Here is a 52,129-nt window from a genome sequence, read left to right on the forward strand (position 1 = left end):
GCGTAGCGCCAGCTACGCCGCCCGCCCCCCCCCCCCCCCCCCCCCCCCCCCCCCCCCCCCCCCCCCCCCCCCCCCCCCCCCCCCCGCCCCGGGCTCACGACGAGGGGCGCCCGTCAGGCGCGGTGCCGGCCGTCGTAGTAGCCGGCGATCTGTTCGTGGTACTCGGGGTTGCCGAGGTGCTTGTCCTTGTCGAACTCGGGAGCGTTCTTGATCTGCTCCTTCGTGAGGTCCACGTAGACCCTCTCCTCCCCGGCGTCGACGCGGCTGACGGTGCCGGCGGGCAGGAGGACCTCCTTGCCGAAGATCCACGGGCCCGTGTCGACCACGATGTAGGCCGAGCCGACCTCGTCGGAGTGCTTGTCGACCTTGCCGATCGAACCGTCGGCCGCCTCGACCTTGTAGCCCGTCAGGTCGCCACCGGCCAGACGGCCGGAGGTCTCACGGTAGCCCCACACATTGCCGGTCATACGCAATCAACCCTTTCGAAGAAAAGGAACAGGGCCGGAATCGGAACAACCGGCCCGCATTCCGTGTCGGTATCAGGTCCGCGGCGGACATCTCACTCCGGCCTGAATTCCGCCTGCCCCGCATCCACTGAGGTACACACCCGCAAGAACGCCGAGCACAGGGACGAGAAGCCGGGGAACTCCGGTTATCAGCCTCCGAAGCACCGGATGACCGACCCCGCCCCCTCCACCCGACCCCTCGTCGGTTTCTCCTCACGGCATATCGGAAAGCGCAGGCGCCTCCCCTTCACTCGGCACGGTGATGCCACCATGACGGCGGTCCCGGAATTCCGGTCTCCTCACGTGCGGGTGCGCTTCCGCGGCGTCGCGCGGCACGGCGGATCTCCGGCCGGGATCACGCGTCGAGGGCGTCGACCGCTGCCGTCGGCTCACGCGGTCCTGCGTACGGTCACGACGGGGCAGTGCGCGCGTGTCATCAGGGCCTGGCTCACCGAGCCGAGGAGCAGGCCGGCGATGCCGCCGCGGCCACGGGCGCCGACGACGAGCAGCCGGGCCGTCCGGCTCGCGTCGAGCAGGGCGTCACGGGCTTGCCCGTCGACCAGTTCGCGCCGGACGGTGACGTCCGGGTGGGTGTCGGAGCGGCCGGCCAGCGACTGGGCCAGCATCCGTTCGGCGATCTCGGCGGCCGGGCCCTCGGGGGTGTCGTCCGGCTGCCAGGCGTGGAGGGCCACGAGTGGGGAGCGGCGCTGCGCGGCTTCCGCGAAGGCGACGTCGACGGCCTCGTCCCCGTCCGGGGAACCGTCGACGCCGAGGACGACGGGACCGGTGCCGGCGGAGGACAGGTGTCCCTCGCGTACGGTCATCACCGGGCAGTGGCTGCGGGCGGCCAGGGACACCGGGGTGGAGCCGAGCAGGAGACCGGCGATGCCGCCCATGCCCCGGGAGCCGACGACGATGAGGCTCGCCGCGCGGGACTCGATCTCCAGGACGTTCACCACGTCGCCGGTGACCACGGACCGGGTCACCACGAGGTCGGGCGCCACGCGCACGGCGTGCTCCGCCGCCTCGTGGACCAGGGTTCTGGCGGCCGGGTCGGGCACCACCAGACGGGGCTTGATCGGGACCTCGGCGTGCACCACGCGCAGTTCCGCGCCGCGCCGGGACGCCGCTGCGGCGGCTGCCTCCACGGCGGCGAGACTCGTCGCCGAGCCGTCCACACCGACCACGACCAGATTGCCCATAGCTGGCTGCTCCGTTTCAGGCTGCGGATTCTCAGCCTCGCCCCATCGGCAGGTCGCTGCAATTCTTGGGCGCCCCGGGCACGGCGGCACGGCGTACTCGGCGGACGGAGCCCCGTCCCGCGCGCGGCGGGGCTCACCGGCCCACGACGGCGCGGGGGACGCCCGGGCGGCGGGTCGCAGGTCGGCGGCGATGTCAGTGGCGGGACCTACCGTCGACAGCAGGTGGGCCGGGAGCCGCCCGGCCCCGACGGACGTCCGGGAGCCGTCATGGGCGACATCAGCCTCCACCCGAAGGACATGCACCGGCTTCTGGCCGACCCGGCCGACCGGTACGGGGCGCCGTACCAGCGGGCGTACGCCGAGCTGGCCGTGTCGCATCGCGGCCGGCCCGTCGGCGAGATCGTGCCGTTGCTCCGGACGGCCGCGGACCGGGCTCTGCTCGGGTTCAGCGACGCGGACCTGGCGGAACAGGCCGCGGCGATCAGCAGCGGAGCCCCGTACCGGCTCCGGGTGCGCGTCTCGGCCGGCTGACCCCTTCGCCGGGCGCGCGGCGGGTTCCGCTATCGGCCCCGCGGCGCGGCGCCCACCCCGTCGACGGCCTGGACGGCGTCGACGAGGGAGGCCAGTTCCGGGTTCCCGGCGGCGTCGTCGAGGGCCTCGCGGAGGGCCGCGTCGTTGGTCGGGCGGGCCTGGTCGAGGAGGGCCAGACCCGACGCGGTGACGTCGGTGTAGATGCCGCGGCGGTCGGTGGGGCAGAGGTAGCGGGAGAGCAGGCCGCGGTCCTCCAGGCGGGAGACGAGCCGGGTGGTGGCGCTCTGGCTGAGGACGACCGCGTCGGCGACCTGCTTCATCTGCAGGTGGCCGCCCTCCCCGTCGTGCTGGCGGCTGAGGACGTCGAGGAGGGCGTACTCGCGGACGCTCAGGTCGTGTCCGGCCTGCAGGGCACGCTCGATGCGGGCCTCGATCTTGCCGTGCAGGAGGGAGAGCGCGCCCCATCCGCTGGCGAGTGCGGTGAGTGCGGGGTCCGTGGCGGTCATGGGACGGGGTCTCCTTACGAGGGGGCGGGAGCCAGGGTACGCGCGGGAGAAATGACCGGCCAGGGCCCCCGGAGGGCCGACGCAAGGGTCCGTGGGCCGGGCGGGGCGGGGCGGTCGGCCCGCGAGCGCACGATCACATCGCACGAGGATTGGCCGCGCTTGCATTTATAGCGCGCTTGCAACTATTGTCGAAGCGCCTAAGGAGCTCACTCAAGCAATCGTAGAAGGTCGAGCCCATGCCCCTCGCACTCCTCGCCCTGGCCATCGGTGCCTTCGGGATCGGAACCACCGAATTCGTGATCATGGGTCTGCTGCCCGAGATCGCCGCCGACTACGGCGTGACGATCCCGACGGCCGGACTCCTCGTCACCGGATACGCCCTCGGCGTCGTCATCGGCGCCCCCCTGCTCACGGTGCTCGGCACCAAGGTGAGCCGCAAGCGGATGCTCATGCTGCTCATGGGCCTCTTCGTGATCGGCAACCTCCTGTCCGCCGTCGCCCCGAGCTTCGGACTCATGCTGGCCGGCCGGGTGGTCGCCTCGCTCGCCCACGGCGCGTTCTTCGGCATCGGCTCCGTCGTCGCCGCCGAGCTGGTCGCACCGGACAAGAAGGCCGGCGCCATCGCCACCATGTTCACCGGACTCACCGTCGCCAACATCGTGGGCGTGCCCCTGGGCACCTTCATCGGGCAGGCCGTGGGCTGGCGCACCACCTTCGCCGTCGTCGCCGCGCTCGGCGTCGTCGGACTGTTCGGCATCGCCAGGCTGGTGCCCGCCACGCCGCGCCCCGAAGGCGCGCGGCTGCGCCGTGAGCTCACCGCCTTCCGCAACCCGCAGGTGCTGCTCGCCATGGCGATGACCGTGCTGGGCTTCGGCGGCGTCTTCGCCGCGATCACCTACATCGCCCCGATGATGACGCACGTGGCCGGATACTCCGAGGGCGCCGTCACCTGGCTGCTCGTCCTGTTCGGCATCGGCATGTTCCTCGGCAACCTCATCGGCGGCCGGTACGCCGACCGCGCGCTGATGCCCATGCTGTACACGACCCTCGGCGGGCTCGCGGTCGTCCTCGCCCTCTTCACGGTGTTCGCGCACCAGAAGGTGCTCGCCGCCGTCGCCATCCTGCTCGTCGGAGCCCTCGGCTTCGCGACCGTGCCGCCGCTGCAGAAGCGGGTCCTCGACCAGGCGCACGGCGCGCCGACCCTGGCCTCCGCGGTCAACATCGGAGCCTTCAACCTCGGCAACGCGCTCGCCGCCTGGCTCGGCGGCCTCGTGATCTCCGCCGGCTTCGGCTACACGTCCCCCAACTGGGTCGGCGCCGTCCTCGCCGCCGCCGCGCTCGGCCTCGCCTTCTGGTCCGCAGCCCTGGAGCGCCGTACCCCCGCGGCCGGCCCCGCCGATACCGCCGCCCCGGCCCCCGTCCCCGCACACCACTGACCTCCCCCTCCCCCACCGCACTCGCACTCCGAGGAGAAGCGCCATGAGCACCACCACCGCGACCGCCGTCACGCCCCTGTCGACCGCCGACGCCGAGATCCTGGTCGACGCCGCCCGCCGCGCCGCCGAGGCGGCCGGCGTCACCGTCAGCGTGACCGTCCTGGACGCGGGCGGGCACCTGCTCGCCTTCCGTCGCGACGACCGCGCGGTGCTGATCTCCGGCGAGACCAGCACCCGCAAGGCGTACACGGCACTCCAGCTCGATGCTCCCACCGCGGCGCTGGTCGACCTCGTCAAGCCCGACGGCCCCTTCCACTCGCTGCCGACGGCGCTCGACCGGCCGCTGCTGTTCATCGCCGGCGGCATACCGGTCCACCGCGACGGCCGACTGATCGGCGCGATCGGCGTCGGCGGCGGCGCGCCCGAGCAGGACCACGGCTTCGCCGGCGCAGCCGTCGAGGAACTCGCACGATGACCCGCACCACCCACGAGGCCCTCGACGGCGTCGACACCTTCGTCTTCCGCGACGGGCTCGTCAGCGCCCAGAGCGTCCGCTACACCCTCACCCCCCGCACCACGTGAAGAAGGACCCGCACACCATGGCACCTTCCACCGTCCCCACCGTCACCCTGAACAACGGCGTCGAGACCCCGCAGCTCGGCTTCGGCGTCTTCCAGGTCCCCGACGACGAGACCGCCGCCGCGGTCACCACCGCGCTGGAGACCGGCTACCGCAGCATCGACACCGCCGCGGTCTACGGCAACGAGACCGGCGTCGGCCGCGCGCTCGCCGCCTCCGGACTCCCCCGCGAGGAGCTGTTCGTCACCACCAAGCTGTGGAACGCCGACCAGGGGTACGACGCCACGCTGCGCGCCTTCGACGCCAGCCTCTCCAAGCTCGGACTCGACTACGCCGACCTCTACCTGATCCACTGGCCGACCCCGGCCCGGGACCTGTACCGCGCCTCGTGGCGAGCCCTGGAGCGCCTCGCCGACGAGGGCCGCATCCGTGCGGCGGGCGTCTCCAACTTCCAGCCCGGCCACCTGGCGCGGCTCATGGAAGGCGCCGATCTGACCCCGGCCGTCAACCAGATCGAGCTGCACCCCGGCCTCCAGCAGGCGGAACTGCGCGCGCTCCACGCCGGGCACGGGATCGCCACCGAGGCGTGGAGCCCGCTCGCCCAGGGCGCGGTGCTCGGCGAGCCCGTCATCGGCGACCTGGCCGCCCGCCACGGCAAGTCGCCCGCCCAGGTCGTGCTGCGCTGGCACCTCCAGCTCGGCAACGTCGTCATCCCCAAGTCGGTGACGCCGGCCCGGGTCCGCGAGAACTTCGACGTCTTCGACTTCACCCTCACGGAGGACGAGATGGGCGCCGTGGCCGCGCTCGACCGCGGTCTGCGCACCGGCCCGCACCCCGACGAGCTCAACTGAGCCGCGCTCCCCACTCCCCCCACTGCGCCACCCCCCGCTCACAGAAGAAGGCACTCGCATGTCGCTCAAGGAAATCCTCCCCGGCCGTCTCGGCTTCGGCACCGCGCCGCTCGGCAACATGTTCCGCGCGATCCCCGACGAGGAGGCCCGCGCCACCGTCGAGGCGGCCTGGGACCACGGCATCCGCTTCTACGACACCGCCCCCTTCTACGGCGCCGGCCTGGCCGAGACCCGCCTCGGCGAGGTCCTCGCCTCCAAGCCCCGCGACTCCTACACGCTGTCGACGAAGGTCGGGCGGGTCATCCTCGACGAACACGAGGGCGCCGCCCGCGACCTGGGGGAGAAGGGCGGCCTGTTCGAGCACGGCAACCCCCACAAGATGGTCCACGAATGGACCGCCGAGGCCACCGAGCGCTCGATCGAGGACAGCCTCGAACGCCTGGGCACCGACCGCCTGGACATCGTCTGGGTCCACGACATCGCCCAGGACTTCCACGGCGACCAGTGGCTGCAGAAGTTCGAGGAGGCCCGCACCGGCGCCTTCCGGGTCCTGTCCCGCCTGCGCGACGAGGGCGTCATCAAGGCCTGGGGCCTGGGCGTCAACCGCACCGAGCCCATCGAGCTCACCCTCGCCCTGGACGAGCCCCGCCCCGACGGCTTCCTCCTCGCCGGTCGCTACACCCTCCTCGACCACGACCACGCCCTGACGCGGCTGCTCCCGCTGGCCCAGGAACAGGGCGTCGACATGGTCGTCGGCGGCCCCTACAGCTCCGGCGTCCTCGCCGGCGGCACCCATTTCGAGTACCAGGAGGCCCCCGCCGAGATCATCGAGCGCGTCGGCCGGCTCACGGAGCTGACCGCCCGGCACGGCATCGGCATCAAGGCCGCCGCACTGCAGTTCTCGCTCGCCCACCCGGCCGCCGCCGCCGTCATCCCCGGCGCCACCCGTCCCGGCCGCATCGCCGAGGACACCGCCGCCCTGAACGAGGACGTACCGGCCGCCTTCTGGACGGACCTGCGCGCCGCCGGACTGGTCAGCCCCGCGGCCCCGCTGCCGCACGGCGCCTGACCACCGTCCCGCACCTCCCCCGTACCTCCGCGCGGCCCACCATCCCCCACTCCCCCCACGCCACTTCCCCGACAGGAGCAACGCCATGGCTTCCACGTCCGTCTCCCGCCTCGTCCCCGCCTCCCCCCAGCAGGTCTGGAACCTCATCGGCGGATTCGACGCGCTGCCCGACTGGCTCCCGTACATCCCCGAGAGCACCGCACTCGAAGGCGGGCGCGTCCGGCGCCTGACCAACCCCGAAGGCGAGGTCATCGTCGAGCGCCTCGTCTCTTTCGACGAGGCCGGGCGCCACTACAGCTACGCCATCCTGGAGGCGCCCTTCCCGGTCACGGGCTACCTCTCCACCCTGCGCGTCCACCCGGTCGCCGGCCGGGACGACGTGGCCGAGGTCCAGTGGTCCGGACGCTTCACTCCCGACGGCGCCACCGACGCCGAGACCGAGGAGCTCTTCGCCGGCATCTACCGCGACGGCCTCGACGCGCTCCACCGGACGCTCGCCGCCTGACCGCGCACGGCGCCCCACCCCCACACGGCCCGGACACGCCTCGCGCCTGCCCGGGCCGCGGTGTGTCCGGCACGGGGGCCGGGCGGGTCAGTGCCCGACGGTGAGTTCGCCGCTCAGCCTGGCGTGCAGTTCGGCGCTGGCGGCGTCGAGGCCGGTGATCACGACGGTCTTGCCGCGCTGGGCGTACCGGCTCTCGACCGCGTCGAGGGCGGCGACGGACGAGGCGTCCCAGATGTGGGCGCCGGACAGGTCGACGACGACGCGCTCCGGGTCGCCCGCGTAGTCGAACCGGCCGACGAGGTCGTCGGAGGAGGCGAAGAACAGCTCGCCGGTGACCCGGTAGACCACCTCGCCGCCGTCGGGGTCGAGGACCGCGGTCACCCGGGCCACGTGGGCGACGCGCTTGGCGAAGACGGCCAGGGCGATCAGCGAGCCGGCGACGACGCCGACGGCGAGGTTGTGGGTGGCGATCACACAGGCCACGGTCACGAGCATGACGACGATCTCGCCGGCGGGCATCCGCCGCAGGGTCTTCGGGGCGACGGAGTGCCAGTCGAAGGTCGCGAACGACACCATGACCATGACCGCGACCAGTGCGGCCATGGGGATGTCGGAGACGACCGGGCCGAAGACGATGCACAGGACCATCAGGAACACGCCGGCCAGGAAGGTCGAGACGCGGGTGCGGGCACCCGAGACCCTCACGTTGATCATCGTCTGGCCGATCATGGCGCACCCGCCGATCCCGCCGAAGAAGCCGGTGACGATGTTGGCGACGCCCTGTCCGATGGACTCCCGGGTCTTGTTCGAGCGGGTGTCCGTGATCTCGTCGACGAGCTTCGCGGTCATCAGCGACTCCATCAGCCCGACCAGGGCCATGGCGAAGGCGTACGGCGCGATGGTCGCCAGCGTGTCGAGGGTGAACGGCACGTCGGGCAGGCCCGGAACGGGCAGCGCGGAGGGCAGGGCGCCCTTGTCGCCGACCGTCGGCACCGCGATCCCCGCCCCGACCGTGAGGGCGGTGAGCGCCACGATCGACACGAGCGGCGCGGGGACCACCCTGGTGATCCTCGGCAGGAGGACCATGAGCGCCAGGCCACCGGCGAACAGCGGGTACACCGGCCACGGCACCCCGGTCAGCTCGTGCAGCTGCGTCATGAAGATCAGGACGGCGAGGGCGTTGACGAAGCCGACCATCACCGAGCGCGGGATGAACCGCATCAGCTTGGCCACGCCCAGCGCCCCGAGCGCCACCTGGAACACCCCGGCCAGGATGACGGCGGCGATCAGATGGCCGAGGCCGTGTTCGCGGTTGAGGGGTGCGATGACCAGGGCGACGGCGCCCGTCGCGGCCGAGATCATGGCCCGCCGGCCGCCGACCACCGCGATCGTCACGGCCATGGTGAACGAGGCGAACAGTCCGAGCGCCGGTTCGACGCCGGCGATGACCGAGAAGGAGATCGCCTCGGGGATCAGCGCGAGGGCGACGACGAGCCCGCCCAGGATCTCGGTGCGCCAGACCTTGGGGTCGGACATCCAGTCGGGCTTCAAAGCACGCAGGCGGGAGACCGCGGACACGGCGGTGACAGCAGAGGACAAAGCGAACGGACCTGTCGTGAATCGGGAGGACGCCGGGGGCGCCATCGATCCCGGCACGGCAGCGGCGGGACGCTGCTCTCGCCTGCTGAAACCTTACCCGTCCAGCTCGGCGCCCCTACGACCACGGTGGTGCGGGGCCGTCCCGGGCCGCGCGGGCCTGGAGCGCCGCGAGAGCGGCGCGGGTGGTGGCGCCGGCCTCGCGGGAGATGCGGCCGAGGTGGGACTCGACCGTACGGGGGCTGAGGTAGAGGCGGGCGGCGATGGCGGGCGTGGTGAGGCCGTCGGCGACGAGGCCGACGATCTCGCTCTCGCGGCGGGTGAACGGCGCGGCGGGCGGCTCTGCCGGGCCGGAGGGGGCGGGCGGCTCCGGCAGCGCCCGGCGGATCAGGTCGGCGAGTTCCACAGTGTCCGGTCCACCTCGGTGCGGACCTGCGGGTGCAGCCTGGCGTGCGGCGCGGACGAGGTGAGTTCGAGTCCGAGGCCGACGACGTCCGCGTCGGACGGGGCGGGGGTGCGGACGGGTGCGCGGCGCAGCAGCGGACCGCCTCCGGGTAGCGGCCGCGGTGGCGCTCCATCACCGCACGGAGCGTCACGGCCGCGGCCCGTACCGCCGCCGCGTCCGGCCGGCCGGGGCGAAGGGCGGCCTTCCCGCCTGCGACGGTGCCGTCCTCAACAGCAAGGGCTCGCTCGACTTCGCCCGCGCGATGAGCTGACGGGAGGCTCCGGCGTACGACGTGGGCGGTGATGCGCCCCTCGTCGGCGCCGCGGACGGAAGGGGGCCTGAGACGCGACGGCTTCGGCGGTGCCGCGCGGGCCGGAGGCACGGAGGCGCGTCGTTTCCGGGACGTCGCGGCCACGACCGCCGGTAGCGCGGCACACCTGGGACATGGCACGAAAGCGGGTGCGGCGACGGGTGCCCCGTAGTACTCCTGGAGGGTCCGCAGATCCGTCCGTCCGCACCTGGAGCCCTCGATGGCCGTTCGTCGTGTCGTGCCCACCATCCACTCCGATGCCGCGCAGGAGAGCAAGGAGTTCTACGGCCTGCTGGGATTCGAGGAGGTCATGAACCACGGCTGGATCATGACCCTGGCCTCCCCGTCCGCGCCGGCGGCCCAGATCAGTGTCATGAGCGACGACAAGACCGCGCCGGTCACGCCCGATCTGAGCATCGAGGTGGACGACGTGGACGCGGCCTACGCGCTCCTCCGCGCCGGCGGCGCGGAGATCCTGCACCCGCTCCAGGACGAGGAGTGGGGCGTACGCCGGTTCTTCGCGCGCGACCCCAACGGCAGGGTGGTCAACGTGCTGGGCCACCGGTAGGCGGCTCCGGTTCCTCCCGCATCCGCCGTGAGGCCGCTGCTCCACTCCGCCAGGGACGCGTACCCCGGTTCGCACGGGAGTCGCGGGCTCGGGGTGACGGCCGTGGACACCGCCGCCGCGGGCCGACCGCCCCGCCCGGGCCGTGCCGCGGCACGGCCCGGGTGTCCCCGTCTGCGGGTCCCGTGCCGCGTCAGGGCGCGCGCCGACGCCTCCTCAGTTCGGCGAGCCAGAGCCGTACCTGCTCGTCGTCGTGCAGATACCCACCGTCGGGACCCGCCGGGAGGTCGATGCCGTGGAGGAGGCCGAGTGCCCACCAGGAGGCGTCGTCCCAGTCGAGCTCGTCCCGTGCCGTCCAGCCCGCAGCCCATCGGTCGGCCTCGTCGCGGGTCAGCCGGCCCTCGACGAGCGCGACGAGACGCTCTTCGATCTCGTCGACCGTCGGTGGGGAATCAGCGCTCATCCCCCGACCGTACCGGCAGGCCGTTCACCGGGTCGGGGCGTACGGGCGGAGCACCATCAGCGCGTCCTCCGGGGCCGCGACCATGGCGAAGGGGAACCGGTCGAGTTCGACGCAGAGCGGGACGTCGTCGGCGTGCGCGCCCTCCCGCACGCCGTCCGTCAGCTCGACGGCGGCGCGCGACGCGGTGGCCCGTCGGAGGAAGCCGGCGGCGCCGACCTCCTCCCCCGCCGCCCTCCGGGCGATGTACTGGGCGCACGCGAGGTCTTCCTCCGCGCGCCCGTCCTCGCCGGTCACCACGAACGTGACGGCGTCGACCCCTCGCTCCCGCAGGACCCGGGCCGTCGCCTCCGCCACCACGAACCCGGCGCACAGCACGAGTGAGGCGTCCTTGACGGCCAGCGCGCCGACCGTCCCCGCCGTCGTCTTCTGCACCACGGTCCGCCCCACGAGGTCGGCGGACCTCAGCAGGCCCGGCGAGTTCACCGCGTCGAACCCCTCCGCCGGCGGCCCGTCCTTCAGCGCCACCCACTCCGGATGCTCCGCCTTCAGCGCCCGCACCTCGTCCAGCGACCCGGCGAGGACGATCTTCTCCGCGCCTCTGCCGAACGCCCAGGCAGCCACGGTGTACGCACGCATGACGTCGATGACGACGGCCACGGAGGGGACTTCGGTCAGTTCGGTGATGCCGAGAAAACGAGCGTCCATCGGGCCATGATCACGCAGTCGCGGACTTCGCTGCCAGGCATTAAGTCGGCTCCGCTGATCGAGGGTTCGGGAGGACCCCGACGCGGGGTCCGTGCCCCCGCTCCAGGCCCCGGTCGGCGACCGGGGTGGCCACTCCGGCCAGCACGCCCGGGTCGGCAGCGTGCGCACGCGGAATCGGCGTGCGGGGGTGCGTTTCGCGCTGCGATACTGCGCCGATGATCACCCTGCCTGCCGCTGTCATGGATGCGCTGGACGGACTCGCGTTCGGCGATGCCTTCGGCGATCGCTGGTTCGGCATCCTGCGGCGCGAGGGGCCGTCGGCCCTGGAGGCTCGGACGCTGCCTCCGGAACCGCTGTGGCGGTGGAGCGACGACACCGCCCAGGCGCTCGTCCTGGTCCGGGAACTCCTCGACGGCGGCGGCATCGTCGACCAGGACCGCCTCGCCCTTCGGCTCGCGGCGGCGTACGAGGACGACACGCACCGCGGCTACGGCGCCTCGATGCACGACGTGCTCCGCCGGATCGGCGCGGGCGAACCCTGGCGGAAGGTGGTCGCCGGGCAGTTCGGCGGTCAGGGTTCCTGGGGGAACGGCGCAGCCATGCGCTCCGCCCCGCTCGGCGCCTGGCACGCCGCCGACCTGGACGCCGTCGCCGAGCAGGCCGCCCGTCAGGGCATCGTCTCCCACCACCATCCGGAGGCGGTCGCCGGAGCGGTGGCGGTCGCCCTCGCCGCGGCCCTGGCCACCCGGACCCGGGGCGAACAGGCGCCGGACCGGCCGGACTTCCTTCATGCCGTCGCCGCGCGTCTCCCCGACAGCGACGTCCGGTCGGGCGTGCGGATCGCGGCCCGCATGCCGGTTCACACCTCGGTCCGCCACGCCGCCGAGGTCCTCGGCTCCGGCTACCGGATGTCGGGGCCCGACACCGTCCCGTACGCCCTGTGGTGCGCGGCGAGTCACCTCGACGACCTCCAGGAGGGCTTGTGGTCGACCGTCGCCGGCCGCGGCGACATCGACACCACCTGCGCGATCGCGGGCGGTGTGATCGCCGCCCGCACGGGCGTCGCCTCGCTTCCCGCCACCTGGCACGCGGCACGCGAGCCCCTGCCCGCGCTCGGGACGGAGTAGGGCCTCAGGGCGGCCGACGGGACACGTCGTGGCCGCCGCCAGGGTCGCTCAGCACCGTTGTCCGGGCCGCTCGGGCCGGATTCCATCGGCGGGGCGCACCCTAGGGGGCGTCCCGGCAGACGTCGCGGACCTCGGGGCCCCGGAGGAAGCCGGCCGACTCGTATGTGGCGACGGCGCCGACGTGGGAGCTCGGAGTGCCGACGAGCGCGCTGGACGAGCCGAGTTCCCGGAGCGCGGCCGCCGCGGCGACGGTGATCGCCCTGCCGTGACCGAGGTGGCGGTGGGCCCCGTGCACGCCCATCGGTTCGAGCAGGCCCGGCCGGCCCGGGCCCGCCGACCACACCGTCACCGACGCCACGGCGCTGCCCTGGTCGTCGTACGCCAGGAGGCTCCGCGCGTCCGTGTACGGCGATCCGGCCGCCATCGCCCGCCAGCGTCCGTCCGTGAACGTCGACCCGTCGAAGGCTCCCCGGAGCACGTCGGCGTATACGTGGGCGTCCTGCGGTGCGACCACCTCGATCCGCAGGCCCGGGTCCTCCACCGGCTCCGTGAGGTCTCGCCTCAGCGAGGTCCACGGCTCGCCCTCGGACCAGCCGCGCGCGCACAGCACATCGCGGAGGAGCGCGTCCCTGGGCGCCTCGACCGAGACGCTTCCGTCGGGCAGTACGCCCCGCCGCGGATCGATCACGTCGTCCCGGATCCGTCCTGCGAGATCCGGGTCACGCCGTACGTCCGGGGCCGTCGTGACGCGCAGCAGTTCGGCGCCGTCGAGGAGCCCTACGGCGAGCACCCGCCCGTCCCGGCTCCATGTCCTCACCGCCTCGGCCGTGGCTTCCGCGCCGAACCTCCAGAACCATCCCAGGTCGCCCGGGTGCAACTGCATCGGTGCGCCGTCGTCCTGCCACTCCCGCAGGACGTCCACGACTTCGCCCAGTTCTTCGACGCGGGGTTTGCTTGGAATGATCGTCATGCGGCCGATGAGACACGACGACCCCGGGTGTCCGCATCCGAGTTAAGCCCCCGTCGCCGAGGGCGGCCCTTTGTTCCGCCTCCCCCGTGGACGCGCCGGTTCCCGACGGCTTCGGGCGGAGGGACGCCGGTCCTGGGACGCCGGGACCGGGCGGGCCGCGGCCGAGGTGCCGATCGGCCGCGCCGATAGGCTCCGGCACCATGGTGGCCGTCCCTCCCGCATCGTCCGTCCCCGCCGCACCGATCGGTCTGACCCGCCGTGCGACGGTCTTCGTCGAGTCGGAAGGCATCCGGTGTGCCCGGCAGGACATCGGGCGTCTCCGGGACCTCTGGATCGAGCAGGGGATCCCGGCCGCGGAGATCGATCGCGCGGTGGCCTTCGACGCACGCTGGGGTGGTCTCGCGCTGCCGCCGGCGCCGTTCTACGAGAGCGGTCCACGGGTCCTGGGCGCGGACCTTCCCGAGGGCGCGGACGCCGAGGGGTGGTGGTTCCCGGCCGGGGTCGGCCGGTACTCCATGGCGTACGAATTCATGATCGGCCCGGAGGGTGAGTTCGGGATCCATGGCCGCCGTTGGGCGCCGCTGCACGCCGGTACCGAGGGCTGGGTGGAATCGCTGGCGCTGGCCGACCGCGCGCGGCGCCTGGCCCGCAGCGTCACGCGGCTCACCGGCGAGGCCGTCGACGCCCTGGACCTCGCGGCGTACGAGCCGGTGGCCGAGGTCCGGGGCCTGACCGACACCTGGTGGCGGGGCGAGGACTCGCTCGTCGCCGTCTACCGCGGCGAGGCCGTCGCCATGGACGCGCCGGGATGCCTTGAGGCGCATGTCTACGCCGGCCTCGACGCGCGGTTCGTCCAGGGCGGCTGACGCCGGGATCTCAGGCTGTCCGGGGGCCACTGTGCCGTCTGGGCCGGCCCGACCGCGTCAGCGACCGACGCCGACGGGCCTGTCCTGCGTGACCCGTCGTCTCCCGTACGGATGAGGGCGTCCGGCGCGGGCGGTCGGGGCCGTGCCCACGCGAGCGATGCCGGAGGTGGTCGCGCGGATCGGTGTCGACGGCGATCCGGTGGCGGTGACCGACGCGGCTGACGCCGGGTGGCTGCGCGCCCGCGTGTGGCCGGATCGACACGACGCCGTGACGCGGCTGGACGCGGAGATGGCGCTGGCGGCGACGTCGCCTCCCGTGCTGCTGCGGGGGGGGCGCCGACCTGCTGCCCGGGGCCCTCGCCCGGGTGCCCGCGGACGCCCTGCCCGTCGTCACGACGACCTGGGCCCTGCCGAACCTCTCGGCCGAGGGCCGCCTGAGCTTCGTCCGCCGCCTCGCCGAGGCGGCGGCCCGGCGGCCGGTGGCGTGGGGGTCGGCGGAGGGGGTCGGCGTCGCACCCACGGTCCCGACGCTCGGCGATCGCCCGGCTTCCGGCCACAGCAGCATCATGGGTCTTGCGGTCTTCGCAGGAACGCCCCCGCAGGTCGCGGCCAACGGCCGCTGCTGGTCGCGCGGCCGGTTGCCGGCGTGGCTCGCGAAGTCGTGGGAGGCGAAGGCCGTCGGCTGCCGGAGCCCCCAGCGGCCCTCGCACGGTGATCGAGGGGGCAGCCCGGGTCGGCCGGTGAGCCAGGCCGGCCCGGGCCTCAGGGCGTGCGGCCGCTCGCCGCGAGGGCGCGGGTGAAGGCGGAGGCGTCGGAGCCGGTGGGGACCGGGGCGGCGAAGCCTTCGTACTGGCGGTACATCTCGGCGTACCGCTCCACGACGCCGAGGAGGTAGCCGCCGGTGTCCTCGGGCAGTACGAACTCCTGGTCCGTCGCGCGCGCCAGGTCCCAGCCGTGCAGGGCGAGTTCGGCGATGAGCATGGCGACGATCTCGGGGGCGGGCATCGTGCTGCCGCCCCCGAAGTCGACGTCGCCGTCCCATGCCTCGGGCTTCGACCAGGCGGCCAGCGCCCGGTCGAGCTGGGCGGCGTAGCGCTCGGGCCAGTCGGCCTCGGCAGTGAAGTCGCGCGCGACGAGGTCGTCGGGAAGCGTGGTGCGCAGGGCGCGGTGCTCGAGGCCGTGCGCGGTGTAGAGAACGAGGTGGTTGGCGAGCTCACGGACGGTCCAGTCCGTGCAGCCGGACGGGGCGGCGAGGTGCTCGGAGGTGACGCCGCGCGTGACGCGGGCAGCTTCGTCGGCGCAGGTGGCGAGGTGTGCGTGGATCTCGTTCATGTCCCCCACGCTAGGAGCCCCGGCCGGACCGGTCTTGAACTTTCGCGACACGTCTCCGCCGGGGTCGTGACGGCCGCCCTCCCGTGGTTCCGGGCCGTCCGGCGGGAGGGGACGAGGCCGGCCCCCTCCAGCTGCCTCCCCCAAGGCCGCCCCAGGCCGTTTCCTTCGGATCACGAGGTGGGACCCCCGACCTAAGGCTGGACGGGATGATCGGTGCAGCTAGCTTGGCGGCGTGTCCATCTCCTGGCGGTCCAGCGCCGCAGCGTTCGAGCAGATACTGGGTCGTCATGGTGTTGCCGCTGGCGCCCGCACCATTGAGGCGGCGTGGGCTGCCTTTGAGGAGTTCGTGCAGGTACCGATCGAGGGCATTGAGGGACCTGAGGACGATGGGGCGGCTTCATCGTCGAGTGGGGGGTCTGGGACTGGACCGGGAACCGGCCCGCGCTGTCCCTTGGACGACTGCTGGCAGTCAACGAGGGCGGCGATCCGCAGGACCCGTACTGGCAGCCCCAGAACTGGAAGCTGGAATTCCGGGCATGCTTCGCCGAAGACCCTGCCTGGGCGGACCTGCATATCACCGGTGGCGGAGACAGCGCTTTCGATCACGCTGCCATCGGCGAGCCGCGAGCGGATGCACTCGCGGCTACTCGCCGCGTCATCGACCAGAACCCGCTCCTGAGCGCGATGGGCGGTCCGCTCCGGTCGACATCGAAGTCACACTCGACCGGGCTGGGTAGCCACACCTCCGCGTCATCTTCCTCTGGTCCTCTCGCTGAAGAGCAGGCAGCTCACGGCCGGAGGCACTCTCCCTGTGGATCGAAGCAGACAAGGCCGTGCTCGCGGGCCAGTGCGGCGGCGAACTCGGATACTTCCTCGGCTTGGCTGTAGGACATGAGCAGGTACACGATCGGTCCCGATGCCTCGTCGATGACCGGGGGCGACGCCCACACGACATCGTGGTTGACGTCGTCCGGGTATCTCGCGACGAGGGCTTCCACATACGCGACGATGCGCGGGGCCGGAGGCATGGCGACGTCGTCCGACTCCAGGTAACGCTCGTAGAACTCGTCATACGTCGAGCTCGCAGCACGGTTGTCAAATGGACGGTCGCCGTCCCACACAGCAAGGTCGTAGGTCACAGGCGCATCGTCGCAGGCAACAGTTCCGCCGCCATCAGCAGGTCCTGCGATCTCTCTGCCAGTGATCCGTAAGACATCCCCTGAAGGAGTGGGGCAGGTCCGGGACAGGAGGGCCGCCGTGTCACGCGCCGCCTCGAAGGCGCGGACCGCGTTGTCCTTGGCGCGCCAGAGCGGGACGCCGCACCACGGAACGATCAGCCGGAGCTGCTCCAGGGCGGCGGCGTAGAGCTCCGATTGGAGCATGAGGTCGGTGCGGGGGCGACGAGTCCCTCCCCCAACGGCCTGAACCGGACACCGCTGAACTCGGCTCCGCGCGCCGCTCGCCGCTCGCCGCTCGCCGCTCGCCGCTCGCCGCGGTGACCATAGCGCGGCGAACGGCGGCGCGGCAGCGCGGATCCACCCCGCCGCGCGGCCGTCATGCGCCATACGCCATGCGTCTTACGCCAGGCGGCAGGCGGCAGTCGGCAGTCGGCAGTCGGCAGTCGGCAGTCGGCAGTCGGCAGTCGGCAGTCGGCAGGCGGGTCAGCGTCCTTGACGCCGCGTCGCGTCGAAACGGCGCAACACCCGCACCACCCGCCACACAGCGGCGGCGACGGCGAGGACGCCGCCGATCCGGAGCAGCACCCTCCCGGCAGGTTCGCCGACACCGACGAGCCAGGCCGGAACGAGGAGTACGCCGAAGACGGCGGCACCCAGCAGCGCGGCCGTCACCAGGGCGAAGCCGATCTCCACCGTCATCGCGTCCTTCTCCCACCGCGACTCTCGTCCCATGTCCATGGTGTGAGTCTCACATGACGGCGCGTCGACGCGGTGGCGCGGTACGCGGTTTCCCCCTGCTCCTCTCACCGGGCGGTCGGCCTCCGTGCACTCCCAGGCGCTCCCGTGCGGCCGACCGCCACAGGTCCGCGACCGTGAGATCCGGGCAGGGAGCGGCCGCGAGGGCGCGGGGCAGGGTGCCGCGCTCGATCTCGGCCCATACGCCGGGGGTGCCGCGCCGGGCATGGCCTCCGCCGGGGACGACGAGCACGTCGGCGTCCTCAGGGGCCCAGGGGCGGATGCCGCGCACGACCGTGCCGTACGCGCCGGTGACACTGCGGGCCCCGGTGGCGGAGACGTAGCGCACCTCGACCGGGCGCGGGGTGAAGAAGCCGGCAGCGGAGAAGACCTCGTAGGGGGCGGCGAAGTCGAGTTCCTCGACGCCGTCGAACATCACGAGGTGGACGCGGCGCGGGCGGCTCGGATCCGGGGTGGCGGCGGACGGCGGCGAGGCGGTGGCGGGGTCGCCGGTGGCGGTGGGGGCGGCGGTCGCGGTGCCCGCGGCTGCGGACACGGTGGCCGTGGCACCGAGAGCGGTGGTGGCGCGGAGCAACTGCCTGCGGTCCATGGTCTCCCCGTTCGAAAGCTTCCTGGCATCACGGTGGTTCGCTCGCCGCGGCACTCGGGACGTCGGCTCCGGCGTGGCGACGTGAGAGGGGTCGGGTGACGGGCCTCGCCGGTTCCCGACGGCGGCGGCGCTCGACCGTCCACACGGCCTGCCCGTCCGCGTGGACGGGCAGCGGGGCTGCCCTCGTGACCGGCTCGGGGGTCTCGATTCCGCACCGGCCTCGCTCGCCCGCCGCCGCACGGGAACCCGGCGCCCCCTCCGTCCGACTGCCTCACCGCACGGGCACAGCGGCGGGGAGAGGCGCGGAATGGGCGGACTGGACATACGGATGCGCGGTGTCGCCTGCCGGCACGGCCGTACCGAGGTGGTCGCCGACGTCGACCTGGAGATCGCGGCGGGGGAACGGGTGGCGCTGACGGGCACGAACGGGTCCGGGAAGACGACGTTGCTGCGGGCGGTCCTCGGTCTGCACCGGCGGACGAGCGGCACGATCCAGGTGGGTGGGCGGTCCGCGGCGACGGCGGCGGAGTGGGCGTGGCGGCGGCGGTCGTGTGCCTGGATCCCGCAGAAGCCGGCCGTCGGGCGGTTTCCTTTGCGCGGGGACGAGTTGCTGGCCAGCAGCGGGGCGCCGGCCGAGGCGGTGGAGGCCGCGGAGCGGCTGGGCGTCGGCGCGTTCACGGGGCGCCCGGTGGACACGTTGTCCGGGGGGCAGTTGCAGCGGATGTACCTGGCGCGGGCGATGGGCTCGGTCGCGGCCGGGGCGCAGGTGCTGCTCGCGGACGAGCCGACGGCGGCACTGGACTTCGCCGGGCAGGAGGAGGCGGCCGACGTGCTGGCCTCGCTGCCGGTGACGCTCGTCGTCGTCACGCACGACCGTTCCCTCGCCGAGCGGTGCGACCGGGTGTTGGAGATGGCCGCGGGCAGGCTCAGGGAGGTCCGGTGAACACGCTCGCCGCCGCCGATCTCGGGGCCATGCTGCAGCTGCTGCCGGTCCGACGGGCGGCGGTGGCCCTGCTCCTGGCGGCCGTGGCGCTGCCGGTGATCGGGGTGATCATCGTCGGGCTGGACATCATGCCGGTGCGGTTCGCGATGATGCACGTGGCACTCCTCGGCATCGCCGTCGGGCTCCTGACGGGGCTGGACCCGATGCTGTGCGCCCTGGTCGCGTGCGCGCTGTCCGGCGCGGGCGTGGCGCCGCTCGCCCGCACGCCGGACGGACTGTCGGGCGCGATGGGGCTGCTGATGAGCCTGGCGATCGCCGCCGCGCTGCTCGTGCTCGCCGTGTCGGGCGTCAACGCCTCGGGCGCCTTCGCGCTGCTGTGGGGGTCGATCCTCTCGGTCGGCACGGCGGACCTCGTGGTCCTCGGCGTGCTGGCCGTGGCCGTCCCGTCCCTGTTCTGGTGGAAGCGGCGGGACGTCGGCCTGCTGCTGTACGACCGGGAGCTCGCCGAGTGTTCGGGTGTCCCCGTCCGGCTGCTGACCACCGCGCTCCTCGTGCTCGTCGCCGTGGCCGTCGCGGGGGCGATCAAGCTGACGGGTGCCCTGCTCGTCGACGCGCTGACCCTGCTGCCCGCGCTCGCCGCGCGGCGGCTCGGCCGCTCTCTGTGGTCGATCACCCTGTGGGCGGTCGGCATCGGCATCACGGTCAACCTCGCCGGCTTCCTGCTGGCCCTCTGGCTGGACTGGCCTCCGGGCCCGGTCCTGGTCCTCACGGCGGGGGCCGTCGTCCTCGCCGCGCATCTCGTTCCCGAACGGAGAAACAGCTCATGGCGCGCATCCGCGTCCGTCACGCCCGTATCGCTTCCCTCGTCGCACTGACCGCGGCGCTTCCGCTCGTCACCGGTTGCGGGAGCGAGGACTCCGCGGGGTCCGCCTCCCCCGAGGCGGCCGGCGGCAAGCCGGTGGTGGTCGTCACGACCACGTGGGAGGGGGCCTTCGCCAAGGCCGCCGGAGCGGAGGACATCACGGTGATCGTGCCGCAGTCGGTGCACCACGCCCCCGACTACGATCCCAAGCCGTCGGACCTGGCGGCCGTGGCCAAGGCAGACTTCGTGCTGTACGCGCCGTTCGAGCCGTACGCGGAGAAGATCAAGGAGGCCGCCGGCTCGAAGGCCAGGCTGGTCGAGGTGAATCTCGACAACGATCCGGCGAAGGCGGGCGCCGAGGTCGTCCGCCTCGGGGGCCTGTTCGGTACGAAGGACGCCGCGGACCGCTTCAAGACCCGGCTCGGCACGGAGGTCGCCCAGCTGAACGGCGACCTCAAGTCGGCCTGGCCGGAGGGGAAGAGCCCGACCGCCGTCAGCCAGGTCTTCACCGGTTGGGCCGCGGGCCTGGCCGGGGCGACCTCGGTGGGCACGTACGGCCCCGAGCCGGTCACGCCGGCCCAGCTCGCCGAACTGTCGTCGAAGAAACCCGCGTTCGTCCTCGACAACGCGCACATGTCGACCGGGCCCGTGCTGCCCGACACGGGCGCCAAGCAGGTGATGATCGTCAACTACCCGGGAGAGGACCTGGACTTGCTCGGGGTGTACCGGAAGGCGGCCGCCGAGCTGAAGAAGGCCATGGGTTCCGCCTGACCCGCGGCCCATGGGGCACGGGGGAGGGACGCGCGTCGGCGCGCCCCTCCCCTTCGCTCATCCCGGGACGGGGGCGGCGGTGGCCGGCTCCCTCTCCTCGCCTCGGCGCGTGGGCACTCCGCCCGGGAGGGTTCCCGCCACGTCGGCCGCTCGACGCCGGAGGGAGGCGCGGTCGGGCTTGCCCGCGGCGGTGAGCGGCAGCGCGTCCACGACGAGGACGTGTTCGGGGTGCTTGTGGCGGTCCGTACCGCGGGCGGTGAGGTAGGAGCTCAGCTCGTCGGACGTGGGCGGCTCGGCGCCCCGGGGGACCACGCAGGCGACCAGGCGTTCCCCCATCAACGGGTCGGGCACGCCCACGCAGATCACGTCCCGCAACGCGGGGTGGGCGGCGAGTTCGTGCTCCACCTCGGCCGGGCTGATGTTGGCGCCGCCGCGGATGACGACGTCCTTGAGCCTTCCGACCACGTGCAGGACGCCGCGGTCGTCGAGGTAGCCGAGGTCGCCGGTGCGGACCCAGCCGTCGGGCGTGCGGTAGCGGGCGTCCAGCTCCGGGGAGCCGACGTAGCAGAGCGGCGTCATCGGCCCGCGCGAGACGATCTCGCCGGTCTGCCCCTCCGGGAGCGCCTCGTGGGTGTCGGGGGCGGCGACCCGGATCTCGGCGACGCGCGGGTCGGGCCGTCCGGCGACGACGCCGGCGCCGTCCGTGGGCGGGATCCTGTGGTCGAGGCCGGTGTGGCAGTTGACGCCGTCGGCAGATCCGTACAGGTTCACGACGTGGCAGCCGAAGGTCTCGGCGGCGGCGGACGCGGTGGCCTCGTCGAGGGGGGCGCCGCCGACGACGAGGGCCGTGGGCGCGGGGACGCCCTCCCCCGTGTCCCCCGCCGCTTCCAGGTGCGCCAGCATCATCCGGATCATCGTCGGGACGCCGAGGACGTGGGTGGGCGCGTGGGCGCGCATCGCCGCCAGCGCGGCCTCGGGGGTGAAGTGGTCGAGCAGGACGAGGGAGCCACCGTGCCGGGCCAGGGTGACGGCCGTGCCGTTGGAGCCGAAGGCGGACGCGAGCGGGACGAGGAAGAGGCAGCGCGGAGGGGTGTCGTCGGGCATGAGGGAGGCGAGGAAGTTTCCGCGGCCTCCGGCGAGGGCGTTGTGCGAGTACGCGACCATCTTCGGCTCGGACTCGGAGCCGGAGGAGACGAGGATGCGGGCGGCGCCGTCGGGGTCGGGCCGGGCGGCGACGAAACCGGTGGGATCGGTCCGCAGGAGCTCTCTGAGCGGAATCGTTCCTTCTGGAGGCGCGCCCGGTCCTGCGGAGATCACGTGCCGCAGGGCCGGCAGCGCCGGCGCGAGGGCGGCGAGATCGGCGGCGTGGGCCCGGCCCCGGTGCTCCGTGGCGACGAGGACGGCGACGGCCTCCGCCCGGCGCAGCAGGCACTCCGCCTCGACGGCCCCGCGCCCGACCGGGAAGGGGAGGACGACCGCGCCGAGGGCGGCGACGGCGAGGTCGGCGATCACGGCGTTCCGTCCGTCGGGGAGTTGGACGGCGACGACGTCCCCGGGGCCGATACCGAGCCCGCGCAGTCCTTCGGCCAGACATCGGACCTTGCGGTCCAGCGCCGTGTAGCAGAGCGTCCCCTTGGCGTCGTGGACCGCCGTGCGGTGCAGGTCGGCTATCTGACGCGCCCGGAAGAGGCTGTAGAGGTCGAGGTCCGGGCACGTGCCGTCGACCGCCCACGAGCGGCGGAGTCCGGCGGGCAGCAGGTCGGTGAGGGTGACGGTCACGCGAGGCTCCAGGGGGCGGGAACGACGGGGGCACCGTGCGCGTCCCGGCTGATCGAGCCGGACAGGCGCGGGTCATGGGAGAGGGCGGACAGGTCGGTGGTGACGGCGGTGGCGGTCAGTCCGTGCGACCGCAGCTGGTGCAGGGCGTCCTCGGTGCACATCCCGCCCAGGTCGTACGCGGCGGTGGCCGCCGCGCTGGCGTCGCTCGGCGCGATCCACCCGTCGGACGTCCGTGCCGGACGGCGGAACCCGGGGGTCGCCCGCGGATCGACGCCGCGGCGCACCCGCTCCAGGGCCGGAGCGAGCAGGGTGTCGGCGGCACCGAGCAACGAGGAGTCGACGCGGACACCGTGGCCGGTGCGCTCGCGCAGGAGGAGTCCGGCGAGGACGGCCTCGGCGCCGTGCAGGCCGCCGAGCACGTCCAGCAGGGTCATGAGCGACGGCGCCGGCACCTCGCCCTCGGGGTGGACGACCTCGCCGGCACCGGTACGGGCCTGCACCATGAAGTCCGTCCCCATGGGCGCGTCCGCGATCCGGTCCGCCCAGCCGCCCGTGTAGGCGTAGACGAGGGCGGGGTTCACCGCGGCCAGGTCACCCGCGTCGAGACCGAGTGCGGCGGCCTTGCCCGGGGCCCAGTTGTGCAGGAACACGTCGGCCTCGGCGGCGAGTTCCCGCAGTCGGCGGCGGTCGGCGGGCGCTTTGATGTCGATCTCGACGGACTCCTTGCCCCGGTTGAGGGCGAGCCAGCGCGCGGAGACGCCGGAGCACGCCGGCGGCATGCCGCGCAGCGGATCGCCGCCCGGCGGCTCGATCCTCACCACACGGGCGCCCAGCAGTCCCAACAAGTGTGCCGCCAGCGGTGCTTGAATGCGGCGACCGGCCTCCAGGACGGTGAGTCCCTCCAGCGGCCGCGGCGGCCGGACGGGCGGCGGCGCTGCCGCCGGAGCGCCGGGGAGGAGTGCCCGTACGGACCAGGGGTCCGCCCCGTCGTCCTCCGTCGCGCGCTCCGCGAGGGTCCGCAGGACGCACACCTCGGCACCGGACGCCAGGGCGGCCTGCCGTATCCGGTCGAGGGAGTGCCTGCGGGTCACCTGGTGCAGGTACACCGGGAAGGGCGCGCAGGCCGTGGCGTACCGGAACTGGAAGGGCCGCCAGCCCTCCCTGATCGCGTGCGCGTCGGCGTCGAGGGCCCGCCAGAACTCCGCCCACGCCCCTGGATCGAGCGTCTCCAGCTCGAAGAGGTGCCCGTCGGCGGAGGTGAACGGAGGCCCCCCGGCGAGCAGCGGTACGGCCTCGGGCTCGTCGGCCCCCGACGCGGCCAGGTACTGGGAGACGGTGAGCAGGCCCGTCCGGTCCACGGTGGTCGCCACCCGCCTCGGCCCGTCGCCGCCGCGGGCCTGGGCGACGAGGGCGGCGAGAAGTCCCTGGACGGTGACCACGCCGGTCGCCGTCGCCAGGAAGTCGACGCCCAGGCCGCGCGGGGAGCCGTGCCGGCGGCCGTGCACGGCCATCACCCCGGTGGCGGCCTGAGCGGTGGCCTCGTCCTCGATGCCGGATCCGTGGGCGCCCCACGCGGTACGGGCACGGACCTCCTGGAACCCGTCGCCGCCCAGGGTGATCCCGTCCGCGTCCGTGGCCCGCACCCGGCCGCCCAGGCGCCTCAGGTGGTCGGCGACCACCCGCGTCATGGCCGGAGGCCCTCCGACGTCGTACCGCAAGGCGTCGAGGGGACGCGCGACGTCGAGCGGACGGTGGCCGGGGGTGTGCGCGGTCGCTGGTGGCGCCATGCCTCTCCTCTCCTCGCGCGGCGGTGACCCGCGCGGAGACGTGTGCGGTCGCGGGAACTGGCGGCCGGTCAGGGCCGACCACTTCCACGGGCAGGCAGTCGGACGCGTGTTCTGTCGAGTTCCCAAGACGGAGGAAACAGTGACGGAGCATGACGTATCGGCGGCCGAGGATGGGCGACGTGAGAGCGAAGCAGGGGACGAGATCGGAGTCCGGGTCGAGGAAGAGGGTCGGGCCGGGGCCGCCGGACTCGGACTCGGACTCGGAGTCGGAGTCGGAGTCGGAGTCGGAGTCGAGGGGGACGTCGCGGCAGGTGCCGGCACCGATCTCGGCCTGCTGCGGAAACGCGTGTCCGCGTTCGTCCACGAGCGGGTGATCCCGCACGAGACACAGCTCGACGCGGGCGGCCCGGGCGCCACCGAGACGCTGCGCCGCCTTCGCGCGGAGGCGTGCGAGGCCGGGCTGTGGGCGCTGCCTCTGCCGGTGGAACTGGGCGGTGGCGGGGTGTCGTTGAGTGCCTACGCCGCTCTCGCCGAGACCGAAGGCGTCAGCGACCACGGCCCGGTCGCCCTCGGATCGGCACCCCTGCTCGACGTGACCATGCTGGCGCGGCACGGTTCCGCGCGTGTGCGCGCGGAGTACCTGCGCCGTCTCGTGTCGGGCGACCTCCGCACGTGCTACGCGATGACGGAGCCCGGCACCCCCGGCACCGAACCGCTCCTCACCGCCACACGCGCAGAGCGGCGGCGCGGGGGCGGCTGGGTGGTCACGGGGCGCAAGTGGTTCGTCTCGAACGCCCGGGGCGCGGACCTGGTGACGGTGCTCGCCCGGACGAGCGGCGCCGTCGGCGACCGGGACGGCCTGTCCCTGCTCCTCGTCCCCACCCGCTCCCCCGGCTTCCGCGTGGTGCGTGATCTGCCCGTCCTCGGCTCCACCGGCCAGTACGAGATCGCGTGCGACCGGGTGGAGATCGACGAGGACCATCTCGTGGGCGAAGCCGGTCAGGCCCTCACCATCGCGGGCGAGCGCCTTCGACTGGGGCGCACCTTGCGCGCGTTGCGGTGGATCGGACAGGCTCAGCGCGCCTTCGACCTGATGTGCGGCCGAGCGGCCGAGCGGCAGGGTGCCCGCGGCCCCCTCGCGGACCGCCAGCTCGTCCAGCAGCACGTCTTCGAATCGCTGTTGTCCCTCCGCACCGCCCGCCCGCTGGTGTACGAGGCGATGGCGCTGGTCGCGGAGGGCCGCGACGCCCAGGTGGAGGTGGGGCTGGCGAAGACGGCGGCGGCCCGCGCCCTCCAGGAGGTGGCCGACCGGGCGATCCAGGTCTTCGGCGCGGCCGGGCTCGGCCCCGACACTCCCCTTCCCGCGCTGTTCCGGACCGGGCGCACGGCACGGATCCTCGACGGCCCCGACGAGCAGCATGTCTCCTCCGTCGCACGGCGTGTGCTCCGGAGCGCGCGGGCCGACGCCGGTGTCACACCCGGGTGAGGTCCACGCCGCCGACGAGGGCCGTGAGGCCGAGGGCCAGGAAGAAGTCACCCCAGACGAGTTCATGCCGGACGGCCGTGCCGCCCCTGGCGTCGTAGCAGCCGTCCAGGAGCATGCCGGAGGGCCGTGTCCCGCCCGGTCGGGTGACGTGGGCGTCCACGAGCCGGCGCAGTACGGCCTCCGCCCGGGCCGCACACGTGGTCGACGACGGGACCTCGGGGAGGCGCGCGAGCTTGAGCAGGGCGACGGCGTCGATGGCGGCAGCCGAGGTGTCGAGGGGGCCGTCGCGGTCGCCGGCGTCGGCGGTCGGGACGAGGGGGCCGTCGAGGAACTCCCCTCGCCTCAGCAGCTGTTCGGCGTGCGCGGCCAGCAGCTCCCTGCGCCACCCCTCGGCGGCGTCGGTCCGTCCGCTCCGGCCGTCGGCGAGCAGCAGCCCGTCGGCGACGGCCAGCAGGAGCCACGCCTCGCCCCGGGTCCATCCGGGCCCGGGGTCGGCTGCCGCCTCCCAGCCTCCTCGTGCCGCCTCCCAGCGCCACGCCGGCCGAGGCCGTTCCTGCCCCGCCGCCCGCAGACAGAGGTCGAGGTGCCGGTGCAGGTGTGCGGCGGCCGCCTCCTCACCGTGCGGTCCGGCTTCGGCCAGGAGAGGGACGAGGCCGGGGACGCCGTCCGCGCGGGCCCGCAGGCGCGGTCCGCCGAGAGCGGCGCCCCACGGCACCACGCCGAGGGCCGGGTCCCACGCGGCGAGCGCGGACTTCGCCGCCCGGGCGCGCAGCGCGGAGGCCCGGTCGTCGTGCGGGGCGAGGGCGGTCCCGTACCAGAGGATGAGGCCACGGGTCGCGGTGTCGGCGTCGGCCCAGGGCGCGAGCCGGGCCGTGGCGGCGGCCGCCGCCGCACGGTCCGCGTCGCCGCCCGAACGGCGGGCCCGGAGCCAGAGAAGCCCGGCCCAGAAGCCGCCCGTCCACGAGCCGCGTCCGGTGGTCGTCCAGCGGCCGTTCTCCGGGTCGGCGTACAGGGGAAAGCGTCCGTCCGTCTGGCCGGCGGTCTCGCGCACCCGGCGGAACAGGAGGCTCAGCGCCTCCTCTGCCCAGTCGCCGTTCCCCACTCGCCACCCGTTCCCGTCACGCCGTAGCGTCCCGGCCTTGCCCTCCCCTGACCGGCCACGGTCCTCACGCTCCTGACCTGTGCTCCGGTCCAGGCCGGCCCGCTGCCCACCGTCCGCGCCGCCCCGGTCGACCCCGTCCGCGCCGTCCCGGTCGACTCCACCCGCGCCGACCCGGCCGTTTCCGCCCGTGGTCATGCCGCACCCGCCGCGCTCGTACGGCGGTCCCTGACCGCCCAGAGCAGGGCGACGGCCGCGGCTGCGGCGAACTCCGCGGCGACCAGGGCCCAGCCGTCCCCGTACCGGCCGCGTTCGGCGAGCGGTCCGAAGAGCGGGGGGCCGACGGCGAAGCCGGCGAAGAAACCGGCCGCGACGCGTGCGGAGTCCCGTCCGGCCCGTCCCGGTGCGGAGCGTTGCATCACCAGGACCATCGAGACCGCGTTGCCGGACACGGCGAGGACGCCGACGGCCACGGCGGCCACCCACACGAGGGGCTCGACACGGACGGAGACGGCCAGGAGGAGGGCGGCGCCGACCGCTCCGCCCGCGAGGAGCCCGGGAAGCCACGGGGCACGCCCCGGCGTGGCGACACGGGACCAGCCGACGCGTCCGGCGATTCCGGCGACGCCGAGGACCGCGACGAGGGCGCCCGCGACCGTCGGACCCATGCCCAGGCGCTGGGCGCCGAAGAGCGCGAGGTAGGTGTTGACGGAGGCGATGCCCGCGCCGAGGAAGACCGAGAACCCGGCGAGCCAGGGAACCGGGCTGCCGGATTCCGTCGGCGCACGGGCGGCGACGGCGGGCTGCGGCGGCGGGTCCGCCGGCAGCGCGCGCCAGGCCCACAGGGCGGCGCCGATCGCGGCGACGGCCGCCACCCCCACCGCGCCCCGCCAGCCGAGGAGCCCGGCTGCGGCCGCGAGGGGAAGCCCCGCGACGAAGGCGCCGAGCTGGACGCCGGACTGTTTGGCTCCTGTCACCGAGCCCCGGCGTGGCGCGGGGACGGCCGCCAGGATCGCCTTGTTCGTCGCGGGGTTGGCCAGCGCCTGCGGGAGGCCGCCGAGTGCCACGGCCACGAGGAGCAGCGCGGGTCCGGGGGCCGCGCCGATCAGACCGAGCGCGACGCCCGAGATCGCGAGCAGCGCGACGAGAGCGCGCCGGGGGCCGGCGCGGTCGACGATCCGGCCGCCGGCCGGGGACAGCAGGGCGGCGGTGCCGAACCCGACCGTGGTCGTCAGCCCGAGCAGCGTCTCCGACACGCCCAGGCCGTCGACGAGCCGCGGCCCGAGCGCCCCCAGCAGGAACAGCTGCATCATCGAGAAGGCCATCGCCGTCGTCAGCAGCGCGGTCAGGCCGCGCGGCACGCCGGCGCCTTCGGACCGGCTTCCCGGCTTTGCCACGGATGCCGCCGTACCTGCGGACTTCACGCCGTCCCCCCTCCCGCGCGGCAGGCGGAACGCCCGTCGTCGACGTCCAGAAGTCGTTGCGGGAGCCCGGAAAGTTCCCATGGCGCCCTTGTGGGGCGCGCCACAGTCGCGTACTCATGAGCCCGACAGGTCGAGGGGGCGGCCTTCACCGCCGTACCCGCCCTCATGCCTCCGCAGAGGTGCAAGGATGGGCGCGCCATGACACCAGGCCGATGTTCGCGAGGAGCGCGGGCCGCGATGTTCGCGGCCGTCTGCGTGCTGCTCGCGGCCACCGGCCACGTCCTGATGTCGGGGCACGACCTGCCGTCCGCCGTCCTCGCTCCGGCAGCGGTCGGCACGTTCGCCGTCGCCTGGTTCCTGGCGGGGCGCGAACGCGGGCTCTTAGCCGTGACCGCGGCCACCGTGGCCGTACAGAGCGCGCTGCACTTCGCGTTCTCCTGGTCACAGCGACACGACCCCGCCCCTTCGGCGCAGCCCGGTGTGGGCCTCGCGTGGCCGAGCGGGATGGCGAGGGACCAGGCAGCCATGAGCCACGGGGCCATGGGTCACATGGGCCACCTGAGCCCTGTGGGCATGACGCACGAGGCCATGGGACACGCGGGCCTGGCGCACACCGCCCTGGACGCCACAGCACGAGCGCACCTGGCCATGGGCCACGTGCCGTCCGGCTCCCCGGCCGGCGCGCACCAAGCCGCTGCTCCGGACATGACGAACATGTCCTCCTCCTTGGGCATGTTGTCGGCCCACCTTCTCGCCGCGCTTCTGAGCGGCCTGTGGATGGCGTACGGCGAGCGCGCCGTCTTCCGCCTCGCACGCTCCCTCCCCCTCTGGTACTTCCGGCCCCCGTGGTCGCCGCTGCTCCTCCTCGCCGCCGCCGTCCCCGCGCCCCTGCCGCACCCTCGGATCCGGCGGGCCCGCGCGTCCGACGAGCGCCCGCCCGGGCCGCTTCTCCTCGCCCATTCCGTCATCACCCGAGGTCCCCCACGGGTCCGCGCTGTCTCCTGACAGCAGGCATCCCGGGCTCGTACGGCGCACGACCTCCCCGCCGTCACCCGGGCACCGGCCGCGCCTCCACGGCGGGCCGCGACCCCTCACCGGCAACCCCGCGCTTCCGTGCGCGCCGCCGAATTCCCCTTGCCTCGTAAGGACTTGTGGCGATGACTCCTGCCCACGACAGCCTCGTCCAGCGACCGCGGAAACCCTCCCGGTCCCCCCGTACACCGGACGCCGACACCGACGCGGCGACGACCCGGCTCGCGCTCGACGCGCGGGACGGCGACCCGGCGAAGGCCGATCTGTTCGTCCGCGCGCTGCACCGCGACGTCTGGCGGTACGTGGCCTACCTGAGCGCCGACCGTCAGGCAGCCGACGACCTCACCCAGGAGGTGTTCCTCCGCGCGATCGCCGCCCTTCCCCGGTTCCAGGGCCGCTCGTCCGCCCGGACGTGGCTCCTCTCCATAGCCCGCCGCACCGTCGTCGACAGCCTGCGGCACGCCGCCGCCCGCCCCCGGCTCTCCGACCGCGACGACTGGCAGGCGGAGGCGGAACACACCCAGCCGCTCGGCCTCCCCGGATTCGAGGACGGTGTCGCCCTCGCCGAACTCCTCGCCTCGATCCCGGCCGAACGACGCGACGCGTTCGTCCTCACCCAACTCCTCGGCCTGCCCTACGCGGAGGCCGCCGAGGCCATCGGCTGTCCCGTCGGCACGGTCCGCTCCCGCGTCGCCCGCGCACGGACCTCCCTGGTCTCCCTGCTGCGCGGCGACGAACACCCCGACCCTGCATCCACGAAGCCCACATCAGGCAACACGCCTCCCCCGCCCCGACGCTTCACGAAGGCGCCCGTACTCGCCTGACCTGCACACCCGCCCGACGGTTCGGGTGCCGACACCGCGGCACCCGAACCGTTCCCGGAACCCGACGGCCCGCGGGCCCGACTCCTCCGAGGGGGCACGCGATCCGAGGCACCCTCCGCACCCCTCCGAAAGGGCGAACGTGAACGACTCACGCAGAACCGCAGCGCGTTCGCGGCCGCCGGCGCCCGGAGAGCGCCGTCGGCGCGGCGCCTTCGGCCCGCCCGCCGTCGTGTGGGGTTTCCTGACCCTGCTGGTCCTCGTCTTCGTCGGCTCGTACGCACTCGGGGCCGCCGTCGGTCCCCTCGGCGACGGCGATCACCCACCACGGACCGAAGCTCCCCACCCGACGCAGCCGCCCCGCGGCGCGGAGACCGGGAAGGCCGTGGAGACCTCGCATCCCGCCGGTCATCAGCACGGTTCGGCGCATCCGTGATGGGGTGAGCCCGGATGGTGAGGAGCGCAGGTGACCCGCGTGGGCGACGCCGCAGCATCCGCGGGGGCCTCACGATCGGCGGCGGCAGCCCACCAGGAGAGGAACCGCCAGGTCAGCGGCAGTCGTTGACCCAGCCTCCCGGAATCAGGTCACGCAGGCGATTCAGGTCCTCCACCGTGCGGCCGCGCGCCAGGATCGCCACGCCGCCCTCGTCGCGCAGGAGGACATCGCGGCCGAGGAACCAGCGGATCCCCTCCTCCTCACAGCTACTCGGATACGGCGGGAAGGGCAGGAGAACGGCGTGCTGCGCCAGCGACTCCACGTCACGGTCGTCCGCGTCGAGGTAGTCGCAGAGTTGCTCGTCCGCATGCAGGGACTCGGACAGGACGATCTCCACGCAGCAGAGGGAGAAGCGGTCCAGCCAGCTTTCCCACCGCTCGGCGCTCTTGTCGGCCAAGTCGGCGCGGACGACCACGGCAGGGTCGTCGTCCCCGATGTCGTCGAGGCGTACGCCCCAGGAGGCCGCGCCCTGGTTCTCGTACCGGAAGACCAGAACTTCGCCCGCCTCGTCGAAAGCGAGCTCGTGGGGAGCGAGCAGCACGTCATGGTGGGCGGTCAGGTCCCGCCGCCGCCCGAACAGCAGATATGCCTCACGCAGCGCAGCCGGCAGTCGCGTCCCCAGCCGCTCTTCGGCGGCGGCGAGGTCGGCCGTCGTCCATCCGTCCCCGTCGGTCAGAGGTCCGACCCAGTGGTCGGCGAAAGCCCGTATGAACCTCCACGCACCTTCGCGTCCCACGACCCCCACGGCGAGGGACGCGGCAAGATCGAACCCTCGTGTCATGCCGCGACGATAGCCGCACCCTCCGACAACGGCCGCTCACGCCGACGGTCACCGCTTGAAGGTGTCCTTGCCTCGCTCCTTCGCCTCACGGGCCTTGCCGCGGGTCTCCAAGGCGGCGCCCTTGGCTTCGGTGGTGCGGTCGCGCATCGCGTGCGCGGCCTTCCTGACGGTCTTGCCGGCCAGTTGCTCGGCTTGGGCCTTGGCCTTCTCGCTGGCGCTCATGGCGTCGTCCTTCCTTGGCATGCCGTCCTTCGCATGCCTTCGTTCGCATGCCGTCCTTCGCATGCCTTCGTTCAAGGCCCCTACCCGGACGGAAGCCGATGAAGTATCCGGACATCACGATTCCGGGGGCGGGAGCAGAGGACCGAGGGGTCCCAGATCGAGGTTGAGGTCCTCCAGGCCGAAGCCGTGCTGCGCGCAGAGCTCGGTCATGCGGTCGTGGAGGGCGAGGAGGGTGGCGCCGAGTTCCTCCTCCTGCGTGTCGGTGAGGTCGCCCGCGTCGACCCGGCGCAGCGCCTGGCGCTCGATGAGCTGCCGGAGCAGTTCGGTGATCGTGAGAACGAGTTTGACCAGGTCCTCCTCGACCGTGTCGGAGCCGGTACGGAGACGCCGGGGGGCCGGCCGTGCGGCGGAGGCAGTGTCGGTGGGGAGGGCGGGCAGAAGGCGTACGGCATCGGCCATCGCCGAGCTGACGGCCCCGACGTCGGGCAGGTCACGGCTCATGGAACGGACCGCCGTCCTGTCGTCCCGGCCCGGGGGCTCCGACCGTGCTGGCGGAGGTGACGAGGGCCCGGAGGGAGATCCGGACGAGATCGATGTCCGCGATGGAGAGGACGATGTCGCCGGTGATGACCACGCCCCCCGCGAGCAGGCGGTCGAGCAGGTCCACGAGGGCGACCTGCCGATCGGGCAGCGCGGAACCGCGGCGGTCGACGGTGCTCATGAGCGCGGGTCCGACGACCGTGACGGTGAGGCGGCGGACGCCGGAGGCGTCGCAGGATCGGGGGACTGCGGCAGGGCCGTGAACGAGTACGGGGCCCAGGGCCCGGTCAGTTCGATCAGTACCCCCGGCAGGTCGTCCGCGACGGCGCGGACCGCCCTGGTGAAGGACTCCGCTTCCGCTTCGGGCACGAGGAAAGCGGCGTTGAGGACGTTCTCGCCTGTCGAGGCATCGGCGAGGGGGCCGCTCTGCGGCGGGTGGGCGACGTGACGGGCGGAGTGCAGGCGGCCGACCTCGGCGACGCGGTCAGCCGCGGTTCCGGCCTGCTGGTGACGGTCCTCGTGGGCGTCTCGCTGGGCTCTCCGTGCTTGCAGGTACGCCTTGCCCGGGCTGACGGAGGCGGCGCCGGCGGAGGCGGGGCCCGCAGACGCCTGTCCGGCCGACTCCGGGCCCGCGGAACCGGCGCCGAGGCGCCCGCTGTCACCGCCCGCGGGTGACGGTGTGCGGTCGCCTCGTTCCGTGGTTCCCGAGGGAGCGGCGGCGGGGCGTACGTACACCTTCACGCCGTACTCGGTGTGGGCGGCGAGCTGCGCCAGCTGCGTCGCGAACGGCTGGCTCTGCTCGTGCAGCGCCCGCACGGCGCGGGCGTGGTCCTCGTACAGCGTGGCCATCCTCAGCGGGAGGACGGTGGCGTGGGAGGCGAGGGCCTCGATGACGCGGTGGTGGGCGCGTGCGGTCTCCTCCAGCCAGCCCAGGTCCTCGAAGCGGCCGGGCAGCACTTCTTCCGCGAACTCCGCGCGGGGTACGTCGCTGATGACGAAGGCGACCGGTCCGGCGTCGGCGGGTGCGGGGGTGAGGAGCGTGACGGGGGTCCCGGCCACACCGGTCAGGCCGGGAAGGAGGTCGGTCAGGGCCGGAGCGGGGGCCGCGACGGCGTAGACGTAGGTGAGCGTCACCGTGCCCGCGGGGCCGTTCGTGGTGCGGTCCTCCGCTTCGTCGTAGGGCGGCCCGTTCGTATTGCGGTCCTCCGCTTCGTCGTACGGCGGCCGGTTCATGGTGCGGTCCTCCGCTTCGTCGTACGGCGGGCCGGGCGGGCTTCCTCCTCCGGATCCGCCTCGGTGGCGCCCGCGCCGGTCTCCTCGCCGCCGGTCACGGAGACGGGCTCCTCGCCGCCGGTCACGGAGACGGGCCACTCGCCGCCGGTCACGGAGACGGGTTCGTCTCCGCGCAGCTGGGCTATCTCCGCGCGCAGGCGCCGGTTCTCCTCGGCGAGGGACGGCGAGTCGCCGCGCGAGGAGAGGGACGGGTCGTGTTCCCACCAGTCGATGCCCATCTCCTTGGCCTTGTCGACGGAGGCGATCAGGATGCGGAGCTTGATGGTGAGGAGTTCGATGTCCAGGAGGTTGATGCGGATGTCACCGGCGATGACGATGCCCTTGTCCAGGACGCGTTCGAGGATGTCCGCGAGGCTCGCCGAGGAGCTCGGCGGGTAGCCGGTCATGGGCGGGCCGGTGCCGAACCTGCGGGCGGGATCGGTCACGTGGGTTCGCCTCCCTGGTCTGCCTGGTGCGTGGAGCCGGGCGTCTGCCGCCCGCACGCCTGCTAGGTGTCGTCGCCTGTGAGGTACCTGTCGATCTCCTCCAGGCGGTCGATCAGCAGGTCCTCCTCGCGGTCGAAGGTCTCCTGGTCGATCTCACCCGCGACGAGCCGGCGCTCCAGCTCGGCGAGCCGGGCCATGACGGGCGCGGGGTCGTAGTACTCCCCCTCCGCCTTCTCCGCCACACGCTGGGCCGCCCACACGACGGTCCGGACCGGCGCCAGCGGCAACGTGACGAGCTTGCCGAGAAGTCCCATGGCCCGTTCCTCCTTTCCGCTCCGGCCGCGCGCACGCGCGCACGGTGGCGGGGTTCTACGACACGAAGCTGTACGGCGGCAGGGGCCCGGTCAGCCGGATCTCGACGCCGTCGGCGTGGGTTCCCGCCTGCCCGTCGAGGGCATTCGCGGCCGCGTCGTCCTCGCGGGCGACGAGGAGCGAGAGCGCGAGGAAGTCGTCACCCGCGGCGGGGTGGAGGACGTGTGCGCGCCCGAGGGGCGCCAGCGACCGGCTCAGCCCTTCGGCGGCCTGCGCGCGCCTCAGCTCGACCTCGGTGGCGACGATCCGGCCCAGTTCGAGCGGGAGCCGCGGATCGGGGGAACCGCCGATGATCTCCTCGTTGAGGCGCCTCGCCTCGGGCAGGTCGTCCAGGATCCTGCGGAGCATGAGGTCCTCCGCCATGGACGCCTTCACGTGGTACTCGGCGCAGCCCGCGACGCGTTCCAGCACGTCCAGGTAGGCGGCTTCCCTTTCCTTCAGGACTGCGACGACGGCTTCGTCGTCCTCGGCGGTGTAGCCGAAGCGGAGCGGCAGCGGGGTTCCGTCCTGCATCAGCCGTTCCTGGACGGCCTGGTGTGCGGTCACGTCGCGCCGCTTCGGACGGATCTCCTCGTCGATGTCGCTGACCACGGCGCGCAGCGCGTCGGTGGAGACGACCCGTGGCGCCGGTCCGGCGGAGCCGACGCCCGTCGTCCCGTCGATCCGGCACGGGTGGTCACGTGACGTCACCGCGTAGACGTAGACGGCCATGGTCATTCCCTCTCACGCCGCGTCGGCCGCTTCGCGGGCCTCCGCCGCCGAGCAGGCGCCTTCTCCTCTTCCTGCTCCGCTTCCTCGTTCTCCTCTTCCTCCTCCTCGTCGTCCCCTCCACCGGACAACGACTGGGTCACCGCGTCGATCGCGCCGCCGAGCGCGCCCTTGGTCTTGCCCCGGCTGCCGCCCTCGACCATCTTGCCGACGACGTCGGGGAGCTGGGCCGGGGCGTTGCGGCCCGCTTCGAGGTCGAGGCGGTTGCACGCCTCGGCGAAGCGGAGATAGGTGTCCACGCTGGCCACCACGATCCGCGCGTCGATCTTGATCAGTTCGATGCCGACCACGGAGACCCGCACGAACACGTCGATGACCAGCCCGCGATCGAGGATGAGTTCCAGGACGTCGTACAGGCTGCTCGTGGCCGCCCCGCCGCCGCGTGCGGGAGCTGCGCTCGCCCCCTGGGGCATCACCGTCATGGCGTATCCCTTCGCCGGCCCCGCGGCCTCAGCTGCCCGGCCGGTCGATCATGCCCCGGCTGTATCGCCGGGTGCGCTCGTAGGAGATCAGCTCGCCCGAACCGTCCAGCTCGACGCGGTAGCTGCCCATGACGCTGGTGGTGTCAGGGATCCGTTCGAGCTCGACCACTTCCACCACCGCCTCCCAGCCGTCGTCCGTCGGCTTCAGCGACGTCACCGACTCCGGGAGCCGGCCGAGCAACTGCGACAACTGCTCGGCCGCGGCCCGTATCGCCTCCGCGGCGTTCGGCGCTCCCTTCTTCCGGGAGCCCGCCGCCTTGCGTGCGGGCCTGGTCGTCCTTCCGGTGCCGCTGTCGTCCTCGGTGGGACGGCGTCGGCGGCGCTCCGGTCCTGGCGTGGTCATCTGCTTCCTTCGCGAATCCGATCTCCATTCCCTCGGCATCTCCCCGTGGACGCGAAGGCCATTCAGGCAAACAGAACTTTCTTGGAATATCACCGCATATCCGAAGCCCTGGCGAGCAGCCAGCACATATGGGCCCCGAACGCCGGGGCCGGACCCGTCACTGATGTCGGCTCCTCTCACCCTGGAAGGACGAGGCTGATGGAGGACACGACCAAGATCGCCCTGGGCGCGGCCGTCGCGGGAGGCTATCTCCTGGGCCGCACGAAGAAGGGCCGCATGGCCCTGTCACTGGCGACCTACCTCGCCGGTCGCAGGTTCAGCCTCCAGCCCGGGCAGCTCCTCACGGAGGGGCTGCGCAAACTCGGCGAGATGCCCCAGACCGCCGAACTCACCGAGCAACTCCGCGGCGAGGCGCTGCAGGCCGGCCGCAAGGCCCTCACCGCCGCGGCCAACCGCCAGCTCTCCGAGCTCGCCGACTCCATGCACCAGCGCACCCTCGAACTCACCAACGGCCGGGGCGCCCGCGAGGAGGAGGACGAGGAGGAGTACGAGGACTACGACGACGAGCCCTATGACGAGGACGAGGACGAAGAGGAGCAGCGGGAAGAGCCGTACGAGGACGAGGACGAGGACACAGACGACGAGGAAGAGCCGGAGGAGCTCCCGGCGGAGGACGAGGACGACGACGAGGAGGCCGACGAGGAAGAGGCCGAGGAGGAGCCCCCGCACGAGGCGCCCGCGAAGCGCTCGCGGCGCGGCGGCTCACGGTCCGGCGGGTCGGGCAGCGGCTCGTCCGCGCGTGCGCCGTCGGCTCGGAAGAGTCCGGCCTCGTCCACGTCGTCCACATCCCGTGGGCGGTCGGCGAAGAAGTCGGACACCGCGGCCAAGAAGACGACCACCGGCACGACCGCGAAGAAGACGGCCGCGTCCGGGACCCGGGCACCGGCCAAGAAGTCCGCGTCGGCCGGCAGCCGGACCCCCGCGAAGAAGGCGGCACCCGCCAAGAAGGCGCCCTCTTCTCGTACCGGTACGGCGAAGAAGACGGCCGCGAAGAAGACACCCGCCAAGAAGGCGCCCGCGAAGAAGACCGCGGCGAAGAAGACGGCGGCAGGAGGCCGGGGCGCGGCGAAGAAGACCACGGCCTCCAGGCCGCCGGCGAAGAAGACGGCCGCGAAGAAGACCGCCGGAAGCAAGCCCGCGAGCAGCGCCCGGAAGAGGGCGCCGGCGAAGAAGACCACGGCGAGCAAGTCGTCGACGCGGAGGTAGGGCCATGGCCACGGATCGTGCACAGCAGGACTCGGGCACTCGCTCCGGCATGGACGCGCTGCTCGGGGAGGTCTCGCAGTACCTCGCCGCCCAGGCGGACAACCTTGCCGACAAGGCTTCGGACAAACTCGGGGACCTCACCGACCAGCTCTCCGACGCGGCCGACAACCCGGGCTCCATCGCCGACATCGGCGGTCGCATCCTCAAGGGCGACTCCCCGCTCAAGGCGGCCGCCAGCGGCACCTTCGACAACGTCAAGGAGAAGGTCAAGGGCCTGGTCGGCGGCGGCTCGGGCGGCAAGGGGTCCTCGCGCAAGGCCGGGTCGAAGCCCACCCACATCTGCGAGTTCATCGACGTCGGCGTGCCCCTGAGGACGGCGTACGACCACTGGACGCAGTACGAGGACTTCAGCGGGTTCGCCAAGGGAGTCCGCAGTGTCTCCCAGAGCGACGAGACCACCACCGACTGGAAGGTCAAGGTCGGCCCCTCCACCCGCAGCTGGAAGGCGAGCATCCAGGAGCAGGTGCCCGATGAACGCATCGAGTGGAGTTCCTCCGGAGCCAAGGGCACGACGCGCGGATGCGTCAGCTTCCACGAACTCGCCCCGTCCCTCACCCGTGTCCTCGTCGTCGTCGAGTACTACCCCTCCGGTCTCTTCGAGAAGACCGGCAACATCTGGCGCGCGCAGGGCAGGCGGCTCCGCCTCGACCTCAAGCACTACGTCCGCCACGTGACCCTGTCGGGCAAGGAGCCGGACGGCTGGCGCGGCGAGATCCGCGACGGCGAAGTGGTGCGCAGCCACGAGGAGGCCGTGGAGGAAGAAGAGGCCGCCGCCGAAGAGGAGCGGGAACAGGACGAGGAGGAATCCGAGCCGGGCTCCGAGGAGGAGCCGGGGGAGTACGACGACGCCTACGAGGACGACGAGGACGACGAGGAGGGCGGGGGCGCGGAGAACGAGGAGGACGAGGACCAGGACGGGTACGAGGACGCGTACGACGACGCGGAAGACGACGAAACGAGCGAGGACGAGGACGAGGCCGCCGGCGAAGGCGAGTACGACGACGCCTACGAGGACGAGGACGGCCCCGAGGAAGAGGACGAGGAGGAACCGGACGACGAGCTCCGGGAGGACCAGGAGGAGGATCTCGAGGACGAAGAGGAACCGCGCCCGGCCCGCCGCCGCAGGCGCTGAACCCGCAGCGGGCCCGCCGGGCGTCAGGCCGCAGCGGGCCCGCCGGGCGTCAGCCTGCAGCGGGCCGCCCGGTGTCAGCCGGAAGTGACCGGCTGACACCCGACGCGAAAAGACCCGGGACGCACGGTCCGGGACACCCGAACCCGGGACGCGGGGTCGGGCCGGGACACGAAGGAGGCTGCCGTCCCTCGGGGACGGCAGCCTCCTTCGGATCACGCTCAGTGCTTCAGCGTGTCCTTCGCCTTCTGGCCGGCCTGCTTGGCGTCCGCCGCAGCCTGTTCGGCCCTGCCCTTCATCTCCAGGCTCTCGTTGCCGACGGCCTTGCCGGTAGCCTCCTTGGCCTTGCCCTTGACGCTCTGGCCGACGTTCTTGGCCTTCTTTCCAGCAGCCATTCCGTTCACCTCCGCATAGCTCTGTCGCTCTCGGCGCTCAAGAGCACCGCCGGTCCGGTGTGTGTCCGTTTGCCGGGGCGCCCCCGAGGCGCCCCAAGACGGTCACGTCCGTAACCGGAGCCGCTTCGGCATCGCACCGTGGACCGTGGTGCGTATCCACCGTCCGGCCATCCATCGCCCGCTGCGCACCGCCACCCGTACACCCCATCCCGTCATGTGCGCGGAAGCGCGGCACATCACGGCACGGGGTGTCCAGTGAGCCAGCATCCGCCGGCGGCGCCTCTGGCGCCGCCGCCGGGCCCAGCTGTCGGCGAGAGTCACGAATGTCGCCTGCCCGCCACCACACGGTAGAGGACCAGCAGAATGATCGACCCGACGATGGCGGCCACCCATGTGGATATCTCGAAGAAGCCGTCAATGGAGTCGACACCGAATATGACCTTGCCGAGCCATCCCCCGAGCAGACCGCCGGCAATTCCGATCAATATCGTGATGATGAAGCCACCAGGGTCCCGTCCGGGCATCAGCGCCTTCGCGATGATTCCTGCGAACAGTCCCAGCACGATCCAGCCGATGATTCCCATGGATTCCTTCTCGTCAGTGAATCGATGTCCTGTAAACCGTCTTCACCGCACAGCCCGACTCAAACGTCAGAAGTCGCCCGAATTGCCTCGGCCACCCCCGGCAAGGCGCCGACACCGGCGTGCACTCCCTGACGCGCGTCCCCGGGCACCTCTCGCCTCGTTATGCGCTTGCGTCCGACGCGTGCCTCGCGGAAGAGTCCCGCGAGGAGCCAGGCCCACGAGAGCGGTGTCGGGCGAGTATGGACAGGCACGGGAACAGGGGGCTGCGGGGATGTGCGTCATGGACGCGGCGGTCAAGGAAGCCGCGGTCGCCCGATTCCTCAGCGCACACGGACGGAGGGCGGACGTCGCCGCGAGCGACCACCCCGCACTTCAGGGCCTCGCGGAGGTCGACTGGTCCCGTGTCCCCGGGTGCCCGGCCGGCATGCCTGGGGTGCTCCGGGGCCTCCTCGACGAGGCGGCCGGGCCCGATGCCGTCACGGCACTGGAGAGCGTCCTCATGGACGGCATCTTCCACTCCAGCGCCGTGATGCCGGCCGCGCTGCCCTTTCTGATCCGCCTGGCCGGTGTCCCCGGCCTCGCGACACGCTCGGCGCTGATCGACCTGCTGGTCATCGCGGCGGAGCTGTCCCGTTCCGTCGACGCGGACGACGCACACCAGGTCCTTCTCTTCGGCGCGGACTCCGACCACCCGGAACGCGCCGCATGCAGGTCGGCCTTCGCCGCGCACGCCTCCGCGCTCCGGGCCCTGGTGGAGGACGAGGCGCCCCCTCACGGACCGATGGCCGCGGACGACCGCGCGTGTCTGCTCGCGGCTCTGGAGCCGCAGGCATAGCGCCGGCCGCCGCAGCGCGACGGGGCGGTGCGGGGACGGTGCAGGAGCCCGCAGAGGTACACGGAGGCAGTACCTGAGGTCACCCCTCGTACCGCGCGGCCAGAGTGCGCACCGTCTCGGCGATCCGGTCGCGCAGTTCGGCGGGGGCCAGGACCTCGACGTGGGTGCCCAGCCGCAGGAACTCACCGTGCGCGTGGTCGATCGACTCGATCGGCACCCGGGCCTCGGTCCACGTGTCGCCGCCCGGTGCGACACCGAGGCGGCGGGCACCCTCCGGGGTGAGGCGGACGAGGGCCTCCCCGGTGTGGAGTCGCGCCCGGAAGTCGGCGAGGTAGCCGTTCCAGTACGTGGGCAGGTCGAAATCCTCCGGGGCTGCGAACTCCTCTTCCAGCGAGCCGAGTGCGAGGATCTGGTCGATCCGGTAGGTGCGCGTCCCCGTCGGCCCGCCGGCGACCAGGTACCAGCGGCCGGCCTTCAGGACGAGCCCGTACGGCTCCACCCGCCGTTCGATCTCCTCCGGAGCCCGCCAGCGCCGGTACCGCAGGACCACCGCCCGTCGTGCCCACACCGCGGCGGCCGCCGCGGCCAGGTGGGGCGTGCGGTCGGCGTCGCCGTACCAGCCGGGAGCGTCGAGCAGGAAGCGCTGCTGGATCCGCTCGGCGTGCTCGCGCAGCTCCGCCGGGAGCGCGGCCCGCAGTTTGAGCTGGGCGGAAGCGAGCGCCTCGCCGACACCGAGCTCGGCAGCGGCGCCGGGGAGAGCGGCCAGGAACGCGGCCTGCGCCTCCTGCGCGGTCAACCCGGTGAGCCGGGTCCGGTAGCCGTCGACGAGGCGGTAGCCGCCCGCGTGCCCGGCGGCTCCGTACAAGGGGATGCCGGCGGCGCCGAGCGCCTCGACGTCCCGGTAGACCGTCCGGACGGAGACCTCCAGTTCCTCGGCCAGCTCCCGCGCCGTCATCCGGCCGCGGTTCTGGAGCAGGAGAAGCAGGGTGACCATCCGGCTCGCACGCATCTCGCCAGTATCCACTGACACTGGATGTCAGTGGACCGGCCCTAACCTGCGGCGCATGAACGACTTCGACTTCCTGCACGGCTCCTGGGACGTGGCCAACCGCCGCCTCGCCGCACCCCTCGGCACGGGCCCCGCCACCTGGGTGGAGTTCCCCGGCCAGGCGGTGGTCCGGCCGCTCTTCGGCGGCGCCGGCAACATCGACGAGATCACCTTCCCGACCCTCGGCCGCCAGGGCGTGACCCTGCGGTTGTTCGACCGCGAGACGGAACGCTGGGCGATCCACTGGTCCGACAGCCGCACCGGCCGCCTGGACCCGCCGGTGGTCGGCGGCTTCGCCGGAGACCGCGGCGACTTCCACGGCGAGGACACCTACGACGGCCGCCGCATCCACGTGCACTTCGTCTGGCACCGCCTCGGCGCGGACGGCGCCCGGTGGGAGCAGGAGTTCTCCCCTGACGAAGGCCGCACCTGGGAGCTGAACTGGATCATGGAGTTCACGCGCACGGGACAGGCCGAGGCATGAGCATCGTCGAGCTTCGCCAGTACACCCTGTTCCCCGGAGCGCGGGAGACCCTGATCGAGCTGTTCGAGCGCGAGTTCGTGACCGGCCAGCAGGCGGCCGGCATCACCGTCGGAGGCCGTTTCCGCGACCTGGACGACCCGGACCGCTTCGTCTGGCTGCGCGCCTTCCCCGACATGGCACACCGTCGGCGCGCGCTGGAGGCGTTCTACGGCGGTCCGGTCTGGCGGGAACACCGCGACGCGGCCAACGCCACCATGGTCGACAGTGACGACGTGCTGCTGCTGCGCGGTCCCGGCTTCTCCCCCCGGCCCGGCACCGGTGACGTCGTCGCGACCGTCTGTCACCCCGCCGACGCCGCCGCCTTCGACGCGTACGCCGCACGGCATCTGGACCCGGACCATGCGCTGCACCGCACCGAACACGCCGAGAACGACTTCCCCCGTCTTCCCGTCCGCACCGGTGAGGACGTCCGGGTCTGGTTCGGCCCGGCCGAGCCGCCACCCTGGCCGAGCGTACGGCTGCGCCTGGAATCGGTGCGGGCGTAGACCGTCGTCCACTGGCGGCCAGAGCCGGGGGTGGGGCTGGGGCCGGGGCCAGAGCCGGGGCTGGGGCCGGGGCTGGGGCCGGGACCGGGACCGGGACCGGGACCGGGGCCGGAGCCGGAGCAGGGCCTGGGACCGGATCGGGGCCGCAGGCCGCTGGGGTGCTGCTCCGACCCGGCCCGGGGCGGACCGGTGCCCCACCCCGCGGGTACGTCGTGATCACCGCCCTCCCGAGGTGAGTAGGCTCAAGGCGCCACGCCGGAGGCCAGCAGAGGAGAGATGCGTGTTCGTCAAGGTGTGCGGGCTGGGGACGGTCGCCGACATCGACGTGTCGGTGGAAGCCGGTGCCGACGCCCTGGGTCTGGTGATCAGCGGGACCAGCGTGCGCGGGCTCGACCGGGACCGCGCCGTGCGGCTCGCCGCGCACATGCCTCCTCAGGTGCGGTCCGTGCTCGTCGTCAACGACACCCCGGCCGCCGAAGCCGCCCGCATCGCCGCGGACCTCGGTTTCGGCGCACTCCAGCTCCACGGATCGGCGTACGGCGAGGAGGACTTCGCCGCCGCCGCCGCTGTCTTCCCCCGTCTGTGGCGGGCCACGTCACTCAGCGAGCGGCCCGACACCCGCGTGGGCGCCTACGGCGAGGAGGTGCTGCTCCTCGACTCGCCCCGCGCCGGTTCCGGGGAGTCCTGGGACCTGACCCTGCTGGAGGCGTCCCGCCCGGATGGCGCGTGGCTCCTCGCCGGCGGGCTCTCACCGCGCAACGTCGGCGAGGCCATCCGGCTGGCCCACCCCTGGGGCGTCGACGTCTCCAGCGGCGTCGAGTCCGCCCCCGGCGTCAAGGACCACGACCGGATCCGCGCGTTCGTCGCCGCAGCCCGGGAGGCGGCCCCGCTGGGCGCCTGACCCGCGGCAGCACCCGTACACGGCACACGGCCGCCCGTACGACCGGGCCCACGTGCGCCCTGCCGGGAGTACCCCCGCCGCACGGAGGCCGCTCCACCGGGCTTCCCCACGGCGGCCTACCCACCCCGGGTCCGTGTCATCCCCCGAGGCGCCGCGCGAGGTCGACCAGGTCCGCCAGGTCCAACACCCGTCCTCCGAAACCGGGCAGCGGCACGTGGAGCGGGCGGCTCCAGCGGTCCGGGATCGCGTCCAGGCCGTAGTACGCGCCCGCGAGGCCGCCGGTGACGGCGGCCACGGTGTCCGTGTCACCGCCGAGGTCGATCGCGGCGCGGAGCGCTTCCTCGAAGCCGGCGGTGGTACGCAGCGCCCAGACCGCGGATCCCAGGCAGGGCCAGACGGCGCCGTTGAACTCGGTGGCCTGATCGGGGTGCCAGTCGGGCGCGAGGACGGTGGCGTAACGCTCGCGGTGACCGGGGGCGACCCGCGCGAGGGTGTCCGGGAGCGCGGCGAGGGGGTCGGCGCCGTCGAGCGCGACACGGACGAGTTCGTGATAGATCGCGGTGCCCTCCCAGGCGGCACGGTCGCCGTGGGTGAGGGCCGCGATGCGGCGGGCGGCGTCCATGGTGGCGTCCCGCCCGGCGAGGGCGAAGTGGACCGCGGCGGTCGTCGCCCGCATCAAGGAGCCGTTTCCGGCGGCACGTCGGTTGACCTGGAAGTGCACGGCGGCCGCGAGGTCCCACGGCATCCCGTTGGTCAGGACGTCCTCGGTCTGCAGGCCGATGTCCTTGGGTTCCGCGGCCGCCCACCGCTGGAAGCGGGCGAAGACGTCCGGCAGGTCGAGCCCCCCGCGCTCCAGCAGCGACTCGGCGACCAGGACGGCCATCTGCGTGTCGTCGGTGGCCTCCCCCGCGTCCCAGCCGCCGCCCCCGCTCATCTCCCCACCACCACCCGGTGCGGGATGGCGCGCGGTGAACGCTCCCGGCGGGCCGAACTCGAAGGGGCCGCCCAGCGCGTCACCGACCGCCGATCCGACGACCGCACCGGCCACGCGCCGCATCCGCTCCCCCGCCTCGCTCATCGGCTCAGCCTAGGGCCTGTCGTCACCATCCCCTCGTTGCCCGAAGGGCGGCCCTGCGGCGTCTGGTGCGTGCTCTCGGTGTGCCGGGTGGAAGTGCTCGTACGGGACGTACTCGCGCTTTCGCCCGGCGCGGCGAGAGCGCGTGCCAGGCGTCGCGGGGCAGAGGGGATTTTGACGACAGGCCCCCTAGCCGGTCGGTTCCTGGGGCGCCGGAGTGCCCGGTCCGGCGGCGGGACGGGACTCGCCCCGTTCGTCGTCGTCCGCCTGCCGCTCCTCGTCCTCGTCGGAGTCATCGGTCTCCGGACCTCGCCCGGCGATCTTGATGTCCGGCGCCTCGGGCCCCCGTACGGGCAGATCGGGCGTGACGGGGTCGTGCGTCGAGGGGACGGGGGCGGGAAGCTCCGGTTTCGAGTGGGTGGACATCAGAGTCTCCTTGTCGACTGAACACGGGTTCGATACCTCCGCTGCCCCTTTCCGCGCTCCTCACTCCTCCACCGCGCCGGCGGGGAGCAGGTCGGCCCTGCCGTGCGCCGGACGCCCCCGGCCGCACGGGCGCGGGGCGCCGGCCGTGGACGGAGAGCCCGGCAGCAGGGACGTCCCGGACGGTGACCGGGGGAAACGGCGGATGAGAGCGCCGACGCAGGGCAGGAGACCACCGTGACATCGAACACTCTCCGCACGCGCCGGAGCACTCCGGGGAACCGGTCCGCCGAACGGCTGCGGCGCACCCGGTCGACCCTGCGGAAGACCGCCGTACGCCTCTGGGACGACAACATCGCCGACTTCGCCGCGGCCCTCACCTACTACGCGGTGCTGGCGCTCGTGCCCGCCCTGCTTGTGGCGGTCTCCCTGGTGGGACTGGCCGGGGCCGGCACCCGCGAACGCCTGATCCGGGACCTGACGTCCTACGCCCCTCCGGAGTCCGCCCAGGTGCTCCGCGAGGCCCTGGAGGGCCTCACCTCGGCGCCGTCCTCCCTGTGGCCGCTGCTCGTCAGCGGGGTTCTGAGCGCCCTGTGGTCGGCCTCCAGCTATCTGGCGGTCTTCCGCCGCGCCCTGCACACGATGTACCGGCTGCCCGACACGCGGCCGCCGCTGCGCGCCGCGCACGTCCTCGTCCTCACCGCCGGCGGTCTGCTGACCCTGCTCGTCACGGGCGCCGCGAGCCTGGTCGCGACCGGACCGGTGGCCCGGCGGATCGCGGCGTCCGCCGGCTACTCCGGCACCGACGCGATGGCCGTCCTGCGGTGGCCGGTCCTGCTGGTGATCGTCACGGCGCTGATCCTCGTCCTCTACCGGACGGGACCCGTCCAGGGCCGCGGCATACGCCGCGGGTTCGGCGGCGGAGTGCTGGCGGCCCTCCTGTGGCTCGGGGCTTCGGCGCTCTTCACCCTCTACACGCAGTTCGGCACCTACAGCCGCCTCTACGGATCCCTGGCCGGGGTCGTCGTCTTCCTCGTGTGGCTGTGGTTCGGCAATCTGGCCCTGCTGGCCGGCGCGCAGTTCAACGCGGTGCGCGCACGGCCGGAGGAGCGGACCGAGGAAGCGCCGGCGGACGTCGAGCCCGCCGTCTCCTCCCCGTGAGGCGCTACAGGTAGCGGCGGATGGGCAGCACCGCGGCCTCCCTGGCGCGCTGCAGCACCGAGCGCCGCTTCCAGCGGTCCGGCCGGATCACTTCGCTGGCCTTGAGGTCCTCGTCGTAGTCCGCGTCGAGGACGCCGGTGAACTCGACGTCCATGACGGCGAGCATGACCTCCTCGTCGTGGTCGAGGGAGCGCCGGTTGAAGTTGGTGGAGCCGATCAGGGACACGACGCCGTCCATGGTGATGACCTTCGCGTGCATCATGGTCGGCTGGTACTGGTGGATGCGCACGCCGCAGGCGGTCAGCTCCTCGTAGCGGTGCTGGCCCGCCAGCTGGCACACCCGCTTGTCCGTGTGGGGGCCCGGCAGCAGGATCTCGACGTCCACGCCGCGGCGGGCGGTGGCGCAGAGCAGCTCGATGAAATAGTCGTCGGGGGCGAAGTAGGCGGTCGCCAACCGGACGCGCTGCTCGGCCGATTCGAGGATGACGCGCATCAGCGTCTGCATGTCCTGCCAGCCGAAACTGGCCGAGCCGCGGACCACCTGCACGATGGCGTTCCCGCTGGGGTGATGGCCGACGAAGCGGTCGCGCTCGTCGAAGAGTTCCTCGTGGCACTCGGCCCAGTTCTGGGCGAAGGCGGCGGCGATGCCGTCGACGGCGGGTCCGCGGACCTCGACGTGGGTGTCCCGCCACTCGCCGGGGTTGCGTGCGTCGCCGCACCATTCCTCGGCGATCCCGACGCCGCCGGTGAACGCGGTCTGCTCGTCGACCACGAGGACCTTGCGGTGGCAGCGGTGGTTCTGCTTGAGCGGCGAGAGGTAGAGCGGCTTGCGGAACCAGGCGACTTCGACGCCCGCCCGGCTCATCTCGTCCAGCAGGTCCCGCTCGATGAGGCGGCTGCCGAAGCCGTCGAGCAGCAGCCTCACCCGTACACCCGCGCGCGCCCGGTCGGAGAGGGCTTCGGCGAACCGCCGCGCGATCTCACCCCGCCAGTAGACGAAGGTCATCATGTCGATGGTGTGACGGGCGCCGCCGATCGCGTCGAGCATCGCGGCGAAGATCCGGTCCCCGTTGCGCAGCGGACGGACGGAGTTGCCCTCGGTCGCCGCGACGCCGATGAGCCGTTCGAGACGGCGGCGTATGCGCTGGATCCGCTCGTCGACGGGGCTGCCGTCGGCGGTCGCGGTGGTCGTGCCGCCGAGCGGCGGTTCTCTGTCGGACATACCGGCACTCCTGAGTCGGGTGATGAGGTGCGATCGGGCTCCGCACGACGGCGTCCGCTCGGCGCCGCACGCGGGTTCGCACGTCGGGGGGGCGCTCCTGCGAGCGCGGCGGGACCGCCGTCACGTGACGGCGGCGGTCCCGGCGGGGCCGCGCGGACCGCACGGCACCGCAAAGCGCCCCCAGGCCCGGCCGGTGCTGTCCGGCCGGGCCTGGGGGATGCGCCGGGCGAGGAGGCCCGGCACCGTTCTCGTCACCATCTGTACCAGCGGCCGCGGCCGCCGCTGGAATTGGTCGACCGCATGACGAAGCCGAGCAGCCATATCACCAGCACGGCTATGGCGATCCACCAGAGCGCCTTGAGGGCGAACCCCGCGCCGAACAGGACCAGGACGAGAAGCAGAACCAGAAGCAAAGCAGCCATTGTGTTGACCTCCTGGCAGCCGCATGCCCCGCGATCCCCGGACGATGCATCGGTCGACACGAGATCTTGGCGGGGTGTGCCCGCGAGCTCCCGGACGGGCTTCTCCGACGCGGATCACGGCGCCGCGTCAGGACCTGTCGGAGTCCGTGGGGGCCGGCCGCGGCGCCGTCCGGCCGTCCCGTGCGGTGGTGCGCAGGAGGAGCAGGGCGGTGTCGTCGGTGTACCGGCCGGTGGGCCAGGCACGCCGGACGAGGTGGTCGATGAGGTCCTCGACGTCCTCGCCGTGGTGGCGGGCGAGGTGTGCCGCGAGGTCGGCGGCCGTCCGGTCGGGGTCGGTGCCCGGCACCTCCACGAGTCCGTCGGTGTAGAACGCGAGCGTGCTCCCCGGCGGAAGGTCGAGAACGGTCACGGGGTACGGGGTCCCCGTGTCGATGCCGAGCAGCGGGGCGGGGTCGAGTGCGACGACCGCACCCCGCTGACCCCTGCGGTGCAGGAGGGGCGGTGGATGTCCGGCGCTGGCCAGGATCGCCCGCCCCCGAGCGAGGTCGATCCGGGCGTAGAGGGTCGAGACGAGGAGGTCGGTGCCCAGGTCCTTCAGGACGCGGTTGGTGTGGACGAGCACCTGGTCCGGCGGGGCGGCGGCGGCCGCGCGGAGGGCGGTGCGCACCTGGCCCATCAGGGCGGCGGCGGCGATGTTGTGGCCTTGGACGTCGCCGATGACGGCGGCCACCGTGGTGGCGTCGAGGCGGATGACGTCGTAGAAGTCGCCGCCGATGTCGATGCCGTGGCCGGCGGGCAGGTAGCGGGCGGCCATCGTCAGGCCGGGCACGGTGGGCAGGGTGTGGGGCAGCAGCGTCTCCTGAAGGCCCAGCGCGAGGTCGTGGGCGGCGTCGTAGAGCCGGGCCCGGTCCAGCGCCTGGGCCACCAGGCCGGCGAGCGAGGTGAGGACCGCCCGTTCGTCCGCGCTGAACGGGTGCGGCCGGTCGTAGGAGAGGATGCAGCAGCCGACGGCCCGGCCCGAGACGAGCAGCGGCAGGAAGGCCCATGCCTGTTTGCCGCTGATCAGGGGCGCCCGCGGGAATTCGGCGGCCAGTTCCCCGACGTCGGCGAAGAACGACGGGACGCCGGTGGAGAGCACCCGGCCGGCCGGGGTGACGTCGGTGCTCAGGGGCAGGCCGTCGAGGCGTTCGATGGTCTCCCCGTCGTACCCGTGCCAGCCGGTGATCTTCAGGCGCCCGGCCTCGGCGGCCGAGATGACCAGTCCGTCCGCGCCGAAGGCGGGCAGGACCTGCCCCGCGACCAGCTCGACGACGTCGCTGACGGCCACGGTCTCGGTCAGGGCCGACGCCAGGTGCAGGAGCTGGTAGAGGCGGCCGGTATGAGCGCCCGGGGAGGTCGCGGCGGTGGGGCCGGACGCGCCCGCGGCCGCCTCGGGCCGGACGTCGACGGGAGCGGCACGGCCGCCGTCGGGTGCGGGGGTGATGCGCACGCTGATGCCGCTGGCGTCGGGGTAGAGCTGGAAGCGCAGGCGGGCGTCCGAGGGGTCGGGCGTGGTGAACTCGACGGGTTCACGGCTGATGACCGCGGTGCGGTAGCGGTCCTCGACGGCGGGTCGGTCCAGCCAGGGCAGGGACTGCCACGGGCGCGTCCCCATCAGCCGGTCCGCGGTCCGCCCGAGCAGGGTGGCCGCCACGCCGTTCACGTAGGTGATCCTGCCCTCGAGGTCCAGCGACAGCGTCCCCTCGGGAAGCCGCTCGGCGTAGTCCGCGGCCGCCCGGGAGGTCCCGCCGGCGTACGGCAGGGGCTCGGCGAGCGGCACCTGCGCGGGCTGCTCGGGCGCCTGCGGAGGGCTCGGACAGTCGTCCAGGGCGCGTGCGACGGCCCTGGCCTCCGCGGTGATGTGGCCCCGCTCCCGTCGGCTCGCCCGGTCCGGATGGGCCGCCGGCCACAGCAGCACCAGGCCGCCCCAGCACCGGGACCGTCCGAGCAGCGGCACCGCCGCGAGGGCGAAACGGTACGGCAGGCTCGCCGCCACCCGCGGGTACGCGCGCGCCATCTCCTCCTGCGAGCCCACCCACACCAGGCGCTCCTCCCGGACCGCCTCGCTGACCGGCGCGGCCGTCGCGAGCGGAATCCTGTGCCAGGGCCACGCCACCTCCTCCGGCAGCCCGCACAACACCGCCAGGCCGAGCGCCTCCGCCGGCTCGTCGAGCAGGTACAGCACCCCCGCGGACGCGCCCGTCCGTCGCACGGTGCCCGCCAGCACGGAACCGAGCAGCCCCGTACCGCCGGGCTGCTCGCCAAAGCCGGGCACCTCAGCTCGCATATCAGGACCATACGCCGACCGGCGGGCCCGATCCTGTCGGGACGGCCGCCGGCCTGGCCGGGGACGGGGGCTGTGGCCGGGCCCCGCGGGGGGGGCGGGGTGGCAGCGGGCCCGGCGGGAGGGGCGTCGGCGGCGAGGGCTCCACAGGTCCGGGAAGGCCGGCGGGGCAGGCCGGACCGGAGATGGCACGCGAAGACCGGCAGACGGCCCTTGATCGGGCTCACGCCGTCCGGACCGGTTCACGCGGAGCACTTCCGGCGGCCGACACGGCAGTGGATGATGTCCGTGTGACTCCCCGCATCAGCGCTCTGATCTCGGCGTTCGGCGTCCTCGCCAGCGCCATGCTGTTCCTTCTCGGCATACGCGAATACCGATCCGGCGCATCGGTCCTCTGGCTCGTGATTGGGGCCGTGATCTTCCTCGGCGCTTCGTACACGCTCGCGCGGGACGTGCGGCGGCTTCGTACCGGGCCGACCTCCTGACAGCAGATCCGACACCGCGGCCGGGAGCCGGGGGGGGCGGACCTCCAGCAGGTCAGCGACCGCCTGATCGCGACCGCAGGCCCCGGGGCCTGCGGTCGGCACCGTCTCACGCCGCCTCGTACACGTGCGCCCTGCCTCCCCGCCATTCCACCCACGAGGGGTCGTCGAGGACGCGCCCGGCATCGGGCAGCCCGGTCCGGCGCAGGAACTCGATCAGGTCGACGTCTCCGTAGGCCAGACCGAGGATCTCCCCGCGCGCGGTGACACGGCGGCCACCGGTCGGGGACGGAGGGTGAACGACGATGGGTGCTCCCATACCCGGCCATTGCCCGTTGCAGGTGCCTGTCATACGCGTCGCGCAACGCTGATCGCCGGCTGCGCAGGGCGGGCGCCCGGAAGAGCACCGCGCGCCCGTCCGGCCCGTGGCCGCCGGGCACCTCGCTCCGGAGCCGGTGGACCACTCCCCCGCCACGCGGCCCGGCCTCGACGGGTCACCGCGCGAGACGAGCACGAGGCGGTCGAGGCCCAGCCGGGGTCACCCTTCGATTTCGGTGCTGGTGTGCGCGGCGCCGACGGGGGCACCGGGGCCGGCGGGTGTGGACGTCGGTCCCGCGGGCAGAAGACGAGTATCGAGTCCCGACGCCGACGCACGCCCCGGTCACCGATCACAGGGAGCGCCGCGCAGGGGGCGAGGAGACTTCTCATGACTACCGAATCCGCCGGACGGAAGAGTCCTGGGCCGAGCGACGACGCGCAGGCGCCGGTCGTGGTGCGGGTAGCCGGTGAGATCGACATCCAGCACGCGGCCGAACTGGAGAGCCTGATCACGGCGGCCCTGTCCGACGCCGAGCCCGCGGCCCCGGTCATCGTCGAACTCAGCAACTCGTCGTTCTGCGACTCCTCCGGACTCAACGCACTGCTTCGGGCCCGCGAGAACGCCCTGCGCGCCGGCCACACCCTGAGCCTCGCCGCCCCCAGCCACCAGATGCTGCGCCTGCTCGACCTGACGGGCGCTGCCGAGCTCTTCCCCCTCCGGCCGGCCGTGGCGGTCGACCGGGCGGACGCCGCGGGTGGCTCCCGCACGTCGTGACCTCGCACGTCGTGCCCCCACACCTCGTGACCGTGGGAGCGGCTGTGACGCGCTGCCCCATCGACGCGTCCGGTGACCGGATCGCGCGCCCCCGAGGCCGCCGCACGCACGGGTCGGTCCCCTGTCCGCACGGCACCACCCCCGTCCGGCCGCCGCTCGGCGCCTGCCGCGCTGATTCGACGCGTCGACCCCACGGAGCACCGGATACGCCCTGCCGTTCTGACGTCGGGTTCTCCCTCGCCCGCCGCCTCGCCCGCCGCCTCGCCCGCCGCCTCGCCCTCCGCCTCAAGGCGGCCGCCCACCCTCCGTCCGCCAGACCCCGCTGCGCGGTGCCGGAGGCCCTCGTTGCACACCTGCCGACGACCGAACGAAGTCGCGTCGCCGATCCGGTGTCGCGCCACGGCCGTCCCCGCGGCGAGGCCCCGGACCTGATCGGCCCCCTCCTCGCATGACGCGGACGATTGGCGGAAAGTGGCGTGCGCTACAGGAGAGTTGAGAGCAGGGCGTGCAGGGCAGCGGCGGCGTACGATCTGCGCGACGAGGTGTGAGGGAGGTGCCGACGTTGTTGGACGAGGCGATGACGGCTCTGGCGGCGGCAGGTGGGACCGCTGTCGTGCAGGCGGCGGGCACGGATGCGTGGGCCGGTCTGCGGCAGGCGACGGCACGGCTGTTCGGTCGCGGTGACGACCAGCGCGCGAGTGCCGCGCTGGAGTGCCTCGACGGGACGGCCGCCGCCGTGACGGCGGGCGACGGCGGAGACACCGGGCAGGCTCGGCTGCAGCAGAGGGCGTTGTGGCAGGGCCGCTTCGAGGCCCTGTTGGGAGGCGTCGACGCGGGTGAGCGCGAGGCGGTCGTCGCCGCGCTGCGC

General features: G+C 73.4%; 61 protein-coding genes and 1 pseudogene (1 of these 62 cut by a window edge). 27 read left to right on the forward strand and 35 right to left on the reverse strand.

The window, feature by feature from the left end; translation table 11 throughout:
• Nucleotides 1–113: 113 nt before the first annotated feature.
• The gene (locus tag ACZ60W_RS23200) at nt 114–467 is read right to left on the reverse strand and encodes a PRC-barrel domain-containing protein (protein WP_469757257.1); all 354 of its coding nucleotides are present in this window, start codon (nt 465–467) and stop codon (nt 114–116) included.
• Nucleotides 468–895: 428 nt separating this feature from the next.
• Nucleotides 896–1,708 carry a universal stress protein gene (locus tag ACZ60W_RS23205; protein WP_469757258.1) on the reverse strand — a complete coding sequence of 271 codons (813 nt, stop codon included), beginning with the start codon at nt 1,706–1,708 and terminating at the stop codon, nt 896–898.
• A gap of 267 nt (nt 1,709–1,975) precedes the next feature.
• On the opposite strand from ACZ60W_RS23205, the gene ACZ60W_RS23210 reads away from it, so the two are divergent.
• The gene (locus tag ACZ60W_RS23210; protein ID WP_469757259.1) at nt 1,976–2,239 is read left to right on the forward strand and encodes a hypothetical protein; all 264 of its coding nucleotides are present in this window, start codon (nt 1,976–1,978) and stop codon (nt 2,237–2,239) included.
• A 29-nt stretch (nt 2,240–2,268) separates the two neighbouring features.
• Here ACZ60W_RS23210 and ACZ60W_RS23215 read toward each other — a convergent pair whose 3' ends face one another.
• Entirely contained in the window at nt 2,269–2,745 is a 477-nt protein-coding gene (locus ACZ60W_RS23215) for a MarR family winged helix-turn-helix transcriptional regulator (RefSeq protein ID WP_469757260.1), read from the reverse strand.
• Between the two features lie 236 nt (nt 2,746–2,981).
• On the opposite strand from ACZ60W_RS23215, the gene ACZ60W_RS23220 reads away from it, so the two are divergent.
• The 5 genes from ACZ60W_RS23220 (at nt 2,982) to ACZ60W_RS23240 (ending at nt 7,185) form a co-directional block, all read left to right on the forward strand.
• On the forward strand, nt 2,982–4,181 hold the full coding sequence (locus tag ACZ60W_RS23220) for an MFS transporter (protein WP_469757261.1): 1,200 nt from the start codon (nt 2,982–2,984) through the stop codon (nt 4,179–4,181).
• Between the two features lie 43 nt (nt 4,182–4,224).
• Entirely contained in the window at nt 4,225–4,656 is a 432-nt protein-coding gene (locus tag ACZ60W_RS23225; RefSeq protein WP_469757262.1) for a GlcG/HbpS family heme-binding protein, read from the forward strand.
• A 124-nt stretch (nt 4,657–4,780) separates the two neighbouring features.
• Nucleotides 4,781–5,611, forward strand: a complete 831-nt coding sequence (locus ACZ60W_RS23230; protein WP_469757263.1) for an aldo/keto reductase — start codon at nt 4,781–4,783, stop codon at nt 5,609–5,611.
• Nucleotides 5,612–5,669: 58 nt separating this feature from the next.
• Nucleotides 5,670–6,680 carry an aldo/keto reductase gene (locus ACZ60W_RS23235; RefSeq protein WP_469757264.1) on the forward strand — a complete coding sequence of 337 codons (1,011 nt, stop codon included), beginning with the start codon at nt 5,670–5,672 and terminating at the stop codon, nt 6,678–6,680.
• An 85-nt stretch (nt 6,681–6,765) separates the two neighbouring features.
• On the forward strand, nt 6,766–7,185 hold the full coding sequence (locus ACZ60W_RS23240) for an SRPBCC family protein (protein WP_469757265.1): 420 nt from the start codon (nt 6,766–6,768) through the stop codon (nt 7,183–7,185).
• An 87-nt stretch (nt 7,186–7,272) separates the two neighbouring features.
• Here ACZ60W_RS23240 and ACZ60W_RS23245 read toward each other — a convergent pair whose 3' ends face one another.
• Together ACZ60W_RS23245 and ACZ60W_RS23250 are read right to left on the reverse strand one after the other, a co-directional pair.
• Nucleotides 7,273–8,721 carry a SulP family inorganic anion transporter gene (locus ACZ60W_RS23245; RefSeq protein WP_469757266.1) on the reverse strand — a complete coding sequence of 483 codons (1,449 nt, stop codon included), beginning with the start codon at nt 8,719–8,721 and terminating at the stop codon, nt 7,273–7,275.
• A gap of 178 nt (nt 8,722–8,899) precedes the next feature.
• Entirely contained in the window at nt 8,900–9,187 is a 288-nt protein-coding gene (locus tag ACZ60W_RS23250; RefSeq protein WP_469757267.1) for a helix-turn-helix domain-containing protein, read from the reverse strand.
• Nucleotides 9,188–9,305: 118 nt separating this feature from the next.
• On the opposite strand from ACZ60W_RS23250, the gene ACZ60W_RS23255 reads away from it, so the two are divergent.
• Nucleotides 9,306–9,497, forward strand: a complete 192-nt coding sequence (locus tag ACZ60W_RS23255) for a hypothetical protein (protein WP_469757268.1) — start codon at nt 9,306–9,308, stop codon at nt 9,495–9,497.
• A gap of 259 nt (nt 9,498–9,756) precedes the next feature.
• Nucleotides 9,757–10,104: a VOC family protein gene (locus ACZ60W_RS23260; protein ID WP_469757269.1), complete on the forward strand. Its 348-nt coding sequence runs from the start codon at nt 9,757–9,759 to the stop codon at nt 10,102–10,104.
• A gap of 190 nt (nt 10,105–10,294) precedes the next feature.
• On the opposite strand, the gene ACZ60W_RS23265 is transcribed toward ACZ60W_RS23260, so the two are convergent.
• Both ACZ60W_RS23265 and ACZ60W_RS23270 read right to left on the reverse strand, forming a co-directional pair.
• A complete protein-coding gene (locus ACZ60W_RS23265; RefSeq protein ID WP_469757270.1) occupies nt 10,295–10,564 on the reverse strand; it encodes a hypothetical protein in 270 nt (89 codons plus the stop codon).
• 24 nt (nt 10,565–10,588) lie between these two features.
• The gene (locus ACZ60W_RS23270; protein WP_469757271.1) at nt 10,589–11,269 is read right to left on the reverse strand and encodes a 2-phosphosulfolactate phosphatase; all 681 of its coding nucleotides are present in this window, start codon (nt 11,267–11,269) and stop codon (nt 10,589–10,591) included.
• Nucleotides 11,270–11,484: 215 nt separating this feature from the next.
• Between ACZ60W_RS23270 and ACZ60W_RS23275 the strand changes: the two genes are divergently transcribed.
• Nucleotides 11,485–12,396 carry an ADP-ribosylglycohydrolase family protein gene (locus ACZ60W_RS23275; protein WP_469757272.1) on the forward strand — a complete coding sequence of 304 codons (912 nt, stop codon included), beginning with the start codon at nt 11,485–11,487 and terminating at the stop codon, nt 12,394–12,396.
• Nucleotides 12,397–12,496: 100 nt separating this feature from the next.
• On the opposite strand, the gene ACZ60W_RS23280 is transcribed toward ACZ60W_RS23275, so the two are convergent.
• Nucleotides 12,497–13,366 (reverse strand): GNAT family N-acetyltransferase, encoded by an 870-nt coding sequence (locus ACZ60W_RS23280; protein WP_469757273.1) that lies wholly within the window; start codon nt 13,364–13,366, stop codon nt 12,497–12,499.
• Between the two features lie 200 nt (nt 13,367–13,566).
• Between ACZ60W_RS23280 and ACZ60W_RS23285 the strand changes: the two genes are divergently transcribed.
• Complete coding sequence (locus ACZ60W_RS23285) at nt 13,567–14,232, forward strand: hypothetical protein (protein WP_469757274.1); 666 nt, start codon at nt 13,567–13,569, stop codon at nt 14,230–14,232.
• Nucleotides 14,233–14,374: 142 nt separating this feature from the next.
• Nucleotides 14,375–15,032 (forward strand): annotated as a pseudogene (locus tag ACZ60W_RS23290) (DUF2332 family protein).
• On the opposite strand, the gene ACZ60W_RS23295 reads toward ACZ60W_RS23290, so the two are convergent.
• The 4 genes from ACZ60W_RS23295 to ACZ60W_RS23310 form a co-directional block, all read right to left on the reverse strand.
• Nucleotides 14,995–15,564, reverse strand: a complete 570-nt coding sequence (locus ACZ60W_RS23295; RefSeq protein ID WP_469757275.1) for a TIGR03086 family metal-binding protein — start codon at nt 15,562–15,564, stop codon at nt 14,995–14,997. The pseudogene ACZ60W_RS23290 and the gene ACZ60W_RS23295 overlap by 38 nt on opposite strands.
• Nucleotides 15,565–16,352: 788 nt before the next feature.
• Nucleotides 16,353–16,703 (reverse strand): hypothetical protein, encoded by a 351-nt coding sequence (locus ACZ60W_RS23300; protein WP_469757276.1) that lies wholly within the window; start codon nt 16,701–16,703, stop codon nt 16,353–16,355.
• Nucleotides 16,704–17,225: 522 nt separating this feature from the next.
• Nucleotides 17,226–17,480, reverse strand: a complete 255-nt coding sequence (locus ACZ60W_RS23305; protein WP_469757277.1) for a DUF6332 family protein — start codon at nt 17,478–17,480, stop codon at nt 17,226–17,228.
• A gap of 10 nt (nt 17,481–17,490) precedes the next feature.
• Nucleotides 17,491–18,087 (reverse strand): DJ-1/PfpI family protein, encoded by a 597-nt coding sequence (locus ACZ60W_RS23310; RefSeq protein WP_469757278.1) that lies wholly within the window; start codon nt 18,085–18,087, stop codon nt 17,491–17,493.
• A gap of 307 nt (nt 18,088–18,394) precedes the next feature.
• Here ACZ60W_RS23310 and ACZ60W_RS23315 point away from each other — a divergent pair, with 307 nt between their 5' ends.
• From ACZ60W_RS23315 to ACZ60W_RS23325, 3 genes are read left to right on the forward strand one after another with little or no spacing between them, the layout of a single operon-like run.
• A complete protein-coding gene (locus ACZ60W_RS23315; protein WP_469757279.1) occupies nt 18,395–19,030 on the forward strand; it encodes a metal ABC transporter ATP-binding protein in 636 nt (211 codons plus the stop codon).
• Nucleotides 19,027–19,905 (forward strand): metal ABC transporter permease, encoded by an 879-nt coding sequence (locus tag ACZ60W_RS23320; RefSeq protein WP_469757280.1) that lies wholly within the window; start codon nt 19,027–19,029, stop codon nt 19,903–19,905. Before ACZ60W_RS23315 ends, ACZ60W_RS23320 begins: the two co-directional genes overlap by 4 nt.
• The gene (locus tag ACZ60W_RS23325) at nt 19,854–20,663 is read left to right on the forward strand and encodes a metal ABC transporter solute-binding protein, Zn/Mn family (protein WP_469757281.1); all 810 of its coding nucleotides are present in this window, start codon (nt 19,854–19,856) and stop codon (nt 20,661–20,663) included. The genes ACZ60W_RS23320 and ACZ60W_RS23325 overlap by 52 nt, the downstream gene beginning before the upstream one ends.
• A 57-nt stretch (nt 20,664–20,720) precedes the next feature.
• Here the strand turns inward: ACZ60W_RS23325 and ACZ60W_RS23330 are convergent, their stop codons facing one another.
• Together ACZ60W_RS23330 and ACZ60W_RS23335 are read right to left on the reverse strand one after the other, a co-directional pair.
• On the reverse strand, nt 20,721–22,442 hold the full coding sequence (locus ACZ60W_RS23330; RefSeq protein ID WP_469757282.1) for a class I adenylate-forming enzyme family protein: 1,722 nt from the start codon (nt 22,440–22,442) through the stop codon (nt 20,721–20,723).
• A complete protein-coding gene (locus tag ACZ60W_RS23335) occupies nt 22,439–24,229 on the reverse strand; it encodes a CoA transferase (protein WP_469757283.1) in 1,791 nt (596 codons plus the stop codon). Before ACZ60W_RS23335 ends, ACZ60W_RS23330 begins: the two co-directional genes overlap by 4 nt.
• A gap of 331 nt (nt 24,230–24,560) precedes the next feature.
• On the opposite strand from ACZ60W_RS23335, the gene ACZ60W_RS23340 reads away from it, so the two are divergent.
• Complete coding sequence (locus ACZ60W_RS23340) at nt 24,561–25,715, forward strand: acyl-CoA dehydrogenase family protein (RefSeq protein ID WP_469757336.1); 1,155 nt, start codon at nt 24,561–24,563, stop codon at nt 25,713–25,715.
• Here the strand turns inward: ACZ60W_RS23340 and ACZ60W_RS23345 are convergent.
• The gene (locus ACZ60W_RS23345) at nt 25,702–26,817 is read right to left on the reverse strand and encodes a sugar ABC transporter permease (protein ID WP_469757284.1); all 1,116 of its coding nucleotides are present in this window, start codon (nt 26,815–26,817) and stop codon (nt 25,702–25,704) included. The two genes, ACZ60W_RS23340 and ACZ60W_RS23345, sit on opposite strands and share 14 nt — an antisense overlap.
• 191 nt (nt 26,818–27,008) lie before the next feature.
• On the reverse strand, nt 27,009–28,238 hold the full coding sequence (locus tag ACZ60W_RS23350) for an MFS transporter (protein WP_469757285.1): 1,230 nt from the start codon (nt 28,236–28,238) through the stop codon (nt 27,009–27,011).
• Between the two features lie 198 nt (nt 28,239–28,436).
• On the opposite strand from ACZ60W_RS23350, the gene ACZ60W_RS23355 reads away from it, so the two are divergent.
• Nucleotides 28,437–29,243 carry a hypothetical protein gene (locus ACZ60W_RS23355; protein WP_469757286.1) on the forward strand — a complete coding sequence of 269 codons (807 nt, stop codon included), beginning with the start codon at nt 28,437–28,439 and terminating at the stop codon, nt 29,241–29,243.
• A 152-nt stretch (nt 29,244–29,395) separates the two neighbouring features.
• Nucleotides 29,396–30,094: a sigma-70 family RNA polymerase sigma factor gene (locus ACZ60W_RS23360; protein WP_469757287.1), complete on the forward strand. Its 699-nt coding sequence runs from the start codon at nt 29,396–29,398 to the stop codon at nt 30,092–30,094.
• A 545-nt stretch (nt 30,095–30,639) separates the two neighbouring features.
• Here ACZ60W_RS23360 and ACZ60W_RS23365 read toward each other — a convergent pair.
• The 10 genes from ACZ60W_RS23365 to ACZ60W_RS23410 form a co-directional block, all read right to left on the reverse strand.
• Nucleotides 30,640–31,368: an SMI1/KNR4 family protein gene (locus tag ACZ60W_RS23365; RefSeq protein ID WP_469757288.1), complete on the reverse strand. Its 729-nt coding sequence runs from the start codon at nt 31,366–31,368 to the stop codon at nt 30,640–30,642.
• 48 nt (nt 31,369–31,416) lie between these two features.
• Complete coding sequence (locus tag ACZ60W_RS23370) at nt 31,417–31,611, reverse strand: hypothetical protein (protein ID WP_469757289.1); 195 nt, start codon at nt 31,609–31,611, stop codon at nt 31,417–31,419.
• Between the two features lie 93 nt (nt 31,612–31,704).
• A complete protein-coding gene (locus ACZ60W_RS23375; RefSeq protein WP_469757290.1) occupies nt 31,705–32,091 on the reverse strand; it encodes a gas vesicle protein K in 387 nt (128 codons plus the stop codon).
• A complete protein-coding gene (locus ACZ60W_RS23380; RefSeq protein ID WP_469757291.1) occupies nt 32,081–32,311 on the reverse strand; it encodes a gas vesicle protein in 231 nt (76 codons plus the stop codon). The genes ACZ60W_RS23375 and ACZ60W_RS23380 overlap by 11 nt, the downstream gene beginning before the upstream one ends.
• Nucleotides 32,308–33,363 (reverse strand): GvpL/GvpF family gas vesicle protein, encoded by a 1,056-nt coding sequence (locus ACZ60W_RS23385; protein ID WP_469757292.1) that lies wholly within the window; start codon nt 33,361–33,363, stop codon nt 32,308–32,310. Before ACZ60W_RS23385 ends, ACZ60W_RS23380 begins: the two co-directional genes overlap by 4 nt.
• The gene (gene gvpJ, locus ACZ60W_RS23390) at nt 33,360–33,809 is read right to left on the reverse strand and encodes a gas vesicle protein GvpJ (RefSeq protein ID WP_469757337.1); all 450 of its coding nucleotides are present in this window, start codon (nt 33,807–33,809) and stop codon (nt 33,360–33,362) included. Before gvpJ (ACZ60W_RS23390) ends, ACZ60W_RS23385 begins: the two co-directional genes overlap by 4 nt.
• Before the next feature lie 101 nt (nt 33,810–33,910).
• Complete coding sequence (locus tag ACZ60W_RS23395) at nt 33,911–34,162, reverse strand: gas vesicle protein GvpG (protein WP_469757293.1); 252 nt, start codon at nt 34,160–34,162, stop codon at nt 33,911–33,913.
• Nucleotides 34,163–34,217: 55 nt separating this feature from the next.
• Nucleotides 34,218–34,931: a GvpL/GvpF family gas vesicle protein gene (locus ACZ60W_RS23400; RefSeq protein WP_469757294.1), complete on the reverse strand. Its 714-nt coding sequence runs from the start codon at nt 34,929–34,931 to the stop codon at nt 34,218–34,220.
• Between the two features lie 2 nt (nt 34,932–34,933).
• On the reverse strand, nt 34,934–35,410 hold the full coding sequence (gene gvpJ, locus ACZ60W_RS23405) for a gas vesicle protein GvpJ (protein ID WP_469757295.1): 477 nt from the start codon (nt 35,408–35,410) through the stop codon (nt 34,934–34,936).
• A gap of 28 nt (nt 35,411–35,438) precedes the next feature.
• Complete coding sequence (locus ACZ60W_RS23410) at nt 35,439–35,813, reverse strand: gas vesicle protein GvpO (RefSeq protein ID WP_469757296.1); 375 nt, start codon at nt 35,811–35,813, stop codon at nt 35,439–35,441.
• 198 nt (nt 35,814–36,011) lie between these two features.
• Here ACZ60W_RS23410 and ACZ60W_RS23415 point away from each other — a divergent pair, with 198 nt between their 5' ends.
• Nucleotides 36,012–37,079: a histone protein gene (locus tag ACZ60W_RS23415; RefSeq protein WP_469757297.1), complete on the forward strand. Its 1,068-nt coding sequence runs from the start codon at nt 36,012–36,014 to the stop codon at nt 37,077–37,079.
• Between the two features lie 4 nt (nt 37,080–37,083).
• A complete protein-coding gene (locus ACZ60W_RS23420; protein ID WP_469757298.1) occupies nt 37,084–38,271 on the forward strand; it encodes an SRPBCC family protein in 1,188 nt (395 codons plus the stop codon).
• A 218-nt stretch (nt 38,272–38,489) separates the two neighbouring features.
• On the opposite strand, the gene ACZ60W_RS23425 is transcribed toward ACZ60W_RS23420, so the two are convergent.
• Entirely contained in the window at nt 38,490–38,663 is a 174-nt protein-coding gene (locus ACZ60W_RS23425; RefSeq protein ID WP_469757299.1) for a CsbD family protein, read from the reverse strand.
• Between the two features lie 317 nt (nt 38,664–38,980).
• On the reverse strand, nt 38,981–39,247 hold the full coding sequence (locus ACZ60W_RS23430; RefSeq protein ID WP_469757300.1) for a GlsB/YeaQ/YmgE family stress response membrane protein: 267 nt from the start codon (nt 39,245–39,247) through the stop codon (nt 38,981–38,983).
• A gap of 280 nt (nt 39,248–39,527) precedes the next feature.
• Between ACZ60W_RS23430 and ACZ60W_RS23435 the strand changes: the two genes are divergently transcribed.
• On the forward strand, nt 39,528–40,082 hold the full coding sequence (locus ACZ60W_RS23435) for a hypothetical protein (RefSeq protein ID WP_469757301.1): 555 nt from the start codon (nt 39,528–39,530) through the stop codon (nt 40,080–40,082).
• A gap of 79 nt (nt 40,083–40,161) precedes the next feature.
• On the opposite strand, the gene ACZ60W_RS23440 is transcribed toward ACZ60W_RS23435, so the two are convergent.
• The gene (locus ACZ60W_RS23440) at nt 40,162–41,091 is read right to left on the reverse strand and encodes a helix-turn-helix transcriptional regulator (RefSeq protein ID WP_469757302.1); all 930 of its coding nucleotides are present in this window, start codon (nt 41,089–41,091) and stop codon (nt 40,162–40,164) included.
• Nucleotides 41,092–41,146: 55 nt separating this feature from the next.
• Between ACZ60W_RS23440 and ACZ60W_RS23445 the strand changes: the two genes are divergently transcribed.
• The 3 genes from ACZ60W_RS23445 (at nt 41,147) to ACZ60W_RS23455 (ending at nt 43,060) form a co-directional block, all read left to right on the forward strand.
• Nucleotides 41,147–41,614 (forward strand): hypothetical protein, encoded by a 468-nt coding sequence (locus ACZ60W_RS23445; protein ID WP_469757303.1) that lies wholly within the window; start codon nt 41,147–41,149, stop codon nt 41,612–41,614.
• Nucleotides 41,611–42,159: an NIPSNAP family protein gene (locus tag ACZ60W_RS23450; RefSeq protein ID WP_469757304.1), complete on the forward strand. Its 549-nt coding sequence runs from the start codon at nt 41,611–41,613 to the stop codon at nt 42,157–42,159. The genes ACZ60W_RS23445 and ACZ60W_RS23450 overlap by 4 nt, the downstream gene beginning before the upstream one ends.
• A 280-nt stretch (nt 42,160–42,439) precedes the next feature.
• Entirely contained in the window at nt 42,440–43,060 is a 621-nt protein-coding gene (locus ACZ60W_RS23455; RefSeq protein WP_469757305.1) for a phosphoribosylanthranilate isomerase, read from the forward strand.
• A 136-nt stretch (nt 43,061–43,196) separates the two neighbouring features.
• Here ACZ60W_RS23455 and ACZ60W_RS23460 read toward each other — a convergent pair whose 3' ends face one another.
• A complete protein-coding gene (locus ACZ60W_RS23460; protein ID WP_469757306.1) occupies nt 43,197–44,138 on the reverse strand; it encodes an ADP-ribosylglycohydrolase family protein in 942 nt (313 codons plus the stop codon).
• Nucleotides 44,139–44,324: 186 nt separating this feature from the next.
• Nucleotides 44,325–44,561, reverse strand: a complete 237-nt coding sequence (locus ACZ60W_RS23465; RefSeq protein WP_469757307.1) for a hypothetical protein — start codon at nt 44,559–44,561, stop codon at nt 44,325–44,327.
• Between the two features lie 234 nt (nt 44,562–44,795).
• Between ACZ60W_RS23465 and ACZ60W_RS23470 the strand changes: the two genes are divergently transcribed.
• Nucleotides 44,796–45,719: a YihY/virulence factor BrkB family protein gene (locus ACZ60W_RS23470; RefSeq protein ID WP_469757308.1), complete on the forward strand. Its 924-nt coding sequence runs from the start codon at nt 44,796–44,798 to the stop codon at nt 45,717–45,719.
• 4 nt (nt 45,720–45,723) lie between these two features.
• Here ACZ60W_RS23470 and ACZ60W_RS23475 read toward each other — a convergent pair whose 3' ends face one another.
• The 3 genes from ACZ60W_RS23475 to ACZ60W_RS23485 all read right to left on the reverse strand — a co-directional run bounded on the left by ACZ60W_RS23475 (nt 45,724) and on the right by ACZ60W_RS23485 (nt 49,689).
• Nucleotides 45,724–46,941 carry a phospholipase D-like domain-containing protein gene (locus tag ACZ60W_RS23475; protein ID WP_469757309.1) on the reverse strand — a complete coding sequence of 406 codons (1,218 nt, stop codon included), beginning with the start codon at nt 46,939–46,941 and terminating at the stop codon, nt 45,724–45,726.
• Nucleotides 46,942–47,192: 251 nt separating this feature from the next.
• Nucleotides 47,193–47,363 carry a hydrophobic protein gene (locus ACZ60W_RS23480; RefSeq protein ID WP_469757310.1) on the reverse strand — a complete coding sequence of 57 codons (171 nt, stop codon included), beginning with the start codon at nt 47,361–47,363 and terminating at the stop codon, nt 47,193–47,195.
• 127 nt (nt 47,364–47,490) lie between these two features.
• The gene (locus ACZ60W_RS23485) at nt 47,491–49,689 is read right to left on the reverse strand and encodes a SpoIIE family protein phosphatase (protein WP_469757311.1); all 2,199 of its coding nucleotides are present in this window, start codon (nt 49,687–49,689) and stop codon (nt 47,491–47,493) included.
• A 287-nt stretch (nt 49,690–49,976) separates the two neighbouring features.
• Here ACZ60W_RS23485 and ACZ60W_RS23490 point away from each other — a divergent pair, with 287 nt between their 5' ends.
• Nucleotides 49,977–50,171, forward strand: coding sequence for a hypothetical protein (locus ACZ60W_RS23490; RefSeq protein ID WP_469757312.1), 195 nt, complete (start codon nt 49,977–49,979; stop codon nt 50,169–50,171).
• Between the two features lie 106 nt (nt 50,172–50,277).
• Here the strand turns inward: ACZ60W_RS23490 and ACZ60W_RS23495 are convergent, their stop codons facing one another.
• Nucleotides 50,278–50,487, reverse strand: a complete 210-nt coding sequence (locus ACZ60W_RS23495) for a hypothetical protein (RefSeq protein ID WP_469757313.1) — start codon at nt 50,485–50,487, stop codon at nt 50,278–50,280.
• 387 nt (nt 50,488–50,874) lie between these two features.
• Here ACZ60W_RS23495 and ACZ60W_RS23500 point away from each other — a divergent pair, with 387 nt between their 5' ends.
• Together ACZ60W_RS23500 and ACZ60W_RS23505 are read left to right on the forward strand one after the other, a co-directional pair.
• Nucleotides 50,875–51,261: an STAS domain-containing protein gene (locus ACZ60W_RS23500; RefSeq protein ID WP_469757314.1), complete on the forward strand. Its 387-nt coding sequence runs from the start codon at nt 50,875–50,877 to the stop codon at nt 51,259–51,261.
• Nucleotides 51,262–51,814: 553 nt separating this feature from the next.
• Nucleotides 51,815–52,129, forward strand: partial view of a hypothetical protein gene (locus tag ACZ60W_RS23505; RefSeq protein ID WP_469757315.1) — the 5' portion only. It continues 135 nt past the right edge of the window; the window shows 315 of its 450 coding nt (coding positions 1–315); it begins with the start codon at nt 51,815–51,817; the stop codon falls past the right edge of the window.

The sequence above is a fragment of the Streptomyces sp. NPDC104202 genome, from assembly GCF_055584185.1.

What these genes read in the sequence shown, in the direction of transcription:
- ACZ60W_RS23200 (WP_469757257.1), bottom strand. Translation starts at nt 467, where the DNA reads ATGACCGGCAATGTGTGGGGCTACCGTGAGACCTCCGGCCGTCTGGCC.
- ACZ60W_RS23205 (WP_469757258.1), bottom strand. Translation starts at nt 1,708, where the DNA reads ATGGGCAATCTGGTCGTGGTCGGTGTGGACGGCTCGGCGACGAGTCTC.
- ACZ60W_RS23210 (WP_469757259.1), top strand. Translation starts at nt 1,976, where the DNA reads ATGGGCGACATCAGCCTCCACCCGAAGGACATGCACCGGCTTCTGGCC.
- ACZ60W_RS23215 (WP_469757260.1), bottom strand. Translation starts at nt 2,745, where the DNA reads ATGACCGCCACGGACCCCGCACTCACCGCACTCGCCAGCGGATGGGGC.
- ACZ60W_RS23220 (WP_469757261.1), top strand. Translation starts at nt 2,982, where the DNA reads ATGCCCCTCGCACTCCTCGCCCTGGCCATCGGTGCCTTCGGGATCGGA.
- ACZ60W_RS23225 (WP_469757262.1), top strand. Translation starts at nt 4,225, where the DNA reads ATGAGCACCACCACCGCGACCGCCGTCACGCCCCTGTCGACCGCCGAC.
- ACZ60W_RS23230 (WP_469757263.1), top strand. Translation starts at nt 4,781, where the DNA reads ATGGCACCTTCCACCGTCCCCACCGTCACCCTGAACAACGGCGTCGAG.
- ACZ60W_RS23235 (WP_469757264.1), top strand. Translation starts at nt 5,670, where the DNA reads ATGTCGCTCAAGGAAATCCTCCCCGGCCGTCTCGGCTTCGGCACCGCG.
- ACZ60W_RS23240 (WP_469757265.1), top strand. Translation starts at nt 6,766, where the DNA reads ATGGCTTCCACGTCCGTCTCCCGCCTCGTCCCCGCCTCCCCCCAGCAG.
- ACZ60W_RS23245 (WP_469757266.1), bottom strand. Translation starts at nt 8,721, where the DNA reads ATGTCCGACCCCAAGGTCTGGCGCACCGAGATCCTGGGCGGGCTCGTC.
- ACZ60W_RS23260 (WP_469757269.1), top strand. Translation starts at nt 9,757, where the DNA reads ATGGCCGTTCGTCGTGTCGTGCCCACCATCCACTCCGATGCCGCGCAG.
- ACZ60W_RS23265 (WP_469757270.1), bottom strand. Translation starts at nt 10,564, where the DNA reads ATGAGCGCTGATTCCCCACCGACGGTCGACGAGATCGAAGAGCGTCTC.
- ACZ60W_RS23270 (WP_469757271.1), bottom strand. Translation starts at nt 11,269, where the DNA reads ATGGACGCTCGTTTTCTCGGCATCACCGAACTGACCGAAGTCCCCTCC.
- ACZ60W_RS23275 (WP_469757272.1), top strand. Translation starts at nt 11,485, where the DNA reads ATGATCACCCTGCCTGCCGCTGTCATGGATGCGCTGGACGGACTCGCG.
- ACZ60W_RS23280 (WP_469757273.1), bottom strand. Translation starts at nt 13,366, where the DNA reads ATGACGATCATTCCAAGCAAACCCCGCGTCGAAGAACTGGGCGAAGTC.
- ACZ60W_RS23285 (WP_469757274.1), top strand. Translation starts at nt 13,567, where the DNA reads ATGGTGGCCGTCCCTCCCGCATCGTCCGTCCCCGCCGCACCGATCGGT.
- ACZ60W_RS23295 (WP_469757275.1), bottom strand. Translation starts at nt 15,564, where the DNA reads ATGAACGAGATCCACGCACACCTCGCCACCTGCGCCGACGAAGCTGCC.
- ACZ60W_RS23305 (WP_469757277.1), bottom strand. Translation starts at nt 17,480, where the DNA reads ATGGACATGGGACGAGAGTCGCGGTGGGAGAAGGACGCGATGACGGTG.
- ACZ60W_RS23310 (WP_469757278.1), bottom strand. Translation starts at nt 18,087, where the DNA reads ATGGACCGCAGGCAGTTGCTCCGCGCCACCACCGCTCTCGGTGCCACG.
- ACZ60W_RS23315 (WP_469757279.1), top strand. Translation starts at nt 18,395, where the DNA reads ATGGGCGGACTGGACATACGGATGCGCGGTGTCGCCTGCCGGCACGGC.
- ACZ60W_RS23325 (WP_469757281.1), top strand. Translation starts at nt 19,854, where the DNA reads ATGGCGCGCATCCGCGTCCGTCACGCCCGTATCGCTTCCCTCGTCGCA.
- ACZ60W_RS23335 (WP_469757283.1), bottom strand. Translation starts at nt 24,229, where the DNA reads ATGGCGCCACCAGCGACCGCGCACACCCCCGGCCACCGTCCGCTCGAC.
- ACZ60W_RS23355 (WP_469757286.1), top strand. Translation starts at nt 28,437, where the DNA reads ATGACACCAGGCCGATGTTCGCGAGGAGCGCGGGCCGCGATGTTCGCG.
- ACZ60W_RS23360 (WP_469757287.1), top strand. Translation starts at nt 29,396, where the DNA reads ATGACTCCTGCCCACGACAGCCTCGTCCAGCGACCGCGGAAACCCTCC.
- ACZ60W_RS23365 (WP_469757288.1), bottom strand. Translation starts at nt 31,368, where the DNA reads ATGACACGAGGGTTCGATCTTGCCGCGTCCCTCGCCGTGGGGGTCGTG.
- ACZ60W_RS23370 (WP_469757289.1), bottom strand. Translation starts at nt 31,611, where the DNA reads ATGCCAAGGAAGGACGACGCCATGAGCGCCAGCGAGAAGGCCAAGGCC.
- ACZ60W_RS23375 (WP_469757290.1), bottom strand. Translation starts at nt 32,091, where the DNA reads ATGAGCCGTGACCTGCCCGACGTCGGGGCCGTCAGCTCGGCGATGGCC.
- ACZ60W_RS23380 (WP_469757291.1), bottom strand. Translation starts at nt 32,311, where the DNA reads ATGAGCACCGTCGACCGCCGCGGTTCCGCGCTGCCCGATCGGCAGGTC.
- ACZ60W_RS23385 (WP_469757292.1), bottom strand. Translation starts at nt 33,363, where the DNA reads ATGAACCGGCCGCCGTACGACGAAGCGGAGGACCGCAATACGAACGGG.
- gvpJ (WP_469757337.1), bottom strand. Translation starts at nt 33,809, where the DNA reads ATGACCGGCTACCCGCCGAGCTCCTCGGCGAGCCTCGCGGACATCCTC.
- ACZ60W_RS23395 (WP_469757293.1), bottom strand. Translation starts at nt 34,162, where the DNA reads ATGGGACTTCTCGGCAAGCTCGTCACGTTGCCGCTGGCGCCGGTCCGG.
- ACZ60W_RS23400 (WP_469757294.1), bottom strand. Translation starts at nt 34,931, where the DNA reads ATGGCCGTCTACGTCTACGCGGTGACGTCACGTGACCACCCGTGCCGG.
- gvpJ (WP_469757295.1), bottom strand. Translation starts at nt 35,410, where the DNA reads ATGACGGTGATGCCCCAGGGGGCGAGCGCAGCTCCCGCACGCGGCGGC.
- ACZ60W_RS23410 (WP_469757296.1), bottom strand. Translation starts at nt 35,813, where the DNA reads ATGACCACGCCAGGACCGGAGCGCCGCCGACGCCGTCCCACCGAGGAC.
- ACZ60W_RS23415 (WP_469757297.1), top strand. Translation starts at nt 36,012, where the DNA reads ATGGAGGACACGACCAAGATCGCCCTGGGCGCGGCCGTCGCGGGAGGC.
- ACZ60W_RS23420 (WP_469757298.1), top strand. Translation starts at nt 37,084, where the DNA reads ATGGCCACGGATCGTGCACAGCAGGACTCGGGCACTCGCTCCGGCATG.
- ACZ60W_RS23425 (WP_469757299.1), bottom strand. Translation starts at nt 38,663, where the DNA reads ATGGCTGCTGGAAAGAAGGCCAAGAACGTCGGCCAGAGCGTCAAGGGC.
- ACZ60W_RS23430 (WP_469757300.1), bottom strand. Translation starts at nt 39,247, where the DNA reads ATGGGAATCATCGGCTGGATCGTGCTGGGACTGTTCGCAGGAATCATC.
- ACZ60W_RS23435 (WP_469757301.1), top strand. Translation starts at nt 39,528, where the DNA reads ATGGACGCGGCGGTCAAGGAAGCCGCGGTCGCCCGATTCCTCAGCGCA.
- ACZ60W_RS23440 (WP_469757302.1), bottom strand. Translation starts at nt 41,091, where the DNA reads ATGCGTGCGAGCCGGATGGTCACCCTGCTTCTCCTGCTCCAGAACCGC.
- ACZ60W_RS23445 (WP_469757303.1), top strand. Translation starts at nt 41,147, where the DNA reads ATGAACGACTTCGACTTCCTGCACGGCTCCTGGGACGTGGCCAACCGC.
- ACZ60W_RS23450 (WP_469757304.1), top strand. Translation starts at nt 41,611, where the DNA reads ATGAGCATCGTCGAGCTTCGCCAGTACACCCTGTTCCCCGGAGCGCGG.
- ACZ60W_RS23460 (WP_469757306.1), bottom strand. Translation starts at nt 44,138, where the DNA reads ATGAGCGAGGCGGGGGAGCGGATGCGGCGCGTGGCCGGTGCGGTCGTC.
- ACZ60W_RS23465 (WP_469757307.1), bottom strand. Translation starts at nt 44,561, where the DNA reads ATGTCCACCCACTCGAAACCGGAGCTTCCCGCCCCCGTCCCCTCGACG.
- ACZ60W_RS23475 (WP_469757309.1), bottom strand. Translation starts at nt 46,941, where the DNA reads ATGTCCGACAGAGAACCGCCGCTCGGCGGCACGACCACCGCGACCGCC.
- ACZ60W_RS23480 (WP_469757310.1), bottom strand. Translation starts at nt 47,363, where the DNA reads ATGGCTGCTTTGCTTCTGGTTCTGCTTCTCGTCCTGGTCCTGTTCGGC.
- ACZ60W_RS23485 (WP_469757311.1), bottom strand. Translation starts at nt 49,689, where the DNA reads ATGCGAGCTGAGGTGCCCGGCTTTGGCGAGCAGCCCGGCGGTACGGGG.
- ACZ60W_RS23495 (WP_469757313.1), bottom strand. Translation starts at nt 50,487, where the DNA reads ATGGGAGCACCCATCGTCGTTCACCCTCCGTCCCCGACCGGTGGCCGC.
- ACZ60W_RS23500 (WP_469757314.1), top strand. Translation starts at nt 50,875, where the DNA reads ATGACTACCGAATCCGCCGGACGGAAGAGTCCTGGGCCGAGCGACGAC.